Source organism: Deltaproteobacteria bacterium (assembly GCA_016933965.1).
In the GTDB taxonomy this organism is placed as follows: Bacteria; Desulfobacterota; Syntrophia; order Syntrophales; family UBA2210; genus JAFGTS01.
Genome location: JAFGTS010000011.1, coordinates 1 through 57,671 on the forward strand (window position 1 = coordinate 1; position 57,671 = coordinate 57,671).

Consider the following 57,671-nt stretch of genomic DNA (forward strand, 5'->3'; position numbering starts at 1 on the left):
CTTGAACAGAAAAAAGGCATCGCCTTTGATCGCGATGCTGCAGAAATCTGCATTTCTCTTTTCAGAGATAGGGGGTTCACCTTACAGTAACCCGATTTGATGAACAGATGAAAACAGAAAGCCCGCCGAGCTCGACGGGCTTTGTGATTTCTTTTGGTGGCGGTGCAGGGACTTGAACCCCGGACACTACGGATATGAGCCGTATGCTCTAACCTGCTGAGCTACACCGCCGTAATCGTAATCAGGGCGTTTTCCTACACCAGAAATCCGGACATGTCAAGCATGTTTAACGCTCTCATTCCTTCACTCCACCCTTAAATGATCCCGCCACTTTCCGCAGTCGGATCTTTTCAGAAAACCCGGGGTACCGTCGTATAAGTTCATCCTTTAATCTCTGTATCAACCTGCTGTCAGGAGCAAGAAGCAGAAGTCCGATGACAATGAAGGCAAGCCCCTGGAGGAAAGGAAGGAACAGTCCAATTATGCCCAGAACGACGAAAAACGACCCCGTTATCAGCCTGATGATACGTTTCATTGTTGGGATTTCATGAATCTGTTCACAGCTGGGGAATGGCAAACTGTATGAGATTCGCAATGATCGACTGGTTATAGAAACCTACAAGCAGAACGATCGCTGCAACGATAAGCGTGGGGATGATCATGGTAAGCGGTGCTTCCCGGAACAACATCCGCCCTCCGTTACCATGGCTCTCCACATGTCCATGACCGGCATCATCACTTTCGAAGCTGTAATAGCCGATCTCAATGATCCTGAAGAAGAGTACCACATTTATAAGGCTTGAAAAAAGGAGCGCAAAAACAAAGAGGTAATTGCCGGCCATGACGGCACCCTGGATAAGATACCATTTACTGAAGAAGCCGCAGGTGGGGGGAACACCGATGACCGACAAGGCGACGGTGAGAAATGCCACCATCGTCAATGGCATATTGACGAACACTCCCTTGAAGCTTGCCAGATCATGCCGCCTCATCTGATACGTGATAATACCGGCGACACAAAAGAGACCGAGGGTCATGACGACATCATTGAGAATATGCAGAACAACACCCTGGAGTGCCACCGAATTTGCCAGGCCCACACCGCCGACCATATATCCCACTTCGGCGATAACGATGTAACAGAGCATCCGTTTCAGGTCCGTCTGAGCAAGGGCCATGATCGCGCCGGCGAAGATGGCGATGATTCCCATGAAAAGCATGATCTGCGGCATCGGCAACAGCTCAAAGGACAGGTAGGGCCGGAATATGGTGAACATGATCCTGAACATCACGTATATCGCGATCTTCGTCATCAGGGGCGCTATGAGCGCACTCGCCACGGAAGGAGCCTTTGTGTATGCGTCGGGCAGCCAGACATGAAGGGGGAAGAGCGCCATTTTCAGGGCTATCCCGACCATGAAAAAGGCGAAGGCCACCAGGACCACCCGGGAACCGTAGAGGCGTGGCAGTATTTCCGACAGGTCCGCCATATTGAGAGAACCGGTCACCATGTAAATGTAGCCGACACCGAGCAGATAAAAGCAGGCCCCGATCGTTCCCAGGATGATGTATCGAAAACTTGCGAGCGGCGCGCCTTCTTCACCGACGGCGATCAGCGCATAGCCGGCGAGGGAGGCGATCTCAAGGAACACATACAGATTGAAGACGTCACCGGTTATGACGATTCCCAGGAAACCCGTCACTTGCAGAAGAAACAGGGTATAAAACATGACAAATCTGTCGGGAAGCTCAAGTTCGACGCTTCTGAGCGAATAGAGAGAAACCAGAAACGCCGTCCCGGAAACGAGGACAAGCATCATGGCATTCAGGTGGTCAACGACATACTCGATCCCCCAGGGTGGAAGCCAGCTTCCCAGATAATAATGAACTGGTCCCGTCGTGATGACGGTATGCAGGACAATACAGGAGCAAACCGTCGAGAGAAAAAGGGCGAACATGGCCCAGGGGTAGCACAACTCTCTTTTCACCCAGCCGACAAGGGGGGTGATCAGTGCCGACATGAGGGGGATGATGACGACGAGGATGGTGGCCTGTTCTGAGATCATTCTATTTCCTTCAGTATTTCGTCTTCTTCAAGCGTATGATATTTGCGGTACATCATGATGACGATCGCCAGGGCGACACCGAGAGTCGCGACCATGACGACGATCGCGGTAAGCATGAGGACATGGGGAAGCGGATTGATGTACTCGGCTACGGTAATTGCGTGATGGCCGTGAGCGTCCGCATCGGTAAGGATCGGCAGAGTTGCGCCACCTTTCTTGAATGCGATGGATATGAAAAAGAGGATGATCGCCGTCTGGAATATGTTCATCCCGATGATCTTTTTTATAAAATTGTTCTTGGCGATCATCGCATAGAACCCGATCATCATGAGGGCTATATAGATCCAGTAATTGTACTTGGCGATGATGAAGTCCATGGTATGCGTTTTTCCCTTCCGCTGTCCTTTATGATATGCCGGTGACAGGAGTCGTTCACGGCCTTCTGCCGCTTCCGGTGTTCTGTATCTATCGTTTCCTGCGTTTTCTCAAGAGCATGATGCATGACATGCCCGCAGTGAAAATGACCGTCGTTTCCCCCAGCGTGTCATATCCGCGATAATCGGCGAGCACCGATGTCACCATGTTGGGCGTCGCCGTATCGATCTCCGTGTTCGTTATATAGTAAGGAGAAACGTGCAAACTTGCGGGGGTATCGGGCTCGCCCCAGGGTGGCATGTCCAAGGTCCCATAGACAAGGAACGCACCGGTTATTACCGTAACGATCAGGCTCAGGAATTTCAATCTTTCGACCTCCTTGTCGTCTGCATCAACGCCGCGATGAAGAGTATCGTTCCGATCCCGGCGCTCACCGAAGCCTCGGTAAAGGCCACATCGACAGCGCCCATCTGCGCCCACATGAGACACATGAAGAAGCTGTATGCACCCAGGATCATGACGGCGCTCAAAAGGTCCTTTACGGTTATGGCTGCAATGGCACAGATGACGATGAATATCTGCAGGATAAGGTCAAAAGGAACGTTCATCTCCGTTCATCCCCCTTCATCCATGGTTTCAATCCGTATCGCAGACCTGCCTTCGATATAGCGTGTGTCGCCGTCGGCTGGGCAATGAACATGAATATGGCGATGAGTATTATCTTCACTCCGTTCAGGGTGATCCCCTCATACAGCGCCAGCCCGACAAGTGAAAGAAACACCGCCAATGTGTCGCCCTTGCCCGTGGCGTGCAGGCGGGAAAAGAAATCGGGAAACCTCAGAAGGCCGACCGTTGCGGTGAAAAAGAAAAATATGCCGCCCGCTATGAACAGGATCGACAGGACCTTGAGCAGTGTCATCGCGCCTCTCCCTCTCTCTCCAGGTATTTCGCCGCCGCGATACATCCGACGAAATTCAGCAGCGCATAGACCAGGCTGATATCAACGAACATCTCGATCCGGTTGTAGAGATATCCGAAGATCAGCAGAATAACCAGTGTCTTGGTTCCGATCGCGGAAATCGCCGCTACCCTGTTGAACACACCTGGCCCGAAAATGACACGGTACATAACGAGAAGAACCAGGCCACACAATACCAATCCCACACCTGCAAATAATTCGTTCATTCACATCCTCTATTGCTGACAATTCCGTTTCAGGTTCTTCCGCCGTCGCGGTTTCTCGGCGGCAACAACCGGTCCGCGCTACTTCTTTTTCTTCTCTTCATCCGGGTCTTCCCCACCGGTCGATATATCGAAGAAGATGGAAAACATGACGGCCATAACCGCCAGTCCGACACCGATCTCCACACCAAGTATCCCCAGCGAACGGGCATGGGCCGGGTCGACATGCAGTATCGTGGACAGTTTGCTGTAATCAAGATAGTTCCCGAGCAGGATAAGGCAGAGAAGCCCTACACCCGAATAGATAAGGACGCCGATACTGCTGAAGAGAATGGCCATGTTCTCCGTCAACACCGATCGTACCTCGCTGTATCCATGGGTGATATAGAGAAGTACCATGCTTGCGCCGAGGATAACCCCTCCCTGGAACCCGCCGCCGGGGCTGTAATGGCCGTGCATGATCACGTAGAGAGCGTACAGCTGGATAAAGGGAACCAGAATCCTCGCGATCGTCTTGATGATTATATCTTCGCTCTGTATTATCATTCTCCCGCCCGCTCCTTATTTCAACGCCGCGAATATCCGCGCCACGTCGAGCACGTCCTGTATATAGATATGGTCGGCTTCCATGAACACATGGGCGATCCTGTCTTCCATTTCTCCCGTGTTGAGATCGTCGGCAAGTTTTTTTGAAAGGGCGTGAACGACGAACTCACCCTCCTCTATGTCGATGGTTATGGTGCCTGGCGTCAGCGTGATGGAATTCGCCAGCGTGACCCAGGATATGTCGCTTTCAAGCTTTGTCCGGTAACGCATCAGCTCCGGATCGATCGGCATGGAGGGTGAAAGGGCGAGGTAGGCCACATGGAAATTCGCCAGGATTATCTGATACACATGCCACGGCACATATGCCAGGAACCTCTGGACGATGACCCGGATATCCCCGACGCGAACGTTCGCGAAGATAAGGCTGTGACCGATGGTGGCAACAAGGGCGGAGCAGATGACGCCCAGCGTCAGGTGGAAGGTGTCGAATTTTGCTGAAAGAAGCGCCCAGAAGGCAAAGAGCATTATAAAAGTGGCGATGAAGTTCTGAATGCCGGAACGGGTCTTTTCGGCCCCGCGCAACAATGCCGTGATCTTTCGTTCCTCCACGCTGCGCGTTTCTGCCGTCAGCTTTGCCGCCGTATTCAGCAGGTCGACCGCCTGTCCCCGGGCGTTTTCTATGATCTTGAAGGCGTCTTCGGCAGCCTGAACAAGAAGGGTCACTTCCATGAGCCTGTCATCCTTTGCCGCTATTGTGAACCAGGGATAATAAAAACGGGCACCGGGGAAGATCCGGCAACCTGTTCCACGGTAGTCCTTGAGAACAATCTTTTGAGAACGGGCCGCTCCGGTCCCGTCCCCAGTATTATCACTGTTCCGCGGTAATCTCCCGCGGCGGTCACGAGCTCCTCGCCGGTTTTCCCGGCATAAATATGAAACTCCGCATCAATATCAACGTCGAGGCAGACCTTTCGCGTTTCTCCCAGTCGTATCCTGAGTTCCCTGATATTCCTCACGGTAAGTTTCTCATTGATCACATGGATCATGTCGAGAACCTTGATCCGTTCCCTGAATTTCAGCGCAAAGGCAAGCGCTCTTTCGGCCGGCACGGTCCAATCCATGGCGAGAATCACGTGGTCCAATATGTTTCCCGTTCCTCCCGCTCCGTTCAGGAGAAGCAACGGCACCGAAACCTTCGATATGATCTTCCGTAATACCGATTCATGGCTGTTCCAGTCAAGGTCCACGGCAATGAGCGTTATGCCTTCCTTTTTCACCGTCGCCAGTATCACTTCCGGGTTCAGGCTTCCCGCCACGATCTTGAAACACTCAGCATCGAAACTCGATGTCATCTTTCCCCACTCGGCGGATTCAGCGGTCAGGATACAATGGATCGAATCGAACCCTCCCCCTGAGAGATCCTTCACCCGCTTCATATGTTCGAAAGATGCATGTACATCTCTCAAATCGGTAACGAACAGTAACCGTTTCACTTCCATTACCAGACTGCTCCCGGTATTCAGTTGCCCGCTGTTTTGATGCTTGCTGGAACCAGTAAGGTGGGGAATGAAGAATATTTTGCCAACTTCTGGGCCACGTTACCCATGAAGATCTCTTTCAGGCTGCTTTTCCCCGTTGCTCCCGCAACAATCATCGTCGCTTCACGTTCACGCGCCGCTTTTTCGATCTGTTCGCTTGCATCACCCACGTACAGATGAGCGCCGGCCTCAATGCCGGCATCGTTCAATCTGTCGCATATTTCATCGAGCCGCTTTCGCTGGTCCTTGCGTGTCGCCTGGATCTCCATGGCCGAGGAGCCTTTTATTTCTTTTTCGCTCGCCACGTTTATGACCGTCGCCGTTTTGATGATTTCCTTGAAATTCAGTATATACTCCACGGCCTGTTCACTTGCCGGGGACCAGTCCATGGCGAGAAGAGGCCGCTCAAAAGGGCGCTCGTTGATCTTTCCCGTAGGCAACATATACTTGTACACGAGAACCGGCTTTGATGCCCTTCTTAAAATTTCCACCGTGTCGCTACCCGCATACAGTTCCTCGATCTTGCCCCGTTTATGGTGTCCCGTAACGATCAGATCGACCGATTCCTCTTCTGCTGTTGATATGATCTTCGGCAGGGGATTCCCCACGACAATGTAGGCCCCCACTTCCATTCCCTGTTCAAAAAGGCTTTCAGCCCAGTCAATGAATCGGATGTTCGCGATCTCACGCAACTTCGTTTCTTCATCCTTCAGATACCCCTTGCCCCGATGCATGGCAACCTTATCACGTTCAATAACATGCAGAAAGATAACGTGATTGAAGTTTGCCTTCCTCAGGTCCATCAGTGACTGCAGGGCGTCAAACCACAGTTCCTCAAATTGGGTGACAAACAATAATTTTTTTGATTTCATCATTCCACTCGCTTGCATCTTCTGTCCGCGCCGCTCTACCGCGTTCCGCGAGGCATTTCATATAGAGTTTTACTATCCGATAATATTTTTCACCGTTTCGGCGAGTTCATCGGGCTCAACGGGTTTTTCTATGTACACGTCAGGTTCCGGCACGGTCTGATCGCCGAACTCGGTGAGGGCTTCCTGGGAGCGCAGAAACGTCCGCTTCGCGATACCGGAAAGGATTATTACGGGAATCCCCTTCAGAGCATCATCACTTTTCATTTCCCGGTACATGCGGATCCCACTCTGTTTCGGCATCAGCACATCGAGAATGACCAGGTCCGGCTTTTCGCTCTTCGCCAGATCGAGGCCCATTTCACCGTTTCTCGCGATCAACGGCGTGTAGCCGTTCTCCTCAAGTACTGTTTTTACAAATGCAATGATATCAGGATCGTCATCGACGGTCAGAACTTTCTTCGGCATTCTTGCTCCTCCTTCCTTTTTGAGCGCTCTTCGATTACGACGTTCTCAAACCGACTTTCTAAAGGGAAGCCTGATGGTGAACGTCGATCCCTGATCAGACTCGGAAGCCACGTGTATCGTTCCGCCATGCTCATTCACTAATTTCTGCACGACCAGGAGGCCCAGTCCGGTTCCCTTTCCTCCCTTGGTGCTGAAAAAAGCCGTGAACAACTTCCTTTTCACATCGTCGGTCATGCCGCATCCGTTATCGGATACCTCATAGCGGATCATTCCCTCTTCATCTTCGAGATCCGTCGCAACAGTCACATGGTGGCGCTTCTCCATGTTCATGTCATACACGCAGGCATCAACTGCATTTGATACCAGATTGAGAAGCACGCGATGAACCACGTCCGAATCCATGGAGACATCGGCGATTGAAGGATTAAACTTCCGGATTATATGAACCTGATGTTTCCCTGCCTCCATCTCGGTCAGTTCGCAAACATCCTCGGCGATGTCATTTGGTGAGCAGATGACATATTGAGGTTCACGTTCCTTGGAGTAGGAAAGCAGGTCGGCAACCAGGGATGAAACCCGCCGAACGTTCCTCTGGACCATATCCCAGCCCGTTTTTAGCTTATCATTATCGCCCTTGTCAAGGCCAATATTGACAATATATGTACCGCCTTTGAGCCCTGTCAATATGTTCTTGATGTAGTGGGCGAGCCGTGCCGTCGTCTGTCCGATGGCGGCCATTCGCTCGGAATTCACCAGTTCCTGCTGGAGACGTTTGATCTCTCTGAGGTCCTGGAAAAAACCGACACTGCCGATGACCGTGTCGCCCTCGCTCAGGAGCGTCCCTGAAAACCGGGTCGGCACCCCGGTACCCGCCTTGCTGATAATGGTGATCTCTTTCCAGCCCCACCCTTTCTTGTCACGTTTCCGCCGGAATCCTTGCTGAAACTCCGCGGCAATGTCCGCCGGATAGAGATCATCGAATGTCATCTTGCGAACCACATCGATTCGGGCATGCCCGAAGATCTCCTCTGCCGCCGGATTGTAAATGATTATTTCACCCTTTTCATCGGTGGCAACGATTCCGTCATTCGAGCTCTTGATCAGCTTGTCCTGGAAATCCGATTTCCTTTTGACCTCGCCGATCGCCATCTGGCACATGTTCTCAAGGTCCGTCGTATATGCCGCCAATTGCCGGCGGATCTTGATCTTTTCCCGGGCCCGCGTGATGGCGATGCTCAACGCTTCATCACGCACCGGTTTGTTGATGAAATCGGAGGCGCCGAAACGCAGTGACTCTATGGCCGAGTCCATGTCACCATGACCGGTGATCACAATGATCTCCGAGTCGGGATTGATGGATTTGATCCTTCTCAGCACCTCAAGGCCGTCGATGCCGGGCATTTTCAGGTCCGTCAACACAAGCGCCGGTTTTTCTCTTTCGAAGACATCGATTCCTTCTTTTCCTGTCATCGCCGTCATGACGTCGTATCCGTCACTTTTCAATGACAGGGACAGGACCCGGAGTATCGCTTCTTCGTCATCAATTATCAATATCCTGTCTTCGTTCATAGAAAATGCCCTGTCAAACGGTGTTCGTTCCTTCTCACTTGGGTCATGTACTACTTTTTCACGGTGCCGCGGGAAAAGTCAATGTAAACGTGCTTCCTTCGCCCAATTCGCTGTCCACCTCTATGGTGCCTCCGTAGTCCTTGATGATGCCGTAACTGATGGAAATACCAAGGCCTGTTCCCTTTCCCACGTCCTTTGTCGTAAAAAACGGTTCAAATATCTTGTCGCGGATCTCCCGGGGTATCCCCGTCCCGCTGTCATAGACCGTGACGACGACGCGCCCGTTCTCCACAAAGGAACTGATCCTGAGGATTTTCTCGATCTCCTTCGAGGTCGACTGTGCCTCTTTTTCATCAAGGGCATCCCGGGCGTTGGTCACGAGGTTTATGAAGACCTGTTCCAATCGGTTGTGATCGGCGATGATCGGCGGCAGTTCCTCGGACAGTTCAAGCTCAACGGTGATACCATGGACCCGCAGCTGCTGTCCCAGGATCTTGAACACATCATTGATGGGACCATTGATATTTACACGATCCCCCGTGGCCACCTGTGATTTTCTGACGAAATCCTTCATGTGTCGTATGGTCTGGGCGGCCCGCTGAACGTTCTTTTCTATTTCTTCCGCCATGGCAGCCAGGTCTTCATCGCTGATCTTCCGGCCTTTCCTGATCGACTTGATAATGAAGTCCGAAGAGACCTGCATGACGTTCAACGGTTGGCTTATCTCGTGTGCGATACCCGATGCCATCGTTCCCAGGGTCGCCATCTTGCTTGCCTGGATGAGCTGTGTTTCCCGCTCCACATGCTCCGTAACATCGGGCGTATTAATGATGAGACAGTCCTTTCCCATGAAATTGACGGAACTGATATAGATATCCACATAGAACGAAGTTCCGTCCTTCTTCTTATGCATTTTCTTCGGATAAAACAGTGACTGGTCCGGAGCGACGAGCCGTTCCAGCCCCTCAAGCACCTGCTGGTCTATCTGGTACTCGAGGTCTATGAACGAGCGGGACAGAAGCTCGGAGCGAGTATATTTGTAACATTCAAGGGCCGTCGCATTGACGTCCAGTATTTTCAGGGATTCCCTGTCGGCGATTATGATCGGGTTGGGGTCGGCGTCGAAAAGGTTCCGGTATTTCTCCTCGGAAAGCCGCAATTCGGCGTTTGATTCCTCCAGTTCCCGGGTTTTTTCCTTCACCTTGATCTCAAGGCTCTTACCGAACTGTTTCGCTTCATGGTGGAGCCGGGCATTCTCAAGCTCCAGGGCCACGTGGTTACTGATGATCGCCAGAAGATTTTTGTCTTCCTCGGAAAACTCGGTGGTCCGGTGACTTGATATCAAAGCAACCCCGAACGTCACGGCTTCCGACGTGAGAGGAACATATGCCGCCGATCGCAGTCCCTCGATATCGACGAACTCCGGGCAGGGTGCGCTCGCCGATGTCATGTTCTCAAAGAACACGATCTCCTGCCGCCTGGCAATATCTTCGACGATCCTTAAAAATTCCTCGGTCCCGCCGTCCTGGAATGTTTTTTCCCGGTATCCAAAGGTATAACGGCTGCGCAAGCGTCCGTCCTTGCCCATCAGATACACGGCAAGGCTGTCGATATCGAAATTCTGAAATATCTCCTTACCGAAGGCCCTGATCCTGGCATCGGGATCCATGGAAGCGCTCATCGCGGTGGTGATGTTCCAGAGAATGGACAACTGGCGCAGGTGTCGCTCCCGCTCGGCATGAAGAAGCTTTGAATCGGTCCTGTCCCAAAGCGTTTCGATGGCTCCTACAATGTGACCGTCAGGCCCCTTTATGGGGGCCGCAGTAAAATAGATCCACCGGCCGCTTTCACCGATGTGGGGGAAAAACCCTTCCGCTTCGTAAGCTCCGTCTATGAAGGGAGATTTTCTCCCCTTCTCCGGGTAGAATTTTCTGATCTCCTCCTCATTGACATTGTCAACGATCAGGTCCGCCATGATCGGCTTCTCTCCCGAATAAAAGGCCTGCCAGTGCTTCTTGGTACCGATAATATCTTCGGCATGATAACCCGTCAGACGCTCAAGAGCCCTGTTCCAGTGGGTAACCACGTGATTCCTGTTTATGACGAAGGTCGGGATCGTGCTTCCCTGTATGATCTGCAGAAGTGTGCGCTCACGCTCCTGAAACTCCTTCTTCATGATCTCCAGATGTTTTGCCCGCTCCTTGGCAATTATCTGGTACTGGCGGGATATTCCCTTGGCGAGGAGAGCCGATATGAGCAGGAGTAGTATCACCGAAAGGATAAGGATGATGATGACCGTCTTTGTCCATGTCTCCACCTCTTTTTCAACGTTCTGGAAAGCGGAGCTCATGACGGTGGTAAGGTTCTCCACATCGATACCCATTCCCACCCATCCGAACCCGGTCGGCTTCGGATATGTCGGAGAGTAAAAAGGTATCGGCGCATAGGCGACAAATTTGGTATGCCCGGCGAACCGGTAACTCTTGATTCCTGAAAGACCCCTGGCCGCGTCACCGGCTATCTCCGGCAGCGTCTCATCCATGAACCCCAGTTGATGGAGATTCAATACCTCATAGCCTTTTTTCGACATTTCGGCGGCGTTCTCTTCCGTGAGCGGCGCAACAGGCACCCCCCGCTCGTCGAGACCGGCGATATGATAATCGTTGGGATGTGAGATGATTAGGCCGTCCTTGTCGACAAGGTAGGCGTAATTCCCCGTTGCCGTATCAACCTGTGCCACCTGTTCCGCCTGTGTGGGGATGATATGATCGGTGAACTCCGCCAGGTGCCGGATATCCAGCGCAAGGGTGATCATGCCGGCGAATTCCCCGCCCTCGTACAGCGGAGTGGCGAAACGAAGGATGCCCGTGAATGTTTTCCCCGATTCGAAGGCGCGCCGGTCGACATACCACCCCGTTACGGGAGATACATAGATCTCTCCAGCCTCGAGTTCTTTCGTCTCACTGAAATATCGTTCTGATCGGTATGTAGTGTTCTCGGGTCTGCTGATATCCCTCAGGTTCTGCCGGGACACGATGGTTCCATTTTCTATCCTGATACGCTCATGCCCTTCCTTATCTATAAGCGACATTTCAGCATAGAGAGGTACCATCACCGTGATGAATTCGTCACCCCGTTTTACCCATAGTGAGCCCTTCTTGTCGGTCACGAAGGAACGGAAGGCTTCATTCGACCTGGGGATAATGGTCGCCACGCGCATATCACCGCGCCGTTCCTCCAGGAATTTTGCCACATCCTCGGCCGTGTTGACGGCACGCATCCTGATCTCGTTCTGGAACTGTTCATCAATGACCGCCGAAGCGTGCTGTTTCGTTGTGTGACCGACCTCGAATATGCCGGTATAGATGAGAAGGACCAGGAGAGACAGGGGAATCACGATGAGCAGAAAGAATATGCGGGCCATGTCAAATACCCTGGCCATGGTCTGTTCACGCTCGTTGTGCTGTTCCGCCATGATTCACCCTTGCTGTTGAAACGGCCTTCCTGCAGCTTTTTCGCGTCTTGCCCGTCCTCCGGTCACCCGCTCCCCGTTTTTCGAAAACATCAGCCGCCGGCACCCAGGGCATACCGGGCCGTCATTTTCGCAAGCTCGAGGAAAAATCCGGGATGGATGAACAGAAGGAACGAACAGGCTGCCGTCAGAACCGGCGGTATGATCGCAAAGAGCGGTCCCTCATCCATTCGCGTGTTTTCGTCGAAATACTTCCCGCTCGCGAAGAACGCGTCATAGGTAATAGGCAGAAAATAGGCGGCATTCAGAAGCGAACTGGTGAGGATGACAACCAGTATGGGAAGTTGTTCCGCCTCGATACATCCCAGTGCAAGGAACCACTTGCTGATAAATCCCCCAAAGGGGGGTATACCGATAACGCTGAGGGAACCGAAGAAAAACGCCGCCATCGTTATGGGCATTTTTCTGCCTATTCCCTTCATGTCGCTGATCTTTTTCAGTCCCGTATTAACGATTATGGCCCCGGCGCAAAAGAAGAGAGTGATCTTTCCAAATGCGTGCATGACTATGTGTATGGTCCCGCCCGCTATGCCGAGAACGCTCAGAAGCGCTCCTCCCATCACGATGTATGATAACTGGCTGACCGTAGAATAGGCCAGTCGAGCCTTCAGGTCGTCCTGTCTCAGGGCGAAGAGTGAACCGACGATGATCGTCACCGATATGACGTAGAGGAGACCCGTATCAAGCTTGAGGCTGTGCATGAACTCTATCCCGAACACGTGCAGGCAGATGCGCAGGACGGAAAAGACGCCGACCTTGACAACCGCCACCGCATGGAGAAGAGCGCTCACCGGCGTCGGCGCCACCATGGCCGACGGCAGCCATGAATGTATCGGCATGATCGCCGCTTTCCCGACACCGGCGATATACAGTATGAAAAGGACCACCATGAGCCCGTCGCCAGCCTTCCCCGCGAGAATCCCCTGATCAGTGAAATCCAGGGTCCCCGTCAGGACATAGGTGATGATGATCGCCGGCAGCAGGAAGGCGATTGATGTCCCCATGAGATAGGCGAGATACTTTCTTCCGGCGAATCGGGCCTCGGAGTCCTGATGGTGAGTGACCAGTGAGTATGTCGAAAGTGACAGCATTTCATAAAAAAGGTAGAGTGTGAGGAGATTGGCCGCAAAGGCGACACCGATCGCCGACGAAAGTGCCAGGGCAAAAAAGGCAAAGTACCTGGTCTGTGAATGTTCCTTCAGCGGCCGCATGTAGCCGATTGAGTAAAAAGTGGTCACGATCCACAGGGAAGACGCGACGATGGCGAACATCATCCCCAGGGAATCGACCCTGAAAGCAATTCCCACACCGGGAAGAACATCAACGAGGTTGTATACAATGCGGGTGCCCCCAAGGACGGCCGGGAGCATTGAAATGACGATGCAGAATTTTATGAGGGCGATGACAACGCTGCAGAACTCCCGCAGGTTGGGACTGCGTCCGACGGCAATGATAAGAAGGGAGCCGAAAAGTGATACGGCAACAGCCAGCAGGGGCTTGATGGAAGTAATGGTATCCATGTAAAGCGTCTCCTCCACGTGAATGGGAACGATAGTACTCTTTCATGAACGGACGCATCGACGGCCGTTCATGTGTTGTTCAGATGATTTTGTATATCGCCAAAGTTCGAGTATCGGATGCACTCCTTACCATTTTCCAAACATTTTTCAAAGAGGATACTTTTTGCAAAAACAAAATCCGCCTCGCGGGAGGGGCACACGTCAGAATGACCGTCACCGACATATACCACCGTGTCGAATTCTTCCCGGTATTTTCTCAGAATGGACAGCTTGCAATTTCCGCATCGACGGCACTCTTCATTGAAATGGGGAAATCTGACGGATATGTTCCCGTTTTCATGAAATACGGCACAATTCGAGTAAACAGGTATGGTTTCAAGGCCGATCGTTTCGAGAACCGCTCGAATATAGAAATCAAGACCGTCGGAAACGATGATGAAAGAAAATCCCTTCTCTTTACAGAACCGGTGAAAGTCTTTGAAATAGGGGTCGACCTGTACACGGGCCATGACATACCGCGTGATCTCTTCTCTTGAGACAGAGAAAAGCGCCGCGATCATCTCATAGGCATGACGCGAACCGATCTCGCCGGCGCAATAGGCCCGGTTGATCTCCTCCCAGCCGTCGCCGGCATAGCGGGTGATAACGTCATGCCCCATGTCATTCGCCGCTATGGTACCGTCGAAATCACTGATTACAAGGGTTTTCCCCCACGCTTTGTTCATGCTCATTTTCAGGAACCGCTCATCCCGGTCCCGGCCTGCCTGAAGTATCCGGGATCACCCTGCCGGATCATTTGTCCTCCCTGCCGACGGGTTGCAGAAAGGGTTTCACGAGATCGATCGGTATGGGGAAAAGTGTCGTCGAATTGTTCTCCGCGGCGACGAGCGCAAGTGTCTGGAGGTATCGCAACTGCAAAGCTATCGGCTGCTCCGCAATCACTTTACCGGCGTCTGCCAGCTTCTGAGCCGCCTGGAATTCGCCTTCCGCACTGATGACCTTCGCCCGCCGATCCCGCTCGGCCTCGGCCTGTTTTGCCATGGCACGCTGCATTTCCTGGGGAAGATCGATATGCTTCACTTCCACGGTTGTGACCTTAATGCCCCAGGGATCGGTGCTGCGGTCGAGAATTTCCTGGAGGTGGGTATTGATCTTTTCCCTCTCCGACAGGAGTTCGTCCAGTTCGACCTGGCCGCAGACACTCCTTAGTGTCGTCTGGGCGAGCTGTGACGTGGCATAAAGAAAATTCTCCACCTGGATGACGGCATCATTCGCGGACATGACCCGGAAATAGATAACGGCGTTGACCTTGATCGACACGTTGTCCCGGGTGATGACATCCTGTGGCGGCACATCCATAGTGATGATCCGCATATCTACCTTCACCATACGGTCGATTACGGGGATCAGTATGATCAGCCCCGGTCCCTTGGTATCGATGATCCGGCCGAGCCGGAATATGACGCCACGTTCGTATTCATTAAGAATCCGAATGGCAGCCGCCAGGAACATGACGACGAGCACCACGATGGTAATAATGGTATACATGATATCTACCCTCCTCTATTCATTTCGAACCATTAACGACTTCGTAAAACATCCATATGCCGCGTCCTTATCCTTCTTTCTTCGGTACGACCTTACAAAAAGGATCAGGACGTTTTTTCCACCGTCAGGTTCAATCCCTCAACACCGGTCACCACGACAGGTTCACCCTTTTCGATGGGTCCCTCACTCCTCGCATTCCACAGTTCACCTTTTATCAGGACCTTCCCTTCTTCATGAATATCGGTGGCTGCGGTTCCCTGATGTCCGATCATGGCCTCCCTCCCGGTCACCGGTCTCCGAAGCTGAGCCCTGACGGCGAGAGATATGACGGCGATGAAGAAGAGAGACACGAACGTAATGGTCGGGATCATGACCCTGAAGGACACTTTCAGGGCGGGAATGGGCGACTCGAATAGCATCAGTGACCCCAGAACCAGAGAGATGATCCCGGCGACGGTCAGCATTCCGTGGCTGACCACCTTGATCTCGGCCACGAAGAGTATGACGGCGAAGATGATAAGTACGATCCCGGCGTAGTTCACGGGCAGTGTCTGCATGGCGAAGAAAGCGAGAATCAGGGATATGCCGCCGACCACACCGGGAAGGATCGCGCCGGGATGGGCAAACTCGAAATACAGTCCGGCAAGTCCTATCATCAACAGGAGATACGCAATATTCGGGTCGCTGAGCGTCACCAGGATCTTGTCCCGGATCCCCATTTCACGCTCGTCGAGAAGCGCGCCCGCCGAACGCAGGACCACCTCCCCCTCCGGTAACGAAACCGCTCTCCCGTCCATCTTCTGGAGAAGCTCCGTTGGCGTGCCGGCAATGATATCGATGACATTGATGTTTCGTGCTTCTTCCGCTGTTATGGAAACACTTTCCCTAACTGCCTGTTCCGCCCACTGTGCGTTCCTTCCCCGTTTTTCCGCGATACCGACCGCATAGGCAACGGCATCGTTTTCGACCTTTGCGGCCATTGTTTCATCCATCTTGCCGCCGATCCCAAGGGCGACAGGATGCGCCGCCCCGATATTCGTACCTGGTGCCATGGCAGCGATGTGCGCCGACATGGTTATCATGACACCCGCTGATGCGGCCCGTCCCCCCGACGGATATACGAAGACAATAACGGGGATCCGGGAACCAAGTATTTCCTTGACCATATCTCTCATGGCCAGATCAAGGCCGCCCGGTGTATCAAGAAGGATAATGATGCCGTCGGCACCCTCTTCCTGCGCTTCCCCAATATTCCTGATGACATATTTCGCCACCGCCGGTGTAATGGCGGAATGGACGGTGATCATGTTAAAGACCGGTGTCTCCGCCCGGGCGCTCACAGGGCACGCACCGAGCCACCCGATGATCATCATGATACCTGCCGTTATCAAAAGAGAAGATCCCATTCTTTTCATTGCACCACTCCCTGAGGGCCGTGAACCGGCCCTGCTTTCATGACATGCCCAGCTCTTTCATGATCAACCTGACATCGCTCCATACCTGCTTCTTTTCACCGGGATTCCTCAGCAGATAGGCAGGGTGATAGGTCGGCATGAGCTTTATGCCTTGATAGACATGAAAAGTCCCCCGAAGCTTTGATATGGGTGTGTCCGTCTTCAGAAGCGTTTTTGCGGCGAATGTGCCGAGGGCGCAGATGACTCGCGGCCGGATCGCCTGAAGCTGCTTGACGAGGAACGGTTCACAGATAGTTATTTCATCCTGCAGCGGGTTTCTGTTTCCCGGCGGACGGCATTTCAGAATGTTGCAGATATATACGTGATCCCGTGAAAGTCCCATTGCCTCTATGATCCGAGTCAGAAGCTGTCCGGCCCTGCCGACGAAGGGACGACCCTGAAGGTCTTCCTGCTCACCCGGCGCTTCTCCAACGAACACCAGTTCCGCCCGTTCACTCCCCTCTCCGAACACAAGGTTTCTTCGCGTTTTGGAGAGGGGGCACCGCCGGCAATCGCCCAGTTCCGCGCGAACCTGCGCTAGCGTCACGACGGACGGCGGATATTCCGGAACCTGTTCCATCGTTGTCGAGTCACCCTGCACGGCTTCCGTGACATCCGATACTTCCCGGTATTCAAGCGCCACACCATGTCCCTCGTTCACGGAATCCGCGACCCACGGTTTCAGGGCCTTCACCAGGGAGAGGAGCTCACCTTTCGGGTCCATCTTTTCGCCTTTCGTCGAGCAGTTTTTTTACACGGTCCAGGATCGCTCCCGCCACTTCTCTTTTCGTCATAATGGGCAATGCCTCCACTGCTCCCCGCCTGTGGATTATTTTCACGATGTTCGTGTCGTACCTGAATCCCGCACCCTCCGTCCCCAGGTCGTTCGCCACGATAAAGTCCATGTTCTTTTCCTTCAATTTTTTCCTGGCGTTCTTTTCAAGTTGTTCCGTTTCCATGGCAAAGCCGACCAGGATACGATCCCCTTTCTCTTTGCCGACCTCGGCAATGATGTCGGGGTTTCTTTCGAGCTGCAGGGTCAGCGTGTCTTTCCCCTTCTTTATTTTTTGTTCCGATACGACGGATGGACGGTAATCGGAAACGGCCGCCGCCTTGATAATGACGGAGGAGTCACGCACATGAGCAAGAACGGCCGTTCTCATTTCCTCAGCGCTCATAACATTTACGCAGGTGACCCCGCCGGGTACCTCCAGGTCCGTGGGACCGCTGACAAGGATCACGGAGGCGCCCCTTTTCTTTGCCTCCGCCGCAATGGCGTATCCCATTTTCCCCGATGAATGGTTCGATATGTACCTCACGGGGTCCATGGCTTCCCGTGTGGGACCGGCGGTCACCAGTACCCGCTCACCTGAAAGGTCACCGGGAGTTACGATGGAGTCGATCTCCTCGATGATGGCTTCAACAGGGGGCAGACGTCCCGGACCTTCCGTCCCGCAGGCCATCATGCCGCTCCGGGCATCGAGAATGAAATAGCCCAGGGAAACAAGTTTTTTCATGTTCTCCGTGACAATGGGATTTGTGTACATACGGCTGTTCATGGCAGGACACAGCAATACCGGGGCTTCCGTGGCCATGATCGTCGTTGACAGGAGGTCATCGGCAAGGCCCGCGGCGATCTTGCCCAGGATGTTCGCCGTGGCCGGCGCCACGACCATGATGTCGGCCGACCTGGCCAGTGATATGTGACCGATCTCCCATTCACCGATCGGGCTAAACATGTCCGTATGTACCTGATTGCCCGTCAGGGCCTGAAGGGTCAGGGAAGATATGAACTTTTCGGCATTTTCGGTCATTATCACCGTTACGGTATCGCCGCGCTTCACGAGCTCCCGGGCAAGTTCAGCCGATTTATAGGCTGCGATCCCTCCCGTAATTCCCAGGACTATGTTCTTTTTTTCTTTCATGAACGAACGTATCGCCATCCTTTCCTGAATAAAGGATCTCTCCATATCTCTCAGTTGGTGTCGGTGTCTGTCCGATGTCCACGACAGGCCCCTTGACAGGACCCGGTTTTTCTGTTGATAGTAGGGCTCATTGAAAACAGGCCCGAAAAAACCTCATCAGCCTCAAACCGGCGGAGATATGTGAAAAACTGTGAAAATATAACAGTGATCAGGTGTAAGGTCAATGAATTAAGGGCCGTCGGAGAGCACCATTCCGAAGTTCGACGCTTCGTTTCTCAAAATCAATCTTAAGGGGAGTCAGATATGAAAAAGTACCGTACCATGCTCATCTTAACCTTCATTATTGTTCTCGCGTTGGGCGCATTCTGGTTCTTCTTCACCTACTGCGAGGGGGAAAAACCATCCATAGTTATGGAATCCTTCAACGGCGTGATCGGAACCGAGGGACGGATAACGATCGATTTCATCGATACGAAGACGGGCCTTCGTGATATCGCCGTTTCAGTGACACAGGAAGAAAACAAACATGTGCTTCATTCACTTACCTATCGGATGCGCGGAATCCATCACGAAACCGTCAGGATAGCCATACACCCCGGGGATATTCCCCTGAAGGACGGACGGGCGCGCCTCGATATGTCGGCCGTTGACTACTCTCTCAGAAAAAATACCTGTCATGCGACCCTGGATGTCGTCATTGATACCACACCTCCTCGGATAGACCCGGTTTCCACGCAGCATTACCTTAACATGGGCGGTTCTGGTGTCGCCCTCTATCATCTCTCCGAAGAAAACACCACAACGGGAATACTCGTCGGTGATGACTACTTTCAGGCATATCCATTCGTCATCAATGGGGCGAAGGGATATGTCTGTTACTTTGCCTGCCCCCTCGAGCTCGAGGAAAACGATATCAGTCTCAACATCATCGCGGAAGACGCAGCGGGCAATCGTTCTCTCTGCTCACTTCCCCATCATGTCCGCGACAGGAAATTCAAACGTGACACCATGAACATCAGCATGAGCTTCCTGGAGAAAAAAATGCCCGAATTTCGGAGGATGATCAAGGGTATGGAGCAGGCATCCCTTCTCGAGGTGTTCAGGTATGTCAATGATACGATGCGACAGGATAATTTCAAAACAGTTCAGCAGATCTGCAGTACATCTGAACCGCGGCAACTGTGGGAAGGAACGTTTCTCAGGATGAAGAATTCCGCCCCGATGGCCCTGTTCGGGGACCGGCGTACCTATTGCTGCGAGGGGAGCGATCTGGGAAAAAGCGTACATCTCGGTGTCGACCTTGCCTCGGTCCAATGCGCTCCCGTTGAGGCAGCGAACACGGGAATGGTCGTGTTCGCCGATTACCTCGGCATATACGGAAATACGGTTATCATTGACCACGGCCTCGGGCTTTTCAGTTTTTACGCGCACCTTTCATCGATAAATGTAGCAACGGGCGAAGGGATCAACAGGGGTGACATTATCGGAAAGACGGGAACTACGGGCCTGGCAGGCGGTGATCACCTGCACTTCGGCATGTACGTCGGGAACAGGTTCGTCAATCCCCAGGAATGGTGGGACCCCCACTGGATCCGGGACAATGTGACGAAGAAGATGGAAGGGATTAACGGATTAACGGATTAACGGATTAAGGGATTAAGGGATTAAGGGATTAAGGGATTAGGGGATTAGGGGATTAGGTAATCCGTAACCCGTAACCCGTAACCCGTAATCCGTAACCCGTAATCCGTAATACCGTTTTACCCCCTCCCGATATCCCGATGATTGATGGTTACTGAATATTCCTTGCCGGCGAAGTGCTGTGCGAGTTGGTTGAGAATGACCACGGAGCGGTGTTTTCCACCGGTGCAGCCGATGGCGATGGTCAAATAGGATTTCCCCTCCTTTTCAAAAAGCGGCATCAAGAAATCAACCATATCGAGGAGTCGCTTGACAAAACGTTTCGTGTCGGCCCATTTCATGACATACTGTTCCACTTTCTCGTCGTTACCGTCGTACTTCTTCAGGTCTTTGACAAAATAGGGGTTGGGGAGGAACCGTACATCAAACACCATGTCCGCTTCCAGAGGAAGTCCGAAGCGGTAACCGAAGGACATCAGGTGAACGGTCATCTTTTTCCCTTCGGCGGGTGCGAGATAATACTGCTGAACCAGTTCCTTCAATTTATGTACATTGTAGTGAGATGAATCGAGAACGGTGTCGGCCATTTCTCTCAATGGCGCGAGCGAAAGGCGTTCAACCTTGATACTTTCAAGAATGGAGCCTTTTTCGGAAACCGGATGGACCCGGCGTGTTTCACTGAACCGGTGAAGGAGTTCCTCATCACCTGCTTCGAGAAAGAGAATTTCTATTCTGAACTTTCTTTTTTTGAGACGTGAGATCACCTCGAGATAATTTTCAAGGAAATATTTTTCCCGCAGGTCCATGACAATGGCCACTTTTGATATCTCGCTCGTGGCACCCGACTGCATTTCAAGAAATTTTTCCAGGAGAAGGATGGGGAGGTTGTCGACACAAAAAAAACCGATATCTTCAAGGGCCCGGAGAGCGGTGCTCTTTCCTGACCCGGAGAGACCGGTTACGATGACGACCCGAAGATTCTTCATAAGAATCACTGACACGTATGCAGGTTGTAAAAAAACAGAATTCCAGACCGGCACCGGTCACATGCCGGGACATCCGCATTAGAGAAACGATCTGTCCTTCTTCTCTATTATCGAATATATCTCCTGCGCAGAGGAGGCTTTCATCAGGTCACTTCGAAAATCCCCGTCTTTCAGCATCCGCGATATCTTTGCCAGCGCCTTGAGGTGCTGCCCCGCGGAATTTTCAGGCGCCATCAGAAGAAAGAAGAGGTGTACGGGTTTCCCGTCAAGAGAATCAAAATTGACGCCTTCGGTGCTTCTCCCGAATGATATGATGAGGCCGTCCAATCCCCCCAGTTTTCCGTGGGGGATGGCGATACCGTCACCGATGCCGGTACTGCCGAGTTTCTCCCGGTCAAGAAGGACCGACACCATCCTGTCACTGTCGACGCTGATGTTCTCTTTCTTGAATATTTCTGAAAGTTCGACGAGGACCTCCCGTTTTGTTCTTGATTTCAGTTCGTCTATAACAAACTGTTCCTTCAATAATTCAATAATATACATGCTCTTCTCGTTCCCGTCCCCTGGATTGACGGTAATCACGAATGGTTTCAGTTCGTTTCTATCAGCGTGAACCCTCCGTCATCCCGACGATAGATCACGCTGACCGCCTCAGAGGCACTGTCACGATAGATAAAAAATCTGTTCTTTGATTCTTCCAGCATCAGAACCGCATCGTCAAGCGACATCGGTTGCAGGGTCATTTTTTTGACTTCCACATTTCGAGAGGGTTCATCGACATCTTCAAAGGCAACATCCTGACCTCCTCCCGGAAATGGTTCTTTCCTGGCCCTGACAGCGTTGTCCTTGTGGTTTCTCGTTTTTTCCCTGATTTTTTTGATCTGCCGTTCTATCTTGTCGGTCACGGTATCAACGGCAAGTACCATTTCCTTGGCCTCTTCCCTTCCGTTGACATTCATACCCTTGGCAAGGATCTTTATTTCAGCCACATTTCTGAATTTTTCAACTGAGAGGGTTACCTGCGCTTCCACCGGCTTGTCGATATATCGTTCCAGCTTCGACAATCTTTTACTGACATAGTCTTTCAGCCAATCTTCGGCGTCCGTGTTCCGAAATGTCACTGATATGTTCATAGACATGCCTCCTTCTACGGTACATCCATAAAACAAAATTCCGGGATACCTCCACCGGAAATGTTTTCAGGAAAATGACACGGTTGTCTCTCGGCAACAAAGCATCGTCTTATAGGGGAGATGAGGTAAAAAGTCAATATCTTTCCCTTTAAAAAAATTTTTTTCGTTTTGATGAAGGAATGATGCCCATCATTTCTCTATACTTGGCAACCGTTCGCCGGGCGATGGAAATATGCTGCTTTTTCAGGAGTTCGACGATCCGACTATCGTTACAGGGGTTTTTGGGGTCTTCTTCACTGATTATTTTTCGGATCGCCTCCTTGACACTTTCCGATGCGATAGTGTCCCCGTCGGTCTTGCTGATCCCGCTGTTAAAGAAATACTTGAGCTCGAACATCCCTCGCGGGCAATGCATGTATTTATTCGTCGTTACCCTGCTTATGGTCGATTCGTGCATTCCCACGTCGTCGGCTATATCCCTCAGTACCATCGGTTTCAGACAGGAAATCCCCTTGTCGAAAAAGTCCCTCTGGTGGTTGACGATGCTCTCCGACACACGATAGATCGTTTTCTGCCTCTGCTGTATGCTTTTTATGAGCCATGTGGCCGATTGCAGTTTTTCCTTGATATATGCCTTGCATGATTCTCTCTTGCTGTTGCTTTCGCCATCGGTCAGGATTCTCCGGTAAAAATCGCTGATGTGCAGGCGCGGCAGCCCATCGTCGTTCAGGACGATCCGGTAGTCGTCACCCACCTTGAACACGAACACATCGGGCACGATATACTGCGGCCGCTCTTCATTGTACACCAGCCCCGGACGCGGATCGAGGCTGCTGATAACCCGCACGGCCTCCTGGACCTCCTCGATAGTGACTTTCTGTTTTCGCGCGATACTATGATAGTTCTTTGTTTCCAGGTCCTTCAGGTGCTCCCGTATGATCCTTTCGGCAAGGGGCGTATCGACCACAAGAGAGGTGATCTGGAGCAGGAGGCATTCCTGCAGATTCCGCGCGGCGATACCGGGAGGATCGAATTCCTGCACTTTTTTCAGGACGGCTTCCGCCGCCTCGGGTGTTACGGCTTCGATTGCGGCGATCTCTTCCACGGTGGCTTTCAGGTAGCCGTTGTTGTCAAGATTGCCGATGACCTGACGTCCGATCCGCTTTTCTTCTTCATCAATTCGTGAAAGATTGAGCTGCCACAGGAGGTGATCCGTCAGTGAGGCGGTTTGTGTGAGCACGTTCTCCAGGGGAGGCGCCTCTCCTTCCTCCCGATAGTAATTCACGCCGACGGGACCGAAATCTTCGAGGTATCCGTCCCAGTCGAACTCATCACGACCGTCGCCCTCACCGGTGATCTCGGGGGTTTTTTCTTCGGCCTTGAACTCGTCGATCTCCGGGGCCGCTTCGGTCTTTATGTCCTCTTCATAGGTGCGCTCCTCCAGAAGGGGGTTCTGCTCCATTTCCTGGTTGATCGCATCGATCAGTTCGATCCGGGAAAGTTGCAGCAGCTTGATGGACTGCTGCAATTGCGGGGTCATGATCAACTGTTGCGTCAGTTTTAAATGTTGCTTTAATTCAAAGGCCATTATTTCTACCAAAACATCCTGTGTTCGCTGCCGGGACACGACAACCCCCGGCATACCATCCTGCCCTACAGATCAAAATCCTTGCCGAGATAAAAGGTGCGGGCCACCTCGCTGCCGGCGATGTCGACAGGATCACCCTCGATCAGGATGGTCCCCTCGTTGACTATGTACGCCCGGTCACAGACCTTGAGAGTTTCTCGAACATTATGGTCCGAGATCAACACCCCGATCCCGCGCTCCCTGAGCTTTCTGATAATGTTCTGAATGTCGGCAACCGCGAGCGGATCAATCCCGGCGAAAGGTTCATCGAGAAGCATATAGCGTGGTGACGTTACCAGCGCCCGGGTTATCTCGACACGGCGGCGTTCACCCCCTGAAAGCGAGTACGCCATATTATCCGCCAGATGAGTGAGATCCAGTTCCCGCAGAAGCTGCCGGAGCTTTTCCTTTTTTTCCTCATCACTTCCCGGAAGGGTTTCAAGTATCGCTTGAACGTTATCCCTCACGGTAAGTTTTCTGAATACCGAGGGCTCCTGGGGAAGATAATTAATTCCCTTGCGCGCCCTGAGATACATGGGATCCAGGCTGATATCCCCGCCGTTCAGGAGGACCCTGCCTGAATCAGGCCTGATAAGCCCAACAATGATGTAAAACGTCGTTGTCTTTCCCGCACCGTTGGGCCCGAGAAGCCCGACAACCTCGCCCTGTCGTATGGACATGGTTACATCATTGACGACCGTTCTGCCGTTAAACGACTTTACCAGTGATTCCGCTGTCAGCATCATTGGGCCGGTCCGCCATCATGTTCGGGGCTTTTCCCCCCGGACTCGTTCTCCTGTGCCGGATAGATCGTGGCCCGAACTCTCTTACCGTCGGAACTTTCAACGGTTCCCCGGTTCTCGGAGAGGAATATGATCATCCGTTCTCCCTGGATGACCTGCGTACCCTCCTGCATCACGACGTCTCCCGTAACCGTGATCGTCTGGTCCCGGTTTGAAAAGAGCGCGTTGTTCCCCCTCACGAGCTTTTCGCCCTGTCGGATCTCCACATTTCCCCGGGCTTCGATCCTCTCAATGGCGCTGTTCTCCGTAATACCCTGACGAACCGTATCCGGTGTTCCCCCCTGTTCATCCGAATAATACAGATAGAGGGAATCGGATTTCATTGTCACGTCATCGCGGTTCACGACGACATTACCGGAAAACACCACCAGCCTGTCATCCTCGTATGCATCGAGGCGATCGGAGAGTATCGTTATCGCATTCCCCTGCTGTGTCTGCATCGAATGAAGAACTGGCGGGCTGAGAAATACCGGGATGATGAAAACGATCAGGTATATAAATATGTTATGTTTTCTGAACATGCAGTCCCTTCACCGCTTCTCCCTGATGTTTCATTCCCTCTATCCGGGCACGGACATGGGAAGTCATCTCAAGCCTCCTGTCCCTGAGGAACAGTGTCATACCACCACCTTCTATCGTCATGGTCCGGTTCTCGACGATCACCGGTCCCTCCGCTGATATTTCCTTTTTTTCCGCTTTGTAAAGTGCCTGTTCCGTTCGTATTTCCTCATTCTGATCGGAACGTACGACCACGTTCCCATATACTTCGATATTGCCGGTGTCGGTATGGAGGGTCCCTTCCCGAGCCGTCAATACATAGGCGGCCCCGTGAGATGTGATGAGGCGGATACGGACGTTCTTGAAGATCGACAGGTTCTCCTGCTTCATATAGGTCGCCTGATCGGCTCCTATTTCCCAGGAAGCATCCGGATCACCGACTTCCGTAAAATGAACATCCGTTATCTGAAGATTGACATTATCAGGAAGGATGGTGAGAGCCACCCCGCTCATTTTCCCCTGGGAAAGAACCATCAGTGCCGCGAAACCAACTATGATTACGAGAATGATTCCCGTAAAAACTTTTTTCATCAAGGGTAGTACCGCATTCCATACTAAATTTTATTGAAAAATATAGCATTCAGTCCTCGTTATGTAAAGGCATATGACCGGTTTCCTCCATACTGTATCGTTCGGTCACGGTATGCCAATTCCCCTGTATTTTCAGGATCAGATCACAGACCTCCCTGACCGCTCCCTCACCTCCCCGTGTTGCGGTCACATAATGAGCCCGTTGCCTCACATAATCGGGCGCATCGGCGACGGCAATCGCAAAACCCACTTTTCGGAAAACAGGTATGTCCACCACATCATCACCCACATAGGCGACCCGCTCACCGCTTAAACCACGATCCTCGAGGATCTCATCGAGCACCCGTCCCTTGTCCTTGATACCCTGATATACCCCACCGACACCGAGCTCATTGGCCCTGTGCTCAACAACGCGGGATGTTCTTCCCGTCAGGAAAAGGACCTCTATACCCGAACGCATGAGCAGTTTCAGTCCATGGCCGTCCCTGACATGAAACTGTTTAGACTCCGCTCCCTGATCATCAATGATGATCCGTCCATCCGTCAGCACCCCGTCCACATCGAGGATCAGCAGGGCAACCGGAGCTACGCGCCGCCGTATATCATTCTTTTTCTCGTTCATAATGTATTCTCTTCACCGTTTCATCGATTTCTTTCAGGATCTTCAGTATGTCGGGAAGTTCTGCCATTGCAATTGAATTAGGACCGTCACAGAGCGCCTTGTCGGGCCGCTCATGGACTTCCATGAAAATCCCATCGACACCGACCGCGGCCGCCGCCCGCGCCAGGTGAAAGGCCATTTCCCGGTCCCCGCCCGAGCATGTCCCCGCACCACCGGGTGACTGGACACTGTGTGTCGCATCGAAAACCACCGGGGAACCGAACCCTCTCATCAGTGGGATGGACCGCATGTCGGCCACAAGGGTATTATAGCCGAAGCTCACACCGCGCTCGGTTACCATTACGCGCTTATTGCCCGCCGCAAAGACCTTTTCGATCACCTGCGATATGTCCCAGGGTGCCAGAAATTGTCCCTTCTTTATATTGACGATGGCCGCACGTCGGGCCACTTCCATGACAAAATCGGTCTGCCTGCAGAGAAAGGCAGGGACCTGCACGACATCAAGTACATCGCATGCGGCTTCTATTTCCTCGAAGCGGTGTACATCGGAAAGTACGGGAACGGACATTTCTCTCTTGACCCTGTTCAGTATTCTGAGACCCTCCTCAAGCCCCGGTCCCCGGTACGAATCCTTTGATGTGCGGTTCGCCTTGTCGAAGGATGACTTGAAAATGAACGGTATCCCCAGTGTCCCCGTCAGATCTTTCAGAAACTCCGCCGCCGACAGAGTGGATTCCTCGTTCTCGATAACACAGGGACCCGCGATGAGAACGAAGGGTTCGTCGCCTCCTATGGAAAAATCCTTCAGACGGATCTTCTTCATCACTGACTTCCCCCGTGTTTCTGCTGCAACATCTTTATCTTCATGGTCGTCATCTTTTGTGCCGCCTCCGCGGCCCCCGGATTTATCTCATGGGCGTTCCGGTACATTTCGTAAGCTTCCTCGAACATTCCTTTTTTCTCATAGATCGATCCCATGCCGAAATAGATGGAATCATCCTCCCGGTCATATCGAAGCGCCGCTTCATAATTTTTGAGAGCCCGATCATTATCGCCTTTCAATCCGTAAAGATATGCAAGGTTCGCATAAAAATCGGCCCGTTTTGAATCGATTTTTATCATGTCCCGATAGGCGGCGATAGCTTTATCATACTTTTTCGTTTTCATATAGTATTGCGCGAGATAGGTAAGAACCTCTTCATCGCGGTGTGATGCGTTGTATTTTTCGAACTGCGACACGGCGGCCTTTTCATTTCCCGTTTTTCTGTAGGACAGGGCCAGGGCATATCTGACCGCGTCGCTTTTCATCCCGCCCTGCACTGCTTTTTCAAGACTTTTCACGGCATTTTTGTAATCTCCAAGAGCGGAGTTTGCAATGCCGATCCCGGCGTGTGCTTCGAGGTTGTCAGGGTCACCGGCGAGTATTTTTTTATACAGGTCCCGCGCATCCTCATAATCTTTTTCCCGCAGTCTGAGGGCCGCGAGCTTCGACAGGGCATCCCCGTCGTTCGGCTTCAGTTCGAGGACCTTGGTATACAGGTCGACCGCCTCCTTGAAACGCTTTGCTTTTTCATAGGCCGTCGCAAGGTTGTAACGGATTACGGCGTCTTTGGGACTGAGGGACAGAGCCTTTTCGTAGTTTGCGATCTCTCTCGTCACGTTCCCAAGACCGCTGTAAGCAAGGCCGATATTAGCGTAGGCCGCGGCATTGCTCGGCTGCCTGGCAATGATCTTCCGATACAGTTCCACTGCATTGTCATATTTCCTGGTCCTCAGATAGGCATCGGCAAGTGCGCTCATGACAACCACATTACCCGGCATGCTCGAGAGGACCTGCTCATATTCGCCTATCGCATCGGCGGTCTCCCCCAATTTTTCGTAAGCCTCCGCAAGCCGATACCGGACTTCGATCATTTCCGGATTCAATTTCAGAGAAACCCGATAATTCGCCGCCGCCCGTTTCCAGTTTTCCAGCTTCCCGTAAGCATAGGCGATATTCGCGTATGCCCCGTCATCCCTGGGGTTAAGTCGAATGATCCGGCGGTAGACGGGCAGGACCTCCTGATACTTTGCCCGTTCCAGATAGAGCCGGGAAAGTTCTATCAGAGAAGGAAGGTCATCCGGTTTGAGCTTCAGGACCTTCTCATATTCCGCAATCCCTTTCTCCTGTGCTCCTGACACCACATACAGATGGGCCAGAGTTTTTCTCACGGCAATATCTTCCGGTTTCATTTCAACGGCCCGTTCGAGGTAATCGATGCGTGATGTTTCTTCCTCTGATTGTTTGGCAAAGCGCAGCCAGTCCTGTGCGGTAACGGAAATGATCATGGGTATCGCCGCGATTGCCTTCCCCCTGTAATTGACGACGATATTCATGTTACTTTCATGTTTTCCTGAAACGACCTGATCGATGAGCGCCTGCCCCTGGAGCAGTCTTCCCAGGTCATCCCCGGTCCCGATCCCCTCAACATCGACGGTTATGCCCCGGTTGAAAATCGAATCGGTGGAAATGTCCTTGACGACGAACTCATCCCGATAGGTGACCTCAAATGAGTCTCCTTCTGTGAGCCGGAAGTCTTCTCCGTTTTTCTCGACGACAAGAAAATATAATCCCGGTCGTTCTCCCATGACCGTGCAGAAAAAGGCGTTTCGTGCCCGGCCGCAGAGATCCGCGGCCCGGTCCACAACTCCCGGAACGCTCAGGGTAATAAGCACGCCCGCCAGGAATGCCGCTGCTGCCACCGTCAGCGGTATCCAGATTCGCTTTCTTTTTCGCGGTTCCGAGTCAACATCTTTCCGCTCTTTGTAATATTCCATGCCCCGTTCCTATCCTCTCGGATGATATTTTCTGTGTATGTCCTTCAGTCTCTCCCGGGTAATATGCGTGTATATCTGTGTGGTTGATATGTCGGCATGCCCCAGCATCACCTGGACGGCCCTCAGATCCGCGCCACCGTCAAGAAGGTGTGTCGCAAAAGAATGACGAAAGGTATGGGGATGCACCTTTTTCTGAATGCCGCAAAGTCCGGCATACTTTTTCAGGATCTTCCAGAATCCCTGCCTTGTCAGGCCTCTTCCCGATCTGTTCAGGAAAATCACATCCGAGCGGACACCTTTGAGCAAAACCGGACGGGCCGCATCGATATAGGTACGAAGGCGGTCAAGCGCTTTCCTCCCTACCGGTACGATGCGCTCCTTGTTTCCCTTGCCCACCACGATCAGATACCCCACCTGCCAGTTGATATTGTTCATGGTTAGAGATATCATTTCCGACACACGGATCCCCGTTGCGTACATCAGTTCGAGCATAGCCGTATCCCTGATCGCAGCCGGCGTCTCACTGCCAGGTTTTTCGAGGAGCATGCGCATTTCGGCAACCGATAACGTATCGGGAAGTCGCATCCACACCTTCGCGAGCTCGATGTGGGCAACCGGGTTTTTCTCCAGCACATTTTCCCTGAGCAGGTGTTTGTATAATCCCCTGATGCAGGCGAGGCTTCTGTTCACGGACGTTGCCTGTAATCCACCCCCCCGCAATAACGCAAGGAACGAAATAACGACATCCGGTGTTACTTCTTCAAAATCTCTGTGATCTCGCGATTCGAGAAACCCGACGAAGCGGTTCAGGTCACGGCTGTACGCTTCCAGCGTATTGCGTGAAAGTCCCCGTTCAACGGCCAGGTAGTTCAGATATTCATCGACATGCCCGTGCATCGTATGCCTCGTCGTGGTAACGATGGTAGTCTAAAGAATGAAACCGAGGAATGCAAGGATGATGTGGGAAGATCGGCTACTGCATGCCGGCTGAAGTGGGTTTTTCACCCCTCACTGCACATCCCTTTTTCGCCTGGCCCGAAACGTTTTTGATACATCTACAGTCAGTGGCAAAGGGGCAAAGCGACAAAGTGGCAAAGTGAAAAATTCACGAGACCCCGTGCAGATCCCTTTTGAAGTTGCCATTGAAACTTTTTTTAAGGGTGCGGGATTCAAGAATCAGGAATTGTTATTCGGAAAATCAGTATTGCTTTACAGTTGCGTTGGTGCTTCTGTCTTATGTTTTGTGATTTTCACTACGTCGCTTTGTCGCTTTGCCCCTTTGCCACTTCTAGCTTATTGATATTCTGTGATATTACCGTTATCGTCGACGACATAGGTGATCGTGCCTTCGTCGTGCCTGAAGGTCGCATCACAGGTGACCATGCGGGTTCCTGCATCAAAGGTATATTTTCCTCCTACCATGGTCCTTCCCGTATATGCGTCCGGTAGATTGCTCCTGTCAAAAACGACGCTTTCATTGAGTGTTGCGTATGCACTCGCGCAACTGTAAAAATTTCTTGCGTCGGATTTCGCCTCCGCGTTATAGCCCTTCTGGCGGTACTGAATGAATTGCGGAATGGCGATAGACATCAGGATGGTGATAATGGCGATGACAGCCATTATTTCCACCAGGGTAAATCCACTTACTTTTCCGTACCGACGTTTATACACCCCCATACCCCCCTTTATGTATCTCTACCTCCCCACATTCTCACGTCTGACATTATCGTTGAATGAATACGACTACTGACGGATAGTAAAAAATGAATGTGAAAAACGCAAGATATTTTAAAGAAATACAACCGTACGTGAAGTGTGAGGCGTTAAGCGATATAATTTCAGGATTACGGATTACGGATTAGAGGATTACGGATTACGTATCCCGAATCACGATTTTCCTCACCCAGGCACTTAGGCACTCAGGAAATACCATCAGAAACAACAAGGGGGAGGCATCTTGGGTTCGCCTCCCCCTTGTGTTTCAAATGGTAAAATCCGGCTTCATATTACGGAGTTGCAGCTGATGTGATCACACCGGCGGCATCGACCGTATAAGTCAGTGTACCGTTTGCATGTGACGTGGCCATACTCAGACCAGTCATCGAGCCGTCGGTGACCGTGAGCGTTACACCACTTGATTTGTTCCACCCATTAGCCGTGAGAAGGGCCTCTGTGACGGTTCCCGTGGGGTTCTCTGAAAAATAGGCCTGCGCCGCCGTATAGGCGTTCTTACAGTCCGCGTTGGCCGCCGCGTTGAAACCTCTCTGGCGGTATGCCGTGAACTGCGGGATGGCGATGGCCGCGAGAATACCGATAATCGCGATGACGATCATCAGTTCGATCAGGGTAAAACCTTTCTGTCCTCTCTTTTTGTTCAGTTTCATCAACATGGTTCCTGCCTCCTTAAAGTAGTTTTTTAAGCCCCGACATTCTCCGGAGAGAACGTCCGCACCTTATTGTGCATTTGATAGTCAATTGGAGCAATCTTCATGCCACACTTCATTGAGCTTCCTGCAATCATTCAAAAAAGGAGGACTACCGCTTGATATCACTTATTTTATTCATATCCATCATGTGAATTATATCCGGGGGAATACCGTTCCACGCTCCGGAGAAATCGAAAATATTTACCGGTTTTCGGAAAAATTTTCTACTGAATACCCAATTTCTTGATCTTGTAACGAAGAGAGTCAAAATTCTCGTTCAGGTACTGGGCCGCTCTGGTCTTTGAACCCTGGGCCTTTTTGAGCGCCTTTTCTATCAGAGTCCTCTCGAATCGGGCGACCTCCTCGGCAAGATCGATCCCTTCATCGGGGATATCGGAGTCGGCATATACGGCGGGATTGGTCTCTCCTTTCTGCGTTATGACCAGATTCTCGGGAAGGATGATGTTCGTCGTCTCCAGGGCGACGCTTCGTTCTATTATATTTTCAAGTTCCCTGATATTTCCCGGAAAGGGATATTCCATCAGTAGTTCCAGCCCGTATGACGACATCCTGTTCACTTCCTTGCCCATTTCACGGGAATATTTTTCAATAAAGTGCTTTACCAGTAACGGAATATCATCTTTTCTATCCCTGAGCGGGGGGACGTTCACGGGGATCACGTTTAATCGATAAAAGAGGTCCTCTCTGAACTCACCCTTTTCAACCCGCTCCTCGAGGTCCTGATTTGTGGCGGAAATGATACGTACATCGACCCTGAAATCATCGGTCCCGCCGATTCTCCGAATGGTTTTTTCCTGAACGGCCCGTAGAAGCTTGACCTGGAGGAAGGGGGAAAGTTCACCGATCTCGTCAAGAAAGATGGTGCCGCCGTTCGCGTTCTCGAACAGACCCGCCTTGTCGGCGTAAGCCCCGCTGAAGGACCCTTTCATATACCCGAAGAGCTCGCTTTCCAGCAGGGTTTCCGGTATCCCACCGCAATTGATGACGACAAAGGCATTTTTCCTGCGCGGGCTGTACTCATGGATCGCGCGGGCGACCAGCTCTTTCCCCGTACCGCTTTCGCCGAGTATCAGAACATTTGCCGTGGTATCGGCGACTTTTTTTATCAACTGGTAGACCTTTATCATTCCTTTACTGGCGCCGATCATGCCCCCAAAGGAAACGGCATCCTCAACACTTTTGATGAACCTGACATCTCCTTCACGAACGCCTTTTTTCTTGAGGGCGTCTTTCACGATCACCTTGAGCTCCTCGATATCGAAATCCTTTTCTATATAGTCATAGGCGCCTTCCTTCATGGCTTCAAGGGCCGTCTCACCGGAAGCGAAAGCGGTAATAACAACGATCATTGTTTCCGGTGATATTTCCTTGACGGCCCTGAGGAGATCGATGCCACTGAATTTCGGCATCTTGAGATCCGTCAGGACCAGGTCGAATTTGTTTTTCTTACAGATATTGAGGGCTTCTCTGCCTCCCGGTGCCGTTTTAACCTTATAGCCTTCCCTGGTCAGCATGATCTCGAGAAAGTCCCGCATTCCCTGGTCATCGTCCACCACCAGTATTGATACCATCGGCTACCTCCCGTGTTCATTCAAAGGAAGCAGAATGCTGCACCGTGTACCTTCGTTCGGACGGCTCATCACGGTGAACGTTCCGCTGTGGCTCTTGACGATCCTGTTCACGATCGCCAGGCCCAACCCCGTGCCCATTTCCTTTGTCGTAAAAAACGGCTCCAGGATCCTGTCCATGTGTTGTTCCTCTATGCCGCATCCGGTATCGGTGACCGATATTTCCAGAAGCTCCCGATTTCGAGCATCGGCGATTATTTCCGTTTTCAGGCTGAGTGTCCCGCCATCATGCAACGCCTGGATCGAATTGATGACCAGATTCCACAGGGCCTGTCGGATCTCCAGCTGGTTTCCCCGGAGCGTGTTCGAATCAGCGAAGGAACAGGTTATCGTGATATCATCATGCCAGTCCGGATTGACCTGGACAGATTCCACTATATTAGTCAACATTTCCCTGATGTCTATTTCAGTATAGTTTCCCTCCTGCGGCCGGGCAAGGAGCAGGAAGTCCCGTACGAGCCCCTCGACCTGGTCCTTTCCCCGCAATATGATATCCATCAATCGACGATCCGTTCCATCAAGCCGCAGATCACGTTTGAGAAGCTCCACGGAACCACCGATGGACGCAAGGGGCGTGCGCAGTTCATGGGCAAGAACAGCGGTCATTTCTCCTATCAGGGCAAGACGCTTGTTCCTCTCCACTTCATGCTCCATTTCCTTTATTGTTGTCAGGTCCTCAAATATCAGGATACGTCCGATCTCACTTCCCGAACTGTCGACCAGGGGATGCATGGAAAAGCCGAGAATCATTCTTTTCCAATCCTCGGTCATATAGGTGAATTCAAAATTCTTCACCTCCCCGTTCATCTGTTCGGTAATGTCCGGGAAGAGGCTGTTCATGGGCCGGTCTTTGTATCCGCCGAGCGATCTGGAGCAGATGACCTCCGCCGCCTTGTTGAAGGACTTGATGTTTCCCGCAAGGTCGGTGGTTATGATCCCCGAGTTCACCGACTCGATGATGCTTCTATGCAGGAGGTCGAGATTATCGAAAGCGCTTTCCCGCTCCGACAGCAACGCTCTCATGCGCTTTTCCTGTTCAACGACGAAACTCGCCAGGAAGGCAATAATATAAAAGGAAACAACGTTAGCTAAAATTCTCGAGAATACTGAGCCGGCGCTGAAGGCATAGGGCCGGACCTCCGTGTAGATCGGGCTTATGAACCCGAAAAATTCCATTTCAAGCAGAAGTCCGTATAGGACACTGCAGAGCGTGGCGACCAGGATGCCTCCCCGTCTTTCTATGAAAAGCACGGTATAGATGATCACCATGGGGTAGAGCGTCGCATACATGCTGTCTATGCCGCCCGTTACGAAGACGAGCGCCGTTATCAACAGCACGTCGACGACGCTTTGAATGTAGACATTGAACGCAATGCTTCTGACGATGCGCGACATGAAAACATACAGGATCGAAAGAATATAGGTTGCGGCGATTATGATATAGAGAAAGTACTGTAATGTTACCGATGCCGACACGGTTCCTTTCAGCTGTATGTAAGCGCTGATCCCCAGAAGAACGGAAACAATGACGACGCGGAAAAACATCAGCCAGCCCAGACGATTCGTCAGTGGCCTTTCCGCCGTGTCATGAAATGTTTCCACGATCGTTTCTTTCACCTTTGTATTGCCTTATTTTGAGTATTCGTGGTATTTAATACACTAATTTTATCGTTTCGTCTTCCCCGATTTCACGTACATCCCCCACAAAACAAAAAGGAATGACAGTTATATGAGCCGGCCGGTCGTTTTTCTGCTCACCGCCCTGTCGATAGGGATTTTCTTCGGACAAGCCATATCAGTATGCAACATTGTCCTCCTGTCCCTCCTTTTCATCACGATGATATTCCTTCTTGTATCACTGATATACGGGAAGACAAACTGCTCGTTCATGTTCATCGTCCTGTCCTTCTTCTTCCTGGGTGCGCTTCTCATAAACCGGTACCTGTATCCCCCACCTCGCGTGACGGACCTCGACAACTACCGTGTGGAACGTGAAAAAATCGTTCTTGAGGGAATCGTCGACGAACCTCCCCGATTCATGGAAAACGGTACCGTTCTGATCATACAGGCATCGGGCATCCTGAGAGAAAACCGTTTCCAGCGGGTAAAAGGCAAGATCCGCCTGTCTGTTGCGAACAACACATATCCCTTCCGCTACGGCGATTATATCCGTGTTTTCACCACGCTTAGAATACCTCGCAATTTCAACAATCCCGGAGGATTTGATTATCGCCGTCACCTCCTCTATCAGGAAATCCGTTTCCAGGCATCGGTCAGCAGGCCTTCGGATATTACCGTCCTGAGGAGAAACCGGGGAAACATTTTGCGATCGATCATCGAGAACTACCGAACCTCGCTGAGCGATATGATACAAGACGCCCTGCAGCAGCCTGAACAGGGAATTCTTCGTGCCCTCACGCTCGGCGACCGGAGCGGGATTTCTCAGGAGATGTACGAGATGTTTTCAAACGCGGGGGTGTCCCATATTCTCGCCATATCAGGACTGCATGTCGGCATCATCGCATCTCTGTTCTTTTTCGGACTTCAGGGTCTTATGAAGCAATGGCCCTGTCTCCTTCTCCGTTTTGATATTCAGCGTTTCTGCGCTTTTCCCTGCGCCTTCGTTATCATCGGCTATTTCTGTATCACCGGATGCGGCATATCGACCTTTCGCGCCACCATCATGATCCTGACCTTTCTGCTTTCCTTTTATGTCGGCAGGGATCGCGATCCGGTCAATACCATCGCTCTTGCAGCGTTCATTATCCTGCTGATCGACCCACCCGCTCTTTTCGCCGTTTCCTTCCAACTGTCCTTTGCCGCCGTGACGGCCATTGTTGTCATCATGCCCCTCCTCAATTCCCTGTTTCCAATGGATGTGACCGCAACGGCCGGCCGATACGGTCGTATCCGGCGTTCATTCATACTCTTTTCGATGGTGACCCTTTGCGCCACTATCGGAACGGCCCCCCTGACGGCCTTTTATTTCAACAAGATCTCCCTGATCACCCTGGTTGCGAACATCATCGTGGTTCCGCTGATCGGCTTCGCCGCCCTTCCCCTGGCAATGTTGTTTATCATAATCGCTCCCGTATCCTCCGGAATTGCTCTTTTTTTCCTGGGCCTGGCATCGCTCATTACGAAATTCACCGTGTCCATCATAACATTGCTTGCCGGTATTCCCCGGTCTGTTCTGATGGTCGCCACCCCGTCTCCGGCGGTTATCGTTCTCTATTATCTCAGCGTTGCCGCGGCGATCCCGGTCCTTCGAAGAAAAAAGGAACGTCGCCCCGTTCATGCCGGCCTGGCGGCCGCGCTCTGTCTGCTGGTCCTCACCACTTTTGCCGCTGCAGGATTCCCTCATCTACGGCGATATTTCCGTCATGACCTCGCGATCACCTGCATCGATGTCGGCCAGGGGAGTTCCGCGCTGCTGCAATTCCCCGGAGGCGGGACCATGCTTGTCGACGGCGGCGGTTTCTACAGCCGTCATTTCGATGTCGGGCGGTATGCCGTTTCCCCTTTTTTACGCCATGAGGGGATCAACAGGCTCGATATCGTTGTGCTGACCCATCCAGATTGCGACCATCTGGGCGGGCTGCCATACATCCTGAAACATTTCTCCATCGGAGAGGTATGGACGAACGGCGACGGAACCGACACCGAACAATACCGGGAGTTCCGGCGTATCATGACGGCACGGAATATTCCCCATCGGATCATGCATGCCGGCTCGGTGCCCGTCACCATCGGTGATTCGTTCATCTCGGTGTTAAGTCCGCCCCCGCCGGACAGTGAGATCGGTCGGAACTTCTTCCCCGGTGATACGAACAACCGGGGACTTGTGCTCAAAGTGTTTCATCGCGGTCGCAGTATACTGCTTCCGGCGGATATCGGAGAACCCGCAGAGAAACGGCTTGTTGATACCGGGTGTGACCTTGAAAGCACTGTCATACTTGTTCCCCATCACGGTTGTCCCACGTCAAGCAACCGGTTTTTCCTCGAACACGTGCGTCCTCGATTTGCCTTGTGCAGTTGCGGTTATTTTAATACCTTCGGGTTTCCTCATGCCGACGTGCTCCTCCGGTACCGTGAGGCGGGTGCCGGGTTTTTCCGAACCGACCTGGACGGCGCCGTTACCGTCACGATCAATGAAGAGGAGATCACCGTAAGGTGTCATGGTGTTCCCGATCAGTAACATGTATGACGTTGGTAAAATTAGTCCCTTTACAAAAATCTGTAAAACCGTAATAAATGAGATTGCTTTGTATGCCCAGGGGAATAAGGGGGCGGGGATCGGGATTCGTAATCCGTAATCCGTAATCCGTAATCCGTAATCCTCTAATCCATAATCCATGCAAAGCCCGTGAAGTCATCACAATTAATTGCTTTTCAAGGGTAAATATGCTATCAACTCACGCTCTGAGACAGGGGAGTTCATGAGAATATGGCCAAGATCACATCAGTAAGAGGGTTCAAGGATATTTTACCGGACGAGGCCGGCAAGTGGCATGCCGTTGAAAGTACCGCACGAAGGATATTCGCCGATTTCGGTATCCAGGAAATCGGCATTCCCATTCTCGAAAAGACGGAACTCTTCAAACGGGGTATCGGGGAAACGACGGATATCGTCGAGAAAGAAATGTACACTTTCCTTGACCGGAACAATGAGTACCTGACACTCCGGCCAGAAGCGACGGCATCGGTCATCCGCGCCTATGTGGAGCACCACCTGTACGAAACGTATCCGCTGGCGAAACTCTACACCATCGGCCCCATGTTCCGTCGAGAGCGCCCGCAGAAAGGCAGATTCCGGCAGTTCCACCAGATAAACGTTGAATACATAGGCCAGGAAGATCCTCATGTCGACGCGGACCTTCTTTTCATGCTGATCCATTTTCTCGAAGCGGTCGGTCTCACGGAGCTCAATCTTGAATTGAACTCGCTCGGGTGCGCTCAATGCCGCCCTTCATTCAAGCCGCGGCTCCTCGCCTTTCTCAATGAACGCCGTGACGGGCTTTGCGAGGATTGCCGTCGCCGGCTCGAGACAAATCCATTGCGTGTCTTTGACTGCAAGGTCGAAAGCTGCCGGGAGATCATAGCCGGCGCGCCGCTGATGCTGGATTTCCTCTGCCCTGAGTGTATCGACCATTTCGATCGAGTTCGGGCATATCTTGATGATCTCGACATTTCATACGGCGTGAACAAGCAGATGGTCAGGGGACTCGATTATTATACGCGAACGGCCTTTGAGATCACCACGCACGCCCTGGGTGCCCAGAACGCCGTAACGGGCGGCGGAAGATATGATGGTCTCGTCGAGCTTCTCGGAGGTCCCGCCATACCCGGCATCGGCTTCGCCATCGGCTTCGAACGCCTCGTCTCCATGATACCGAAAGAGAACGAGGAATATCTGGACCGTCCCGATCTCTATATCGCCTCCCTTGGAGAAGAAGCCCGGCATTTTGCTTTTCTTCTCTGCAACGCCCTCAGGAAAAGGGGCATAAAGGCCGAGACCGACTTTTCCGTAAAGAGCCTGAAAAGCCAGATGAAACGATCGGACAAGCTGAACTGCCCATTCACCCTGATCGTGGGCGAAGAAGAAATGAAAAAGGGAGAAGCACCGTTGAGAAACATGATCACAAAGGAACAGCGCGCTATCGTCACCAAAAGTATCGATGGCGCCCTTGAAACACTGGCTCCGCTGCTGGTCGTCGAATCCACTGATAAATAACTGGAATGCTTACAGATATCCAAAGGTGAAACCATCGTGACGGATTTCATAGGAAAAGAAAAAAGAACACATTATTGCGGCGATTTGAACGCCGGCGATGCCGGAACCACGGTCACGCTCATGGGCTGGGCACATCGAAGAAGGGACCTGGGGAATCTGATATTCGTCGATCTCAGGGACCGGCAGGGAATCGTGCAGGTCGTCTTCAACCCCGAAGTAAACGGTGACGTCCATGAACGTGCCCGCCGGGTCCGGAATGAATTCGTTCTTGCCGTGAAGGGAACCGTCCACCTCAGGCCGGAGGAAATGATCAACCGCACCATGGCGACCGGCGAGATCGAGGTCGTCGCCGTGGATCTGGAAATCCTGAACGAGTCCAGAACACCTCCCTTTCAGATAGAGTCTGCCCAGGACATATCGGAAACGCTGCTTCTGACCTATCGATACCTGGATCTGAGGCGGCAGCATATTCAGCGGAACCTGATACTCCGGAGCACTGTCGCCATAGAGGCGAGAAATTATCTTGCACGACAGGGATTCGTTGAGATCGAGACACCGTTCCTCACAAAAAGCACCCCCGAGGGGGCACGCGATTACCTGGTGCCGAGCCGCGTCAATCCCGGCATGTTCTATGCGCTGCCGCAGTCCCCGCAACTCTTCAAACAGCTTCTCATGGTCTCAGGGTTCGACCGGTATTTCCAGGTCGTCAAGTGTTTCCGCGATGAAGACCTCCGGGCCGACCGGCAGCCTGAATTCACTCAGATAGACGTTGAAATGTCCTATATTAACGAGGAAGATATCATCGGTACCATGGAAGGTCTCATCTCACACATATTCTCTGCCGGGATCGGCAGGGAAGTTCAGACTCCCTTTCCCCGTCTGACCTATCGAGAGGCCATCGAACGGTTCGGCCGTGACAATCCGGATGTTCGGTTCGGACTTGAGTTGAAGGACGTGACCCAAACGGCAGCTGTGACGGATTTTCGGCTCTTCAGAGAAACCGTTGAAGCAGGAGGTGTCATAAAGGCCATCTGCATCCCTCCGGGTACGTCGCTTTCGCGCAAAGAGCTCGACGGGCTCGGCGAGTTCGTATCGACCTATGGAGCGAAGGGGATTCTCTGGGCCCGTGTCACGTCCGAGGGCTGGACCTCCTCGCTCACCAAGTTCCTGAAGGCCGAGGAAATAGATGCCATCAACAGGCAAACGGGGGCAATGGCGGAATCAACGATCCTCTTCGTGGCCGGAACACCGAAGGTGGTGCATGAATCACTGGGAAATCTCCGGACCCATCTCGCTGCAAAATTGAACCTGGTCAACCCGCAGGCCTATGCATTCACCTGGATCACCGAATTTCCCCTCTTTGAGTACAGTGAAACGGAGGGTCGCTTCCTCGCGAACCATCATCCTTTCACGGCACCCGTAACGGAAGACGTACCCGAGCTCACCTCAAACCCCGGTGCAGTCAAGGCACGGGCATACGACCTTGTGCTGAACGGCTCCGAGATCGGCGGCGGCAGTATCCGTATCCACCGGCGGGACACTCAGTCGCTGATCTTCAAGGTGCTCGGGATCGGCGAGGAGGAAGCCCGGCTGAAATTCGGATTTCTGCTTGATGCGCTGGAATACGGTGCGCCTCCTCACGGCGGCATCGCCTTCGGCCTCGATAGAATAATCATGCTCATGGCTGGGACTGATTCCATCCGTGATGTGATCGCCTTTCCGAAAACCACCAGCGCGACCTGCCTTATGACGGGTGCTCCCTCCGAGGTCGGGGCGGAACAATTACGCGAGCTTTCGTTGAAATTGCTGTAGAAAATGAGCACCCCCTGGAAGAGGGTTGCCCTGTGTCTGGTTTTTGTCGCGCGATATCGAACGAAATGCTATGACAAAATCCACGGAACGTAGTAATTTTCCTTGACAAAGAGGATGAACAAAACTATAAGTCGTTATGTATTGACAAATAATTTCCTTTCCCTAGGCGCCCCACAAAAAAAGGAGTGATGGACATGGCAAAAACCACGGTATCAAAAGTAATCGTTATTATGTTTCTCTCCGTCGGCCTTATCTTTTTCATTTCAGGATGCTGCTGCAAGGAATGTCCGAAGGGGGACGAAGGCGGTCTCTTGAAGTCATCACCGGTCGCGATTGTCAATGAGCAACCCCCAGAGGTGACAGTCGAGGAAGAGATCGTTGTGGAAGAAGTGCCGCTTGAAGAGATCGGATCGGTTCTCGACACGGCAATGGCCGCCAAGCCCGCCGAAGAAAGTCATGTCGTCACGAAAGGTGAATGTCTCTGGTGGATAGCCGAGTACGAGGACGTTTACAACGATCCCTTCATGTGGCCTCTCATATATGATGCCAACAAGGACCAGGTACAGGATCCTGACCTTATCTATCCGGACCAGGTCCTCAGGATCCCGCGAAGCGGATACACCGTGAACGAAGTTGAAAGCGCCCGGAAGACCGCTGGCGCACCCCGGCCCTATGTGGTTCCGGTGGATTCGCTCCCCCCGATGTAACCGCAACGTATACATTGTAGAAACACGAAAAGGGCACCGGTGATGTGCCCTTTTTTTGTTCTTTTACCATCTAGTTTCAAAAAAGGTTTCAAGGGTTCAAGGGGTCGAGGGGTCGAGGGGTCAGCCGTCCCCGAACAGCACCATCACGGTCTACAAGGAATTATCCCGGAGGAAGTGTATGCTCTATTGGTCTTTGCTGATAGCCGCAATTGTTTTTGAAGTCTTTGGCACCGTATCCATGAAGCTGTCCAACGGCATGGAAAAATTCCTGCCGTCACTTCTCATTTTCTTTTTTTACGGATGTTCCTTTATCGCCTTGACCTTTGCGCTCAAAAAGATCGACGTCGGTGTCGCCTATGCCGTCTGGTCGGGTGTCGGGACGGCCCTTGTCGCGCTCATCGGATTCTTTTATTTCCGTGAGATCGTGACGGTCCAGAAGATATTCTTCATTACGCTGATAATCGCCGGTGTTGCCGGTCTGTATATGACCGAGGCCGTTCACTGAAAAGAGGTCTCAATACTCGCCGATAATCCATTGTTCAAAGGGAAGTTCCTCAGGATCGCAATAGGCTGGTGCCAATTCGTGTATAAAGCGTGACGGAGCAAGAACGCGGTTCCCCGCACCCCGGTCATGATCCAGAAGCGTTGAACAGAGATAGAGCCGGTCCTTCGCCCGGGTCGTGGCGACATAGAACAGTCGCCTCTCCTCATCAACGCCGCCGGGTTCCTTCATGGCCCGCGCAAGGGGGATCTTCCCTTCGGAACACCAGATCATGAAAACCACCGACCATTCGAGACCTTTCGCCTGATGGATGGAACTGAGGATCACCCGCTCATCCCCATTGCGGAGGGTGATCTGATCGCTTTCCTCGGTGATGTTCGTCAGCAGTGAAAGCTCGCTCAAAAAATCCGTCAGCGAATCATAGCGTTCGGAGAACAGGGCGAGTTGCTGCAGATCCTCTTTTCGTGACTCTTCCGTTCCATAACGGGTTTCTATGAATTCATCATACCCGCCGGAACGAATGAGGCCGATCAAACCGGCGGGATCATCCCTTCGGGGGCCCTGGAGCAATTTCCCGATCAGGTCACGGAAGGTACACAGCGCCGGCCGGGCCACTCCGGGAACGGTATCGAGAAAAGATTCATCGAGGAGGCAGGATATGGGATCGTTGCGTGATATAAGGTTTTTCCAGACCCGGTCCGCCGTTACGGTCCCTATTTTTCGATAGAGCATCAATACCCGTTTCCACGCGACTTCATCAAAGGGATTTACCAGAAGTCTGAGAAAGGCCGTCACGTCCTTGATGTGTGCCTGTTCAAAAAAGCGGATCCCCGAACGAATTTCAAAAGGGATCCTTCTCCGCACAAGCTCCATCTGGACTTCCATTGAATGGTAATGAGCACGGTAGAGTACCGCAATATCGTTCAGCGGGACACCTTCGTCGGCAAGCTCAATGATCCGCTGGCTCACGAAGTCCGCCTGCTGCATAACGTCCCTGAGAGGAACGAAGACGGGCCTGCCGCCGCGTTTTCTTACCGCACGGAGCTCTTTCTGAAACTGGTCGCGGTTATTGATAATGCTCATATTGGCAAGGTGCAGGATCTCCGGTGTACTGCGGTAGTTCGTTTCCAGCTTGAATATCCTGGCGTCGGGATATTTTTCCGGAAAGTGGAGGATGTTGAGGAAATCGGCCCCCCGGAATGAATATATACTTTGAGAATCATCGCCAACGACCATGATATTGCGGTGGCGCGACGCGATGATATCGAGGATCTCCGCCTGAATGCGGTTCGTATCCTGGTATTCGTCCACCAGAACATGAAGAAAACGCTCCGTGTATTCATCGCGTACCGCAGCATTGTCACGGAGCAATTCCCGCCACTTGTCCAGCAGGTCGTCAAAATCCATGCAGTTCAGTTCTTTTTTCCGAACCCGGTATCGAAGCTCGATATGCAGGATTTCGCTGATGTATGAAAAGAAAGCGGGAAACCGTCGCATGACGACATCCTCGACGGCCCCCCCCGTGTTGACGGCAAGGCTGATGATGTCACCCAAAAGGCCTGGAGTGGGAAGATGGTCGCATTTCGACAAACCGGCCTCTTTTACACAGGTCTGCAACAGATGCCGGGCATCGCTCTCATCCAGGATGGTGAAATTGCGTTCGTACCCCAGAAGAGGCGCGTGACGCCTGAGCGTTTTGTTCGCGAGATGGTGAAATGTACCCCCCCAGAGGTCGCGCAAGGCGCGTCCCGTCAAGGCCTCGACCCGCCCGAGCATTGACCGGGCCGCCTTATTGGTGAACGTGGCCAGAAGAACGGCATCCTCGGGAACCCCCGATTCGAGAAGACGCGCGACCCGATAGGTGAGCGTCCGGGTCTTTCCGCTTCCGGCACCGGCAATGACCAGGATCGGCCCTCCCTCGGTCATCACTACGTCATGCTGTTCCGAATTCAGATGGCTCCTAAAATCTATCATCGATCTCTCACAGCCGAAACGACCGTCCCTTCAGGGTCATTCTTTCCGGTACGATCTTTCAGAGGGTCTTGATTATCTCTGCGACGGTATCCTTGCTGCTCAGGGACTTGAAATTCTCAAGCAGCCCTTCCCTTTCATAAAATCCGATGAGAGGCGCCGTCTTGGCATTGTACGTATCGAGGCGGTTCAGAATGGCTTCCTCCGTCTCATCGTCCCGCTGAATGGTGGGACTCCCGCATTTCTTGCAGGTCCCGTCGGCTGCCGGCGGATTGCTTTTTATATTATAAATTTCCTGACATTCCGGGTTCGAACAGGTACGTCTCGTCGTCAGGCGGTCGAGAATGATTTCTTTCGGGACCTCGAGGTTCGCAACAAAATCGAGGGAAATACCGATTCTTTCAAGAAGCGCCTTCAAAGCCTCGGCCTGGGGAATGGTCCGGGGAAATCCGTCCAGGATGAAGCCCTGCCGGCAATCGTCCTCCTGAAGACGCTTTTCCATGATCTTCATGATAAGTGCATCGGGCACAAGGTCCCCGCGATCCATATATGCCTTCGCTTCCCTGCCCAGATCCGACCCTTCCTTGACTTCCTTGCGGAGGATGTCCCCCGTTGAGATCTGAACCGAGCCGTCATATTCCGTCAGGAGCTTCGCTACGGTGCCCTTGCCCGCTCCGGGCGCACCAAGAAGTATAATTCTCATGATAAACCTCCATTATTCATTTCCATCAGGGAAACGCTTTATAATTGAAACCACGTCGAGGGTCAAGGACTGAATGGTATTAGCTGACATTTAATAGGATCGAGATTCGTGAATCGGGATCCGGGGTCCGTTAATCCGTAATCCGCTAATCCGCTAATCCGTAATCCGGACATTATACGACTGTGTTCCTCGCCTCACGCTTTAAGCCTCACATTCAGCTCTTCTGCGTTTCCTGCCGGCGCGTTGCCAAAGCGGTGGTGAGCCTGTCGATTATGATCGCCAGAAAGACGATACAGATACCTGCCTCGAATCCCCTGCCGATCTCAATACGGTTGATCGCCAGGAGGACTTCGAGCCCCAGTCCGCGGGCACCGATCATCGATGCGATGACGACCATTGCGAGGGCCATCATGGTGGTCTGGTTTATTCCCACCATGATGGAAGGGATCGCCAGCGGGATTTCCACTTCGAAAAGGATCTGACGCGGACTCGCGCCAAAGGCACGGGCGGCTTCAAGAACGCTTTGCGGGACCTGCCTGATACCGACATTGGTCAGTCTGATGACCGGCGGCACGGCATAAATGAGGGTCGCGATCAATGCCGGGACCTTACCCAGACCGAAAAACATGAGCGCCGGGATCAGGTAGACAAAGCTCGGCATGGTCTGCATCGCGTCGAGGATCGGTTTTGTGATGGATTCCACGATGTCGCTTTTTGCCATGAGAATACCCGTCGGCAGGCCCACGGCCAGCGATACGATGACAGCCGCCGTGGTAAGACCCAGCGTCATCATGGCAAGTTCCCAGTATCCAAAGGTCCCGATCAAAAAGAGCATCGCCGCCATTACAAGGGCGTGCCACCATTTATCCATGACCCGCCAGCAGGCGACGACTACGGCCAGAATGACGAACCACCAGGGAAGCCAGAGAAAGAACCGCTCGATATACAACAGCAGCATGAGCATACCGTGACCGATGACGTCGAAAAAGGTACCGAAGGTGTCGAGAAGCCAGTTCATGACGGCATCGATCCATTCGGAGAGCGGTATGTTCAGAAATGTGGGGAAATCATGCATGGTTGTTGTTCGCCTTCACTTGGATCATGTTCTCAAAAATCGAACTGATCTCTATCTCACCGAGAAACTTTCCCTTTTCATCAATAACGGCAATCGGAAATTCCGCTTCGGCGGCCTGGGGGAACAGGTCCTCAAGAATGGTATCGGGCCCCGTCGTCATTATGCGCGGATCAAGTGCATCCTTGAGAGTGGCACCGGGCTGATTGATAATATCCTTCATTTTTTTCGTGGTCACGATCCCGATGAGCCTGTTCTCCCGTCCCACCATGAAGAGATGTTCCTCCTTGGCCGTTTTCAGCACGTGGAGGGCGGTCTTGATACCTTGCCACTCGTAAATGAGCTCATCTGGCTGGTCCATTATCCTTCCAGCGGTCAGCACCTTTGCCGGGGATGCATCCTGGACGAACTCACGCACATAGTCATCGGCGGGAGATGTTACCACATCTTCGGGATAACCGATCTGTATGATCTTACCGTCACGGAGGATGACGATGCGGTCCCCTACCTTCAGGGCTTCATGGAGATCATGCGTCACGAAGAGGATCGTCTTGTGAACCCTCGACTGCAGCTCGATGAGCTCATCCTGCATTTCACGGCGTATGAGGGGATCGAGACCGCTGAAAGGCTCGTCCATGAACAGGATATCCGTGTCGTTCGCCAATGCACGGGCGATCCCGACACGCTGCTGCATTCCGCCGCTCAGGGCGCTGGGCATGTAATTCTCCCACCCTTTCAAGCCTACCGTTTCAATGGCTTCAAAGGCACGCTCGTAACGCTTCTTCCTTCGCATGCCGCGTATCTTTAATCCATAGGCCACGTTATCGAGCACGTTCCGATGCGGCAACAGTCCAAAATGCTGGAACACCATACTGGTGGTAAACCGGCGGAAGTTCATCAACCGTTCTCTGTTGTACCCGCAGATGTCATCACCATTCACGCGGATCTGTCCGCCCGTCGGTTCTATCAACCGCAGGAGCAGCCGGATCAACGTTGATTTCCCGCTTCCGGACAAGCCCATGATGACGAAAAATTCCCCGCGGTGAACACTGAAGGACACATCACGGACCGCAACCACACAACCCTCTGTCTCCAGTATCTTTTCTTTTGTTTCATTGCGGAGATCTGTTTTGAAGACATCGGCAGCGTTCTCACCGAATATCTTCCAGAGGTTTCTGACCTCTACACATACCTCTCGCTCGCTTCCATTCGAGTTATAGTTCGCCACGTTCCAGTTCCTTGTTCACGTCTTTGTGGGGACTGTCAAAAAATGTCTCAATGCGATTTATACATTTCACTACTGCGCCAGTGCCTTTTTAACCTTGGAGGCAACGTCGCCAGGAACCCAGGGGGTCCAGAGAGCCTCATAATTCTTGAGGAACCAGAGGGCAGCCTCGCCCGTGTCCGCCTTATTGTCCTGCATATAGGCCAAGAACTTGTTGGCGATGGCCTGCGTGGTCTCATAGTTATCGAGGAACGCCACCACCTCGGGGGCTTTCTCTTTGAGGCCGGCATTGACAAAAATGTTCACACGAACAGAAGGATACGCACAGGCATAGTTCTTGTTCCATACCTCATCGCTGTAAGGGGGTTCCTCGAGGGGCGTCATGTCGTATTTTCCAAGCACCCAGGTCGGTGCCCAGTAGTAACCGAACCAGGGTTTTCCCTTCTTGTGGGCTGCCGCTATGGAACCGCTCAACGCCGGATCTGATCCGGGAAGGAAGATGTTGTAATACTTGTCGAGTCCGTAGGTTTCGAATTTCATCCTGTTGATCTTTTCACACTCCCATCCGGGGATACAGGAATAGAAACGTCCCTTTGAGGGGTCTTCTTCATCTGTGAAAATTTTCCAGTACTTGGGCATGTCCATCACCGACTTCAGGTCCGGGGCCATCGGCTTGATACCCCTCGCAGGGTCACCCTTGATGACATAGGTCGGCACGAGCCACCCCTGCCAGCTGTCAGGGAAATTGGGTCCGAGATCGATCACGGTCCCTGCAGCAAGGGCATTGTCGACAGCCTCCTGCTGATTTTCCACCCATACCTCCATATTGATGTCGATATCTCCACGGGTTGTGCCGGCGAAGAGTGCGATGGTGTTGCCGGGAACATACTGAACCGTATATCCGTAACCGTTCTCGAGAATGAATCCGGCAATACGATTGTGAACCTGAACGCTGTCCCAGCTGAGGTCGGCGATCTTGAGAACTCCCTTTGCCGCGAGGGATGCCGATGGAACCAGGAATACCGTGATAAGCAGCATACACATCATGGCAATAAACGCATGTAATTTACGATCTTTCATCATATCTCCTCCTTGTTTTGTATTGCTTTTTGGAATTCTTGGTTACCCGATGGGTGACACCGCCACGAGAAGCATTTACGGCGGTGATCGTACTAACAACCCGAGGTTCCAGCTCTGCCCGCAGATAGTAGACAAAGGCTGTTATGGCAATGAAAAATTCAGGTATAGAATCTATAAATCATATCATTTCTAATAAACTTACTTATGTACCGATTATTTCAGCTGAACGGTTTATACATGCATATTTTACGGTAGCTGTCAAGCCTTAAAACAGGATAATCTCTATAACTCTTTGTTATTTATTGATTATTTAAAACAGATCCGTCAAAACAAGGGCTGTGCGGGCTCATTCCCCATAAAAAAGGGTCGCGGTCCTTCTACCCGCAACCCCTTGAAATCATGGTGCCTGGGGCGGGAATCGAACCCGCACAGTCGCAAGGACCGAGGGATTTTAAGTGCGTTTTCAAGCAATTACGTTATATTAAAGAAACCGGTAAGTTGCTTAAAATCCCTCGGTTCTCTATGGCAGAAAAAGTTGGAAAATGTTAGGTAGTTTCTGAAAAAAAATGACTCGCCAGGCACAATGCGAGGCACAATTTCTTCCTGTACTAATCAGAATTGAAATTGACCGAAGGATACCAGCTTTCTTTTGGTAATCATTGTTGACCGAAATGAAGAAAATCAAGTGTGATTGATTCGTTGTATCTTTATTTGTGTAACGTGGAAATCAGCCGCGAGTTTGCGAGTCGGCTGTATTTGCCTGGTCAGGTGTTTTGAGAGCGTTCATTCAATTTAGTATTTTCTCTTTTGCCCACTCTTAGTTAGTAAATAAATGGAACGAGCCGTCTAATCTTCTGGCTATAGGAGCGGTACTCTTCGCCAAACGCTTCGGATAGCTGGTTTTCTTCTATGGAAATTACACGTAAGACCAGTATGAGGTAGATGACAAACAGGGCAATTACGAAAAGCGACTGTACAACAAACGCAAGGCCCAATGTCACAGATAACACACCCGAATTTAGCGGATTCCTCACCAAAGAGAATATACCCCAGGTAACCAACGGGTCCTGGGAGCGTGGAGCAAAGCCGCCAGGCTGAAAGGTGTTACGCAAAGCCAGGAAACCAAATACGACCATTGCGGTACCGCAAATTATTAAAGCAATGCCTATAACCTCTAGCCCATAGATTAGCCAAGGAATGGCTATAGCCAAGTGCGTCGGATCTAAAATCTGATACCAATCCATAATCAGGGAAACAGCAATCAAGGGGATAAACAAAACGAGTATAGCTGTGTTGAAATAGTTTTCTGCCATGACTATACCTTGTCCTTCGGGTTTAATCTGCAGAAACCTCCTGGTGCAGACCAGCATAGCACCGCCCTGCAATGCCAACACTACGAATAAAAATATCCCAATTCCTTGCTCGCCTATAAGAAGCATGAATATACTCCTTGTCACCTAACTCTCTAATTACTCTCTGAAATAAAAACCCTGTCTCTCATTACAAAAAACAGGGTCGTCATAATCATACCTGAACTTCCTTATCAGATTTAGTCAGGTCAATATAAACTTGCAAGAGAGCTAACGCTTAAACAAGCAGAATATACTAAATTTGAGTATATCGATCAAGAACATCTTTCATGATCCAGCAATTAAGTTGATGAGCCGCGTTTTTTTACTAATTGTGATCAAAGATTTGCAGTGCCAATAATGACTTTTCCATCCTAATTAATTCTATTGACTCGCAGGCGTAGCTGATTCTTCCTGAAAGCGACGGACGACTTTATTTCTTTTCTATAGTAAGTTTCAATTGGTAGTCTTAAGAAAGATTAGGTTGAGAACACTATATTGCTGTGCCGTCCACACTTGTCTTACGAAATATATTTAAATAAAGCCTTTTGTGATATAAAAATCTATCCGGATTCAATTATTATATAAAGACTCCACGAAGGAGAACACCATGGGAATACGCGCAAAGATATTTTCAGGGTTTTTGATCATGGCGATCATGTTACTGGTCGCCGGTGTGTGGTCCATTTTTGAATTGAGTCACATCGGGATATCCGTTCAAAGACTTCTCGACGATAACTACAAGAGCATTAACGCCGCTAAATCGATGCTCGAGGCCCTTGAGCGGGAGGACAGTGCGGTACTTCTGCTGATGCTCGGCAATCGGAACGAGGGACGGGTGATCCTGCAATCCGCCGACGATGCATTTGGGAAGGCTTATGAAACAGCCCGGAACAATGTCACGATCCCGGGTGAACAGAAGTATGTTGATGCGATATTACAGGCCTATCAGGCGTACAAGGCTGTCTGGAGCAGGCCCATCGTAGAAACCAAAAGAGAAGGAAATCTGAACTGGTATTTTAAAGAGGTTCATTCTTCGTTTCTCTCGGCGAAACTCGCCGTCCAGAATCTCATGTCCCTGAACGACCAGGTTATGTATCAAACCGCGTCGGCTTTGGAAAGCAGAGCGCACCGGGCAACCATGCCGGGTGTTATTGCGATAATATCCGCATTTATTTTTGCCGTTATTTTTAGTTTCCTGATCAATCTGTTCATAGTGGGTCCGATCATAAACCTTACGCGTGGCATTCAGCAATATATTGATAGTGGAACACCCTTGCATGTAAAGGTAGAAACTGAGGATGAAATTGCGAAGCTGGTTGTGTCCATCGAGAACCTGATCGCCCGTTCAAAAAAGTGAGATACGGACAATGAGATATCATATTATCCTCCGCTATGTCGGTATCATCCTGCTTATCAATGCCGCCTTTCTGCTTGTATCGGCAATGATCTCCTTTTTCAAGGGCGACTCCGCCCTTTTTCCGCTTATCTATACGTGCCTTATAGCGGCCCTGTTCGGTGCCTTTCCGTTCATCTTCATTCCGCCGACGGAGGAAATATCCGTCAAGGAAGGATTTACCATCGTAATTTCAAGCTGGCTCCTGTCCTGCCTGATCGGAATGATCCCCTATGTTCTCTGGGGTGGTGAATTCACCATAACAAATGCATGGTTTGAAAGTGTGTCCGGATTTACGACGACGGGATCTTCCATTCTGACAGATATCGAGGCGCTTCCCCCGGGCCTGTTGTTCTGGCGATCCGTCACCCAGTGGATAGGGGGAGTAGGCATCATCATATTCGCCCTCTCCGTTCTGCCTTCGATGGGGAAGATCGGCATGACGCTTTACCGGTCGGAGATATCCCCGCTTGCGGCAGCCAATTTCAGGTATCAGACACGGAAGACATTACAGATCATTATGTCGGTCTATATCGGATTGACGGCAGCCGAGGCCATCGCCCTCATGCTGTGTGGAATGGATTCGTTTGATGCCATCACGCATTCCTTCGCGACCATCGCAACCGGCGGGTTCTCACCGAAAAACCTCAGCATTGCTTATTATGGCAGTATTTCGGTTGAGACCGTTATCATGATCTTCATGATACTGTCCGGCATTAATTTTGGCCTTCTCTTTCTTGCCATATCGGGACGCCCAAAGATCCTGCTCCGATCAACAATCCTTCATGCCTACCTGATCATGCTCGCTGCCGGCGTGGCACTGGTGGCGGTCAATGTACATGGAACGGTCTTCAACACGTGGGGAGAGGCTGTCAGAAATGCCGCTTTTCAGGTCATATCAATAGGGACCTCGACCGGGTTTGCCACGACCGACAGCACCATCTGGCCGCCATTTTCCCAACTCCTGATCCTCTTTTTTACGTTACAATGCGCCTGCAGCGGTTCCACATCGGGGGGCATCAAGGTCGACAGGGCCGTCCTGCTCTGGCATGCCATAAAGAAGAGGGTCCTGAAAGTCCAACACCCTCGTGCCATAGTCAAAGAAAAGATAGAGGACATGGTCATTGACGATGACGTCCTTGAAGCAAGCCTTCTTTACATCATACTGTATGTACTTATTGTGTTCGTATCGAGCCTTCTCATCTGTTTCATGGGCATTGATATAATGACGGCATTCTCCGCCTCGGCGGCTACCATAGGCAATGTAGGCCCCGGATTCGGCCTGGTCGGGTCGGTGAGCAACTTCAGCCAGATCCCCGAACTGGGAAAGTGGATCCTCTCGGGAGATATGCTTCTCGGACGGCTTGAGATATTTGGCCTTCTTTTATTCTTCCTTTTAAGATACTGGAAATGAATGTGTTCATTCTTTTAATGATTCACGAATTATATTATGAACTTTGGATTCGCTCTCTTTTGATAAAATGAGTAGCAGAATACATATGGAAATATGGAGTTGGAGAGAAGGGGTAATTCGAAGGACTCGTAGGTGTATTAAAAAGACTGAATTGAAAACCACCATATTCCCCCCTCCTTGTTAGGCAGACGAAAATATCTTTAGTATTTTTGTAAAACACGTAGAAAAATGGTAAGGCATATTCCCACAAGCAAACTTACCAATCATTGAATAATCACAATTTCCGGGGATAGGGTGACGTCCCCGACAAGGCGGTTTTCCTGAGCTGCCTTCCTCGGAAACATTGTCAGGGCGCTACAGGGGCGCAATAAGTGAAAATAGGGCTATACGATAAATTACAGGCGCTGAAGCGTTCCGAGAAGTACCGTAAGGACTACGACGAATATCTCAGTAAAAAAACTGGCGATGATGCGCTTGTTGGATCACTGTTGGATCACAGCATCAAGTTGTCAAAAGCCGGGAGGACACTTTGTGATAAGTATGGTCTACGCTTTCCAATAAACCCCGACACCCCCATAGATGGTGATAACTTCCCCATAGAATGTTTCCCTGAAATAGATTCTCTGATCACCTATCTTGATCCCCCCGAAAAATGGCATGAAACATTGTCGACTTCTGTCGACAACGATAATTTATACACACACATCAATGGCAAGCTTGTTTTAATGGTGGATACTTCACGTTCATATGGCGAATTGCTTGAAGCGTTTAAGTTGCTCTTAAAAAGATGGGGGCAAGAATCGTCCAGTAGGGTGAAAACATCTTCCATCGACATTTGGCATGTATATGACGAAGTCGAGAAGAATCATAGAAACCAGTTACAGGTAATGAGAAAATTATTTGATATAACCAGACTACCCGCTTACGACGGAAAGGCAGACGCGTACTATAAACAAGTACGTAAAGCTTATGAAAAAGCCAAAAAAATAATTGAATTCGTTGAGAATAAAACACGTCCGACTCCCAGAGTTTTTGCCAACGAAGATGTAAAAGACTTTTAAGAATTTCTTTATCCCTCCATTTAAATTTTTATTATCTCACCATACACTCTTCCAAAATCAAAGAATGAGGAGGCATCAAAATGAATACGCCTTTACGCCGTTACCGCTTTGAATACGAGTATACTCAACAGCATCTAAGCCATCTCAGCAAGGTGCCACAGGCAAAAATCTCCGGTGCTGAAAACGGATATCCCGTCCTTTCCGAAGATCAGCGAAAAAGGTTGGCGTGGGTCTTCGGTGTGCCGGTGGAGGAACTTTTCCCCGACAGCGAAAAAGTCGCCGATCAGGAGGCAGCAAAGTGAGGATACTATGTGAGGATACTATCATACATTATATTGTCACGCCGTACGTCGCGGCGAATCTGTAAAGAGGGGTCAGGGAACCCATGGTCGTCGGAACAAATCCGCAGCTTGAAGATGGCTTCACCACAATAGCCAATGAACTTTCAGAAGCTTTCTTCCGTCTTCAACTATCAGGCAATCAATGGCGTATTCTGTGGGTTATTATCCGCAAGACGTATGGATGGAAAAAGAAGACAGCACAAATAAGTATAACCTACTTTGAGCAGAAGACGGGGCTGGGAAGACGCCACATTGTCCGAGCGTTAAACGACTTGGTTGAAAGAAGAATCATTACCAAAAATGACACTACTTTCGTCACAACATATGGTTTTCAAAAAGATTATTCAAAATGGGAACTATTACCAAAAAAGACACCGGTGACAAAATTGGTAACGGAACCATTACCAAAATTGGTACCCATTAAAGAAAAGAAACAAAATATATTATATGTCCTTCATCACGCTGGCGAAAAAATCCTCTTACAAAATGCTGTGTCTGAAATTCTTGAGCTTTTGAATAAAGAGCGAATCAAGATTCTTGGACACAACGGGATTAAATCCATCACCACCGATAAACAGATCATTGCCCGCTTAAAAGACGGGGGTAGCGTTCATGAATGTTGCCGAATAATTCTGACAAAATCGAAAGACCCCTTCTTCAAGGAGAATCCCCGGTATTTTCATCCAGACACCCTTTTCAGGAAAAGCCATTGGCAAAAGTATCTTGATGAAGCGGAGTTAATGAAATGACCGATGATGCTCTTACCCTGAGTGTACTTGATGCCATGGCTCTCAAGTACCATAGCGACCCTGTCATGATGAAGGAAATCGAGGACCGGATACGGTTCATCCGAGAGAACGGAGAGCTGCGACCTTCGGTCCTCGACGAACTCAGGGAAACATGGGAACGGGATACGCAGGAGCAGATCGAGTTCTTGAAGCAGGATACCGCCCTCTTGGGAGACATTGTGATGTTAGCACCAGACGAGAAGACCCGGCAGTACGCGGAGTACATACTTCGCATTGAGCAGGACGATCTCGCTGAACTCATCGGAAAGGAGGAATTACCAAAATGGCTATCATAACAGACCTATCGAACTATGACGGAGAGGACAAGATCGTTTCCTCTTACGAAATGCAGAAGATATTACAGAACCAAAGGCACTCATACAAGATCATGTCACACATCCCTTCACTGGACCGGCTCATTGACGGCTTCGTACCGGGAGAGCTTATCGTGATATCTGGACCCACGAAGAACGGCAAGAGCCTTTTCTCGCAGACCCTCACGAAGAATTTTCATGACCAACATGCAATTTCGCTATGGTTCAGTTACGAACTTCCCCCGCACCAGTTCCTTTCATGCTTCCCCGAACTGCCCCTGATATACATGCCGAAGATGCTCAGGTCTGCGGATTACGACTGGCTCGAACAACGCATCATGGAGAGCTTCACGAAGTACCGCACGAGGTTTATCTTTCTGGACCACCTGCATTACCTCGTGGACATGGCCCGTCTGCGAAACCCGTCGATTGAGATAGGTTCCGTCATCCGGCGGCTCAAGCTGTTAGCAGTGCGCGAGGAGTTGGTAATCTTTCTCATGTGCCACACCAAGAAGTTCAACCGGGACGGCAACGACTTCGGGGAGATCAGGGATTCATCGTTTGTGGAGCAGGAGAGCGACTGCGCTTTGATGGTCCGACGGTTCCCGGACATCGATGACAACGTTGCCTGTCTCATGGTGAACCAACACCGGCGGACCGGAGTCCTGCAAAAAAAGGTATGGCTTGAAAAGCAAGGGAACTACTTAGTTGAGACGACGGATCGGGAAACTGATTTCGGTTCAAAAGAATGTCGTGAAACGGGAAGACGATACTGGGACGATTGAGATTCATAGGCACACTTTAGGCACATGGGAATGAAACGCTCTGGAATAACGCAGAAAAAAACCGCGCAGGGGATTTGTAATCCCTCGTCACCGCGTCTTCTTACCATAAAGAAAGGTGCTGAGCGATTGGGTCTTACCGTTTGGGCAATGCGCGAGCGCGTATGGGCGGGTGACATTCCTGTCGTACGGTTTCCCGGTGGCCGTAAAATGTACATAGATGTAAACGACCTTGAGGACTTCATTCAAAGGAACAAGACGGTTTTTGTATAAGCCGTAAGGCACTACTTAGAAATTTTTTATCTAAATCATTAGGCAAATCAAGGCATAGGTGGCAGGCACATGGGCGGTTTTTGGTCGGGGTTCAAGATTAATTCAAAGGAAATAGCAGAACATCAAAATCGGATTGATATCCGATGGCTCAAAAAGCAGGGATGTCTCCGTCGTGGAATCACGACAACTCTCTCATGGGAATGCAGAGGAGTAAAAACTGGGGCCATTCAGTATCACGTTGAAGATAATCACGTAGTATTAAACTATCTATATCGGCGCAACGGTAATGAAGGGGAATCGGTGGAGCAGAAAATATTCTTTGACCGGACGCCCTGCAATTACGGCGGGTACAGGAGATGGCTTCGGTGTCCTCGCTGTTATCGGAGAGTTGCCGTCCTTTATGGGGCAGGGAAATATTTTTTTTGTCGCCATTGCCATGATCTGCACTATTTGAGCCAAAGGGAAAGCAGGATGGGACGACTTATTACTAAGGCCAGCAACATCCGGCGTCGACTTGGAGGGAGTGGCGATCTGATAGGCGTACCGTTCCCTTCCAAACCAAAGAACATGCACTGGAAGACTTACTGGAAGTTGAGAATAGAAAGCGAGAACGCCCGCACCTATTCTCTGATGATTGCTGCAAAACGAGTCGGGATCAAGCTCGATGAAGAAGAAACTGTATGAAGATCATACTCATGGAGGTCACGATGAAACAAAAGAAACGCCAACAACGATTGACACCCGGCGAGACGATCAGGGCGTATTGTATACATTGCACCGGGGGGAGTTTTCAGGCTGTAAAGGACTGTGACGCCACGGACCCAGAATATCATGCATGCTCCTTTCATAAATACCGTCTGGGAAAGGGACGTCCGTCAGTTAAGCTGATCCGTAAGTTCTGTCTTCAGTGCGCGGGCGGAAACCGTGTCCTAGTTGAAGACTGCGAAATAAATGATTGTCCCTGCCATCCCTTCCGAATGGGGAAGAATCCTGCATACGAGGGGAAAGGTCGGAGTGCGGAAGAACTGAGAAAGATTCTTCCTAAAAATAGGGGGCTTGTCAGTAATCTTTCCTTCGATTTTGGACAAACTCCCCTTCCCCCTACTCCTACCATTACCCGAATCGAGAAAATGGATTTGAGAGAATAAAATGCAGGTTAAGGGGGAAATCAACTTGTTCTTATCGGGAGATATTTCGAAGGTTACCGACGGCACCGTTTAATCATGTACGTAGTTCATTCAAAACCAGAGCGCGGGTGCGATAACAACCAGCCCGAAGTCGGTTGTAAGTCCCGGAAGAAAACTTGATGCAACAACGGTCCTGCTAAGGCAGGTAGGAAGCCTAACCGAAAATGGGCTGCCCTTGGAAATTTTAAATAAGATGTCTCAGAATGAAATAGTCTGTCCAGGTTACTGCTTACATATACAAAAGCACCTGTGTCCACATTCAGTCTCCGGAACATTTTATTGAATCCCGAATAAAAGGTACAGTGTTAATCGTGAAGCTATTGTAGGTTTTTACCTGTCGAGCTACCTGATTGTTCCGTATATCATTCATGGAAAAATGCAAAATAGTTTCTTTTTTAGACAATCACAATGCCTTATCGATCAACGCCCGCACCTCGCCGATCTCCCTCGCCAATGCAAATTTCCAAATACCATAGGTTCCATCAGCATTCACTGCATTTACCCACCTCTGAGCTGCTTGTGTTTTGACTTCCGTCAAATCGTCAAAACCCTTTGTTTCAAGTATCAGGTGAATA

At 51.2% G+C, this 57,671-nt stretch carries 57 protein-coding genes and 1 tRNA gene (1 of these 58 running past the window's edge); 15 read left to right on the plus strand and 43 right to left on the minus strand.

The window, feature by feature from the left end; translation table 11 throughout:
• Positions 1 to 154: 154 nt before the first annotated feature.
• From JXO48_02285 to coaBC, 21 genes are all read right to left on the minus strand, one after another.
• Positions 155 to 231 (minus strand) — tRNA-Met (locus JXO48_02285).
• Between the two features lie 64 nt (positions 232 to 295).
• Positions 296 to 535, minus strand: a complete 240-nt coding sequence (locus JXO48_02290) for a hypothetical protein (GenBank protein ID MBN2282696.1) — start codon at positions 533 to 535, stop codon at positions 296 to 298.
• Positions 536 to 557: 22 nt separating this feature from the next.
• Complete coding sequence (locus tag JXO48_02295; GenBank protein MBN2282697.1) at positions 558 to 2,066, minus strand: monovalent cation/H+ antiporter subunit D family protein; 1,509 nt, start codon at positions 2,064 to 2,066, stop codon at positions 558 to 560.
• Positions 2,063 to 2,443, minus strand: coding sequence for a cation:proton antiporter subunit C (locus JXO48_02300; GenBank protein ID MBN2282698.1), 381 nt, complete (start codon positions 2,441 to 2,443; stop codon positions 2,063 to 2,065). The genes JXO48_02295 and JXO48_02300 overlap by 4 nt, the downstream gene beginning before the upstream one ends.
• A gap of 88 nt (positions 2,444 to 2,531) precedes the next feature.
• Positions 2,532 to 2,807 carry a hypothetical protein gene (locus tag JXO48_02305; protein ID MBN2282699.1) on the minus strand — a complete coding sequence of 92 codons (276 nt, stop codon included), beginning with the start codon at positions 2,805 to 2,807 and terminating at the stop codon, positions 2,532 to 2,534.
• On the minus strand, positions 2,804 to 3,049 hold the full coding sequence (locus JXO48_02310) for a DUF4040 domain-containing protein (GenBank protein ID MBN2282700.1): 246 nt from the start codon (positions 3,047 to 3,049) through the stop codon (positions 2,804 to 2,806). Before JXO48_02310 ends, JXO48_02305 begins: the two co-directional genes overlap by 4 nt.
• Positions 3,046 to 3,360, minus strand: a complete 315-nt coding sequence (locus JXO48_02315) for a monovalent cation/H(+) antiporter subunit G (protein ID MBN2282701.1) — start codon at positions 3,358 to 3,360, stop codon at positions 3,046 to 3,048. Before JXO48_02315 ends, JXO48_02310 begins: the two co-directional genes overlap by 4 nt.
• A complete protein-coding gene (locus JXO48_02320) occupies positions 3,357 to 3,626 on the minus strand; it encodes a pH regulation protein F (protein ID MBN2282702.1) in 270 nt (89 codons plus the stop codon). Before JXO48_02320 ends, JXO48_02315 begins: the two co-directional genes overlap by 4 nt.
• A 78-nt stretch (positions 3,627 to 3,704) precedes the next feature.
• On the minus strand, positions 3,705 to 4,169 hold the full coding sequence (locus JXO48_02325; GenBank protein ID MBN2282703.1) for a Na(+)/H(+) antiporter subunit B: 465 nt from the start codon (positions 4,167 to 4,169) through the stop codon (positions 3,705 to 3,707).
• A gap of 15 nt (positions 4,170 to 4,184) precedes the next feature.
• Positions 4,185 to 4,898 (minus strand): Na+/H+ antiporter subunit E, encoded by a 714-nt coding sequence (locus tag JXO48_02330; GenBank protein MBN2282704.1) that lies wholly within the window; start codon positions 4,896 to 4,898, stop codon positions 4,185 to 4,187.
• A gap of 20 nt (positions 4,899 to 4,918) precedes the next feature.
• Positions 4,919 to 5,668: a universal stress protein gene (locus JXO48_02335; GenBank protein ID MBN2282705.1), complete on the minus strand. Its 750-nt coding sequence runs from the start codon at positions 5,666 to 5,668 to the stop codon at positions 4,919 to 4,921.
• Between the two features lie 20 nt (positions 5,669 to 5,688).
• Positions 5,689 to 6,579 carry a universal stress protein gene (locus JXO48_02340; GenBank protein ID MBN2282706.1) on the minus strand — a complete coding sequence of 297 codons (891 nt, stop codon included), beginning with the start codon at positions 6,577 to 6,579 and terminating at the stop codon, positions 5,689 to 5,691.
• Between the two features lie 72 nt (positions 6,580 to 6,651).
• Positions 6,652 to 7,044: a response regulator gene (locus JXO48_02345; GenBank protein ID MBN2282707.1), complete on the minus strand. Its 393-nt coding sequence runs from the start codon at positions 7,042 to 7,044 to the stop codon at positions 6,652 to 6,654.
• Positions 7,045 to 7,089: 45 nt separating this feature from the next.
• Entirely contained in the window at positions 7,090 to 8,613 is a 1,524-nt protein-coding gene (locus JXO48_02350) for a response regulator (GenBank protein ID MBN2282708.1), read from the minus strand.
• Between the two features lie 58 nt (positions 8,614 to 8,671).
• Positions 8,672 to 12,088: a PAS domain S-box protein gene (locus JXO48_02355; protein ID MBN2282709.1), complete on the minus strand. Its 3,417-nt coding sequence runs from the start codon at positions 12,086 to 12,088 to the stop codon at positions 8,672 to 8,674.
• A gap of 89 nt (positions 12,089 to 12,177) precedes the next feature.
• On the minus strand, positions 12,178 to 13,665 hold the full coding sequence (locus JXO48_02360) for a monovalent cation/H+ antiporter subunit D family protein (GenBank protein MBN2282710.1): 1,488 nt from the start codon (positions 13,663 to 13,665) through the stop codon (positions 12,178 to 12,180).
• Positions 13,666 to 13,733: 68 nt separating this feature from the next.
• The gene (locus JXO48_02365; GenBank protein ID MBN2282711.1) at positions 13,734 to 14,396 is read right to left on the minus strand and encodes an MtnX-like HAD-IB family phosphatase; all 663 of its coding nucleotides are present in this window, start codon (positions 14,394 to 14,396) and stop codon (positions 13,734 to 13,736) included.
• Between the two features lie 61 nt (positions 14,397 to 14,457).
• Positions 14,458 to 15,213: a slipin family protein gene (locus tag JXO48_02370; GenBank protein MBN2282712.1), complete on the minus strand. Its 756-nt coding sequence runs from the start codon at positions 15,211 to 15,213 to the stop codon at positions 14,458 to 14,460.
• A 104-nt stretch (positions 15,214 to 15,317) separates the two neighbouring features.
• Positions 15,318 to 16,628 (minus strand): nodulation protein NfeD, encoded by a 1,311-nt coding sequence (locus JXO48_02375; GenBank protein MBN2282713.1) that lies wholly within the window; start codon positions 16,626 to 16,628, stop codon positions 15,318 to 15,320.
• A 37-nt stretch (positions 16,629 to 16,665) separates the two neighbouring features.
• The gene (locus JXO48_02380) at positions 16,666 to 17,391 is read right to left on the minus strand and encodes a uracil-DNA glycosylase (GenBank protein MBN2282714.1); all 726 of its coding nucleotides are present in this window, start codon (positions 17,389 to 17,391) and stop codon (positions 16,666 to 16,668) included.
• Positions 17,375 to 18,592 (minus strand): bifunctional phosphopantothenoylcysteine decarboxylase/phosphopantothenate--cysteine ligase CoaBC, encoded by a 1,218-nt coding sequence (coaBC, locus tag JXO48_02385; protein ID MBN2282715.1) that lies wholly within the window; start codon positions 18,590 to 18,592, stop codon positions 17,375 to 17,377. The genes JXO48_02380 and coaBC overlap by 17 nt, the downstream gene beginning before the upstream one ends.
• A 303-nt stretch (positions 18,593 to 18,895) precedes the next feature.
• Between coaBC and JXO48_02390 the strand changes: the two genes are divergently transcribed.
• Positions 18,896 to 20,236 (plus strand): M23 family metallopeptidase, encoded by a 1,341-nt coding sequence (locus JXO48_02390; protein ID MBN2282716.1) that lies wholly within the window; start codon positions 18,896 to 18,898, stop codon positions 20,234 to 20,236.
• Positions 20,237 to 20,352: 116 nt separating this feature from the next.
• Here JXO48_02390 and rapZ read toward each other — a convergent pair whose 3' ends face one another.
• The 15 genes from rapZ to JXO48_02465 all read right to left on the minus strand — a co-directional run bounded on the left by rapZ (position 20,353) and on the right by JXO48_02465 (position 34,987).
• On the minus strand, positions 20,353 to 21,219 hold the full coding sequence (rapZ, locus tag JXO48_02395; protein ID MBN2282717.1) for an RNase adapter RapZ: 867 nt from the start codon (positions 21,217 to 21,219) through the stop codon (positions 20,353 to 20,355).
• A 78-nt stretch (positions 21,220 to 21,297) separates the two neighbouring features.
• On the minus strand, positions 21,298 to 21,762 hold the full coding sequence (locus JXO48_02400) for a PTS sugar transporter subunit IIA (protein ID MBN2282718.1): 465 nt from the start codon (positions 21,760 to 21,762) through the stop codon (positions 21,298 to 21,300).
• Positions 21,763 to 21,809: 47 nt separating this feature from the next.
• Entirely contained in the window at positions 21,810 to 22,352 is a 543-nt protein-coding gene (gene raiA / locus JXO48_02405; GenBank protein MBN2282719.1) for a ribosome-associated translation inhibitor RaiA, read from the minus strand.
• Between the two features lie 148 nt (positions 22,353 to 22,500).
• On the minus strand, positions 22,501 to 23,940 hold the full coding sequence (rpoN, locus tag JXO48_02410) for an RNA polymerase factor sigma-54 (protein ID MBN2282720.1): 1,440 nt from the start codon (positions 23,938 to 23,940) through the stop codon (positions 22,501 to 22,503).
• 65 nt (positions 23,941 to 24,005) lie between these two features.
• Positions 24,006 to 24,725 carry an LPS export ABC transporter ATP-binding protein gene (gene lptB, locus JXO48_02415; protein MBN2282721.1) on the minus strand — a complete coding sequence of 240 codons (720 nt, stop codon included), beginning with the start codon at positions 24,723 to 24,725 and terminating at the stop codon, positions 24,006 to 24,008.
• A complete protein-coding gene (locus JXO48_02420; protein MBN2282722.1) occupies positions 24,722 to 25,303 on the minus strand; it encodes a hypothetical protein in 582 nt (193 codons plus the stop codon). Before JXO48_02420 ends, lptB begins: the two co-directional genes overlap by 4 nt.
• On the minus strand, positions 25,287 to 25,871 hold the full coding sequence (gene lptC, locus JXO48_02425; GenBank protein MBN2282723.1) for an LPS export ABC transporter periplasmic protein LptC: 585 nt from the start codon (positions 25,869 to 25,871) through the stop codon (positions 25,287 to 25,289). The genes JXO48_02420 and lptC overlap by 17 nt, the downstream gene beginning before the upstream one ends.
• A gap of 49 nt (positions 25,872 to 25,920) precedes the next feature.
• Positions 25,921 to 26,472, minus strand: a complete 552-nt coding sequence (locus tag JXO48_02430; GenBank protein ID MBN2282724.1) for an HAD hydrolase family protein — start codon at positions 26,470 to 26,472, stop codon at positions 25,921 to 25,923.
• A 1-nt stretch (position 26,473) separates the two neighbouring features.
• The gene (gene kdsA, locus JXO48_02435; protein MBN2282725.1) at positions 26,474 to 27,319 is read right to left on the minus strand and encodes a 3-deoxy-8-phosphooctulonate synthase; all 846 of its coding nucleotides are present in this window, start codon (positions 27,317 to 27,319) and stop codon (positions 26,474 to 26,476) included.
• Entirely contained in the window at positions 27,316 to 29,310 is a 1,995-nt protein-coding gene (locus JXO48_02440) for a tetratricopeptide repeat protein (GenBank protein ID MBN2282726.1), read from the minus strand. Before JXO48_02440 ends, kdsA begins: the two co-directional genes overlap by 4 nt.
• Positions 29,311 to 29,319: 9 nt before the next feature.
• A complete protein-coding gene (gene xerD / locus JXO48_02445; GenBank protein ID MBN2282727.1) occupies positions 29,320 to 30,207 on the minus strand; it encodes a site-specific tyrosine recombinase XerD in 888 nt (295 codons plus the stop codon).
• A gap of 396 nt (positions 30,208 to 30,603) precedes the next feature.
• A complete protein-coding gene (locus JXO48_02450) occupies positions 30,604 to 30,987 on the minus strand; it encodes a type II secretion system protein (protein MBN2282728.1) in 384 nt (127 codons plus the stop codon).
• Positions 30,988 to 31,316: 329 nt separating this feature from the next.
• Entirely contained in the window at positions 31,317 to 31,700 is a 384-nt protein-coding gene (locus JXO48_02455; protein MBN2282729.1) for a prepilin-type N-terminal cleavage/methylation domain-containing protein, read from the minus strand.
• A gap of 260 nt (positions 31,701 to 31,960) precedes the next feature.
• Positions 31,961 to 33,328, minus strand: coding sequence for a sigma-54-dependent Fis family transcriptional regulator (locus JXO48_02460; GenBank protein MBN2282730.1), 1,368 nt, complete (start codon positions 33,326 to 33,328; stop codon positions 31,961 to 31,963).
• Between the two features lie 3 nt (positions 33,329 to 33,331).
• Positions 33,332 to 34,987 (minus strand): hypothetical protein, encoded by a 1,656-nt coding sequence (locus JXO48_02465; GenBank protein MBN2282731.1) that lies wholly within the window; start codon positions 34,985 to 34,987, stop codon positions 33,332 to 33,334.
• Positions 34,988 to 35,114: 127 nt separating this feature from the next.
• Between JXO48_02465 and JXO48_02470 the strand changes: the two genes are divergently transcribed.
• The 5 genes from JXO48_02470 to JXO48_02490 all read left to right on the plus strand — a co-directional run bounded on the left by JXO48_02470 (position 35,115) and on the right by JXO48_02490 (position 42,143).
• Positions 35,115 to 37,583: a DNA internalization-related competence protein ComEC/Rec2 gene (locus JXO48_02470; GenBank protein MBN2282732.1), complete on the plus strand. Its 2,469-nt coding sequence runs from the start codon at positions 35,115 to 35,117 to the stop codon at positions 37,581 to 37,583.
• 249 nt (positions 37,584 to 37,832) lie between these two features.
• Positions 37,833 to 39,119, plus strand: coding sequence for a histidine--tRNA ligase (locus tag JXO48_02475; GenBank protein MBN2282733.1), 1,287 nt, complete (start codon positions 37,833 to 37,835; stop codon positions 39,117 to 39,119).
• 36 nt (positions 39,120 to 39,155) lie between these two features.
• On the plus strand, positions 39,156 to 40,931 hold the full coding sequence (gene aspS, locus JXO48_02480) for an aspartate--tRNA ligase (GenBank protein MBN2282734.1): 1,776 nt from the start codon (positions 39,156 to 39,158) through the stop codon (positions 40,929 to 40,931).
• A 428-nt stretch (positions 40,932 to 41,359) separates the two neighbouring features.
• Complete coding sequence (locus JXO48_02485; protein MBN2282735.1) at positions 41,360 to 41,638, plus strand: LysM peptidoglycan-binding domain-containing protein; 279 nt, start codon at positions 41,360 to 41,362, stop codon at positions 41,636 to 41,638.
• A 178-nt stretch (positions 41,639 to 41,816) separates the two neighbouring features.
• The gene (locus tag JXO48_02490) at positions 41,817 to 42,143 is read left to right on the plus strand and encodes a multidrug efflux SMR transporter (protein ID MBN2282736.1); all 327 of its coding nucleotides are present in this window, start codon (positions 41,817 to 41,819) and stop codon (positions 42,141 to 42,143) included.
• Positions 42,144 to 42,152: 9 nt separating this feature from the next.
• On the opposite strand, the gene JXO48_02495 is transcribed toward JXO48_02490, so the two are convergent.
• The 6 genes from JXO48_02495 to JXO48_02520 all read right to left on the minus strand — a co-directional run bounded on the left by JXO48_02495 (position 42,153) and on the right by JXO48_02520 (position 49,630).
• Positions 42,153 to 44,114: an ATP-dependent helicase gene (locus JXO48_02495; GenBank protein ID MBN2282737.1), complete on the minus strand. Its 1,962-nt coding sequence runs from the start codon at positions 44,112 to 44,114 to the stop codon at positions 42,153 to 42,155.
• 58 nt (positions 44,115 to 44,172) lie between these two features.
• Positions 44,173 to 44,814, minus strand: a complete 642-nt coding sequence (locus JXO48_02500; GenBank protein MBN2282738.1) for an adenylate kinase — start codon at positions 44,812 to 44,814, stop codon at positions 44,173 to 44,175.
• A gap of 214 nt (positions 44,815 to 45,028) precedes the next feature.
• Positions 45,029 to 45,889, minus strand: coding sequence for a proline/glycine betaine ABC transporter permease (locus tag JXO48_02505; GenBank protein MBN2282739.1), 861 nt, complete (start codon positions 45,887 to 45,889; stop codon positions 45,029 to 45,031).
• Positions 45,882 to 47,114 carry a glycine betaine/L-proline ABC transporter ATP-binding protein gene (locus JXO48_02510; GenBank protein MBN2282740.1) on the minus strand — a complete coding sequence of 411 codons (1,233 nt, stop codon included), beginning with the start codon at positions 47,112 to 47,114 and terminating at the stop codon, positions 45,882 to 45,884. The genes JXO48_02505 and JXO48_02510 overlap by 8 nt, the downstream gene beginning before the upstream one ends.
• A 69-nt stretch (positions 47,115 to 47,183) precedes the next feature.
• Positions 47,184 to 48,191 carry an ABC transporter substrate-binding protein gene (locus JXO48_02515; protein MBN2282741.1) on the minus strand — a complete coding sequence of 336 codons (1,008 nt, stop codon included), beginning with the start codon at positions 48,189 to 48,191 and terminating at the stop codon, positions 47,184 to 47,186.
• Positions 48,192 to 49,012: 821 nt separating this feature from the next.
• The gene (locus JXO48_02520) at positions 49,013 to 49,630 is read right to left on the minus strand and encodes an isoprenylcysteine carboxylmethyltransferase family protein (GenBank protein MBN2282742.1); all 618 of its coding nucleotides are present in this window, start codon (positions 49,628 to 49,630) and stop codon (positions 49,013 to 49,015) included.
• 520 nt (positions 49,631 to 50,150) lie between these two features.
• On the opposite strand from JXO48_02520, the gene JXO48_02525 reads away from it, so the two are divergent.
• The 9 genes from JXO48_02525 (at position 50,151) to JXO48_02565 (ending at position 56,593) form a co-directional block, all read left to right on the plus strand.
• Positions 50,151 to 50,900, plus strand: a complete 750-nt coding sequence (locus JXO48_02525) for an MCP four helix bundle domain-containing protein (GenBank protein MBN2282743.1) — start codon at positions 50,151 to 50,153, stop codon at positions 50,898 to 50,900.
• A 10-nt stretch (positions 50,901 to 50,910) separates the two neighbouring features.
• Positions 50,911 to 52,350 carry a TrkH family potassium uptake protein gene (locus tag JXO48_02530; protein ID MBN2282744.1) on the plus strand — a complete coding sequence of 480 codons (1,440 nt, stop codon included), beginning with the start codon at positions 50,911 to 50,913 and terminating at the stop codon, positions 52,348 to 52,350.
• A 371-nt stretch (positions 52,351 to 52,721) separates the two neighbouring features.
• Positions 52,722 to 53,411: a hypothetical protein gene (locus JXO48_02535; GenBank protein ID MBN2282745.1), complete on the plus strand. Its 690-nt coding sequence runs from the start codon at positions 52,722 to 52,724 to the stop codon at positions 53,409 to 53,411.
• Between the two features lie 80 nt (positions 53,412 to 53,491).
• On the plus strand, positions 53,492 to 53,713 hold the full coding sequence (locus JXO48_02540) for a helix-turn-helix transcriptional regulator (protein ID MBN2282746.1): 222 nt from the start codon (positions 53,492 to 53,494) through the stop codon (positions 53,711 to 53,713).
• A gap of 83 nt (positions 53,714 to 53,796) precedes the next feature.
• Positions 53,797 to 54,501, plus strand: coding sequence for a replication protein (locus JXO48_02545; GenBank protein ID MBN2282747.1), 705 nt, complete (start codon positions 53,797 to 53,799; stop codon positions 54,499 to 54,501).
• Positions 54,498 to 54,836, plus strand: a complete 339-nt coding sequence (locus tag JXO48_02550) for a hypothetical protein (GenBank protein MBN2282748.1) — start codon at positions 54,498 to 54,500, stop codon at positions 54,834 to 54,836. Before JXO48_02545 ends, JXO48_02550 begins: the two co-directional genes overlap by 4 nt.
• Positions 54,824 to 55,639 carry a hypothetical protein gene (locus JXO48_02555; GenBank protein ID MBN2282749.1) on the plus strand — a complete coding sequence of 272 codons (816 nt, stop codon included), beginning with the start codon at positions 54,824 to 54,826 and terminating at the stop codon, positions 55,637 to 55,639. The genes JXO48_02550 and JXO48_02555 overlap by 13 nt, the downstream gene beginning before the upstream one ends.
• A gap of 24 nt (positions 55,640 to 55,663) precedes the next feature.
• The gene (locus JXO48_02560) at positions 55,664 to 55,909 is read left to right on the plus strand and encodes a helix-turn-helix domain-containing protein (GenBank protein MBN2282750.1); all 246 of its coding nucleotides are present in this window, start codon (positions 55,664 to 55,666) and stop codon (positions 55,907 to 55,909) included.
• Positions 55,910 to 56,380: 471 nt separating this feature from the next.
• Positions 56,381 to 56,593, plus strand: a complete 213-nt coding sequence (locus JXO48_02565; GenBank protein MBN2282751.1) for a hypothetical protein — start codon at positions 56,381 to 56,383, stop codon at positions 56,591 to 56,593.
• Between the two features lie 906 nt (positions 56,594 to 57,499).
• On the opposite strand, the gene JXO48_02570 is transcribed toward JXO48_02565, so the two are convergent.
• Positions 57,500 to 57,671, minus strand: partial view of a DEAD/DEAH box helicase family protein gene (locus JXO48_02570; GenBank protein ID MBN2282752.1) — the final stretch only. 2,945 nt of this gene lie beyond the right edge of the window; 172 of the gene's 3,117 nt are visible here — the last part of the coding sequence; its start codon lies beyond the right edge, outside the window; its stop codon occupies positions 57,500 to 57,502.

What these genes read in the sequence shown, in the direction of transcription:
- JXO48_02550 (MBN2282748.1), top strand. Translation starts at nt 54,498, where the DNA reads ATGACCGATGATGCTCTTACCCTGAGTGTACTTGATGCCATGGCTCTC.
- JXO48_02370 (MBN2282712.1), bottom strand. Translation starts at nt 15,213, where the DNA reads ATGTATACCATTATTACCATCGTGGTGCTCGTCGTCATGTTCCTGGCG.
- JXO48_02375 (MBN2282713.1), bottom strand. Translation starts at nt 16,628, where the DNA reads ATGAAAAGAATGGGATCTTCTCTTTTGATAACGGCAGGTATCATGATG.
- JXO48_02350 (MBN2282708.1), bottom strand. Translation starts at nt 8,613, where the DNA reads ATGAACGAAGACAGGATATTGATAATTGATGACGAAGAAGCGATACTC.
- JXO48_02485 (MBN2282735.1), top strand. Translation starts at nt 41,360, where the DNA reads ATGGCCGCCAAGCCCGCCGAAGAAAGTCATGTCGTCACGAAAGGTGAA.
- JXO48_02345 (MBN2282707.1), bottom strand. Translation starts at nt 7,044, where the DNA reads ATGCCGAAGAAAGTTCTGACCGTCGATGACGATCCTGATATCATTGCA.
- JXO48_02500 (MBN2282738.1), bottom strand. Translation starts at nt 44,814, where the DNA reads ATGAGAATTATACTTCTTGGTGCGCCCGGAGCGGGCAAGGGCACCGTA.
- JXO48_02365 (MBN2282711.1), bottom strand. Translation starts at nt 14,396, where the DNA reads ATGAGCATGAACAAAGCGTGGGGGAAAACCCTTGTAATCAGTGATTTC.
- raiA (MBN2282719.1), bottom strand. Translation starts at nt 22,352, where the DNA reads ATGAACATATCAGTGACATTTCGGAACACGGACGCCGAAGATTGGCTG.
- JXO48_02320 (MBN2282702.1), bottom strand. Translation starts at nt 3,626, where the DNA reads ATGAACGAATTATTTGCAGGTGTGGGATTGGTATTGTGTGGCCTGGTT.
- JXO48_02495 (MBN2282737.1), bottom strand. Translation starts at nt 44,114, where the DNA reads ATGATAGATTTTAGGAGCCATCTGAATTCGGAACAGCATGACGTAGTG.
- JXO48_02560 (MBN2282750.1), top strand. Translation starts at nt 55,664, where the DNA reads ATGGGAATGAAACGCTCTGGAATAACGCAGAAAAAAACCGCGCAGGGG.
- lptC (MBN2282723.1), bottom strand. Translation starts at nt 25,871, where the DNA reads ATGAAAAAAGTTTTTACGGGAATCATTCTCGTAATCATAGTTGGTTTC.
- JXO48_02520 (MBN2282742.1), bottom strand. Translation starts at nt 49,630, where the DNA reads ATGCTTCTTATAGGCGAGCAAGGAATTGGGATATTTTTATTCGTAGTG.
- JXO48_02340 (MBN2282706.1), bottom strand. Translation starts at nt 6,579, where the DNA reads ATGAAATCAAAAAAATTATTGTTTGTCACCCAATTTGAGGAACTGTGG.
- JXO48_02355 (MBN2282709.1), bottom strand. Translation starts at nt 12,088, where the DNA reads ATGGCGGAACAGCACAACGAGCGTGAACAGACCATGGCCAGGGTATTT.
- JXO48_02390 (MBN2282716.1), top strand. Translation starts at nt 18,896, where the DNA reads ATGAAAAAGTACCGTACCATGCTCATCTTAACCTTCATTATTGTTCTC.
- JXO48_02335 (MBN2282705.1), bottom strand. Translation starts at nt 5,668, where the DNA reads ATGGAAGTGAAACGGTTACTGTTCGTTACCGATTTGAGAGATGTACAT.
- JXO48_02460 (MBN2282730.1), bottom strand. Translation starts at nt 33,328, where the DNA reads ATGGTATCAATACTGGTGGTGGACGATGACCAGGGAATGCGGGACTTT.
- JXO48_02530 (MBN2282744.1), top strand. Translation starts at nt 50,911, where the DNA reads ATGAGATATCATATTATCCTCCGCTATGTCGGTATCATCCTGCTTATC.
- JXO48_02310 (MBN2282700.1), bottom strand. Translation starts at nt 3,049, where the DNA reads ATGAACGTTCCTTTTGACCTTATCCTGCAGATATTCATCGTCATCTGT.
- coaBC (MBN2282715.1), bottom strand. Translation starts at nt 18,592, where the DNA reads ATGAAAGAAAAAAAGAACATAGTCCTGGGAATTACGGGAGGGATCGCA.
- lptB (MBN2282721.1), bottom strand. Translation starts at nt 24,725, where the DNA reads ATGATGCTGACAGCGGAATCACTGGTAAAGTCGTTTAACGGCAGAACG.
- JXO48_02490 (MBN2282736.1), top strand. Translation starts at nt 41,817, where the DNA reads ATGCTCTATTGGTCTTTGCTGATAGCCGCAATTGTTTTTGAAGTCTTT.
- JXO48_02475 (MBN2282733.1), top strand. Translation starts at nt 37,833, where the DNA reads ATGGCCAAGATCACATCAGTAAGAGGGTTCAAGGATATTTTACCGGAC.
- JXO48_02420 (MBN2282722.1), bottom strand. Translation starts at nt 25,303, where the DNA reads ATGTTCAGAAAACATAACATATTTATATACCTGATCGTTTTCATCATC.
- JXO48_02505 (MBN2282739.1), bottom strand. Translation starts at nt 45,889, where the DNA reads ATGCATGATTTCCCCACATTTCTGAACATACCGCTCTCCGAATGGATC.
- JXO48_02330 (MBN2282704.1), bottom strand. Translation starts at nt 4,898, where the DNA reads ATGGAAGTGACCCTTCTTGTTCAGGCTGCCGAAGACGCCTTCAAGATC.
- JXO48_02525 (MBN2282743.1), top strand. Translation starts at nt 50,151, where the DNA reads ATGGGAATACGCGCAAAGATATTTTCAGGGTTTTTGATCATGGCGATC.
- JXO48_02555 (MBN2282749.1), top strand. Translation starts at nt 54,824, where the DNA reads ATGGCTATCATAACAGACCTATCGAACTATGACGGAGAGGACAAGATC.
- rapZ (MBN2282717.1), bottom strand. Translation starts at nt 21,219, where the DNA reads ATGAAGAATCTTCGGGTCGTCATCGTAACCGGTCTCTCCGGGTCAGGA.
- JXO48_02515 (MBN2282741.1), bottom strand. Translation starts at nt 48,191, where the DNA reads ATGAAAGATCGTAAATTACATGCGTTTATTGCCATGATGTGTATGCTG.
- JXO48_02295 (MBN2282697.1), bottom strand. Translation starts at nt 2,066, where the DNA reads ATGATCTCAGAACAGGCCACCATCCTCGTCGTCATCATCCCCCTCATG.
- JXO48_02360 (MBN2282710.1), bottom strand. Translation starts at nt 13,665, where the DNA reads ATGGATACCATTACTTCCATCAAGCCCCTGCTGGCTGTTGCCGTATCA.
- JXO48_02315 (MBN2282701.1), bottom strand. Translation starts at nt 3,360, where the DNA reads ATGACACTGCTCAAGGTCCTGTCGATCCTGTTCATAGCGGGCGGCATA.
- JXO48_02545 (MBN2282747.1), top strand. Translation starts at nt 53,797, where the DNA reads ATGGTCGTCGGAACAAATCCGCAGCTTGAAGATGGCTTCACCACAATA.
- JXO48_02455 (MBN2282729.1), bottom strand. Translation starts at nt 31,700, where the DNA reads ATGTTGATGAAACTGAACAAAAAGAGAGGACAGAAAGGTTTTACCCTG.
- JXO48_02325 (MBN2282703.1), bottom strand. Translation starts at nt 4,169, where the DNA reads ATGATAATACAGAGCGAAGATATAATCATCAAGACGATCGCGAGGATT.
- JXO48_02565 (MBN2282751.1), top strand. Translation starts at nt 56,381, where the DNA reads ATGGGACGACTTATTACTAAGGCCAGCAACATCCGGCGTCGACTTGGA.
- JXO48_02440 (MBN2282726.1), bottom strand. Translation starts at nt 29,310, where the DNA reads ATGGAATATTACAAAGAGCGGAAAGATGTTGACTCGGAACCGCGAAAA.
- JXO48_02300 (MBN2282698.1), bottom strand. Translation starts at nt 2,443, where the DNA reads ATGGACTTCATCATCGCCAAGTACAATTACTGGATCTATATAGCCCTC.
- JXO48_02470 (MBN2282732.1), top strand. Translation starts at nt 35,115, where the DNA reads ATGAGCCGGCCGGTCGTTTTTCTGCTCACCGCCCTGTCGATAGGGATT.
- JXO48_02380 (MBN2282714.1), bottom strand. Translation starts at nt 17,391, where the DNA reads ATGGACCCGAAAGGTGAGCTCCTCTCCCTGGTGAAGGCCCTGAAACCG.
- rpoN (MBN2282720.1), bottom strand. Translation starts at nt 23,940, where the DNA reads ATGGCCTTTGAATTAAAGCAACATTTAAAACTGACGCAACAGTTGATC.
- JXO48_02290 (MBN2282696.1), bottom strand. Translation starts at nt 535, where the DNA reads ATGAAACGTATCATCAGGCTGATAACGGGGTCGTTTTTCGTCGTTCTG.
- JXO48_02540 (MBN2282746.1), top strand. Translation starts at nt 53,492, where the DNA reads ATGAATACGCCTTTACGCCGTTACCGCTTTGAATACGAGTATACTCAA.
- xerD (MBN2282727.1), bottom strand. Translation starts at nt 30,207, where the DNA reads ATGCACGGGCATGTCGATGAATATCTGAACTACCTGGCCGTTGAACGG.
- JXO48_02450 (MBN2282728.1), bottom strand. Translation starts at nt 30,987, where the DNA reads ATGGGGGTGTATAAACGTCGGTACGGAAAAGTAAGTGGATTTACCCTG.
- JXO48_02400 (MBN2282718.1), bottom strand. Translation starts at nt 21,762, where the DNA reads ATGTATATTATTGAATTATTGAAGGAACAGTTTGTTATAGACGAACTG.